The following is a 57,671-nucleotide window of genomic DNA, read 5'->3' as shown; positions in this document are numbered from 1 at the left end:
ATAAACTTATAATTTTAACTTAAAAAATCAACTTTTCAAAATAAAATATTTTAATTACTTTTTGTAATTTTATGTTTAAATTCTTTGAAATTAAAATTAAAGGATTTAAAATGCAAATGCAAGAAGTAATCGAAAAATTAAAAGACATACTTGCTAGTGAAGGTAAAAGATATTTAAAAACAAAAAATATAGCTAAAGAATGAAGTTTAGAAACCCCATTCCTTATCCACAAATACTCAATTTTTTACAAGAAAGAAATATAAGTATAAATTATTTCTTTTACGGAAGCTCTCCCAAAGATCAATTGGTAGTAAAGAATGTGAGTTTATCACTTGCTATGGAGAAAGCATGGAGCCATTTATAAAAGATGGAAGTATTTGTGTAATAGATAGAAATAAAACTTTTAAGAATAAAAGCATTTGTGTGATTAATACTAGAGATGGACTTTTTATAAAACAAGTTTTAAAACAAGATGATGGAGTGATTTTACACTCTTTAAATCCTTTATATGAAGATATATTTTATAAAAATGGAGATTTTTTGCTAATTGGTGTGGTAATTGGAGAACTTTCTAAGATGTAACAGCACACACAATAAGCTAAGTCAAGCTAATCTTGTCTCATCAATACAAAAGGATATAAAGATGGATAGAGTATCAGCAGACATAAGACATGGTGTTAGCAAAAGATTTATAAACGCAATTTGCAATCATAACAACGAACTTGTTTTAGAATATCTTAAAAATTGCATGAGTGCTACTAAAGAATGTATAGGAGATAAACCTATATTTTATGCTATTACTCATAATAATTTTGGAGCGATTTTACTTTTATTAAAATACGAAGCTATTTTAGATAAAGAGTATCTAGAAGAAAGCAATAAAGATTTTAGCAAAGAAGCTTTAGAATTTTTAGCGTCTTTGCTTTAAATAGGTAAAATATCATTGGTTAAATACCCCAATTCATGTGCCAATGTAAAACGCTGTCTATTTTCATTTTTAAGTGGATTTATCCAGATAACAAGCTTACCTTTTACATCTATACTAATTTGACCCTCAGTGTCAATTTTATCAAATTCAAGATTTCTAACTACATTTATACCTAACTTTTGAGCAATTTCAAACGGATTGAATGGCGGTTCTTTCATTTCTAATAAATCTAAAATCTCATAAGGGGTTTTATCTTTTATTTCTTTATAAGTCATTCCAAACCTCCTATTCTTGTTGATTTTTCTTGTTCGATATCTGTTAACATAGATATTTTATCATTTATTATATAAATCTACCATTTTTTCAAATTCTTCCATAAATTCACTATTTTTTAAAATTTTATTTATAAAATCATTGCGTAATTCCTCATCTTCTATAATTTTATCCAAAAATACATCAATTGCTTCTTTTAATAATTTTTTTCTATCTCGATTATAGTACATAGTAAGTCCTATGGCAACAATAGCTGTCAATAAAGTAGCAATAGTAACAATTGCAGTCGCATGGGTTAAATAAGAATTTGCAATAGCAATAATATCAGAATTGGTGTAATTGTTTTCTATAATAAATCCTTAAATTACTTTTAATTTTAAAGGTACTTTACCATATTTTTTACAAAATTAAATATTAAAGAGAGCATTTTTACTCTCTTAGCTTTTAAACAAAAGCTCTTTGCTTTCTTTTCTTTTTAAAACATTATTATTTAAAGAATACCTTACTTTCAACTCCTTAAAATTAAAATCTTTATAAAGCTTTCTTATAAGCTCACAATCATTATAAGAAAGCATAAATTTACCTTTGATATTTTTTAACAACTTGCAGCGAGATGCTAATTTTTATTCAATACCAAAACTTAATGTTTCCGCTTCTACCAGTGGTGACAATGAGTTAATTGGGCTCGAAGGATATGAAACAGGTGAAATGCTTGAGCTTAGTAAAGCCTTTTTTAAAACAACGCCTAAAAATGTGAAAGCTATTAAAGTTGATGGTTATTCTATGGTTCCAATGCTTTTACCTGATAGCTGGGTTGTTTTTGAAGAAACGCATAAGTATCAAGGAGATGGATTGTATATTTTAAATTTTGATAACCAATTAATGGTTAAACTTTTGCAATTAGATCCAATAAGTAAAGTTTTAGATATTATTAGTGTAAATAAGGATTATACAAGCTATAGTTTGGACTTAAAAGACTCGCAAGTTGAGCTGATTATACAAGGCAAAGTTTTGCGTTTTATTATATAATTTAAAGGAATTAAAGTGAATATTGTGTTGCTAATATTAATAATCTTTTATGTAATTATTTATATAGAAAAATAAAAGGAACACCAAATAAGCCGCTAAAAGAAATTTGGAATGAATATAAGCAGGAAATGCAAAAAATCAACGAAGAGCATAGGTAAAAAATGCAGAAAATTGATGAAAATTTTAAAAAAGAAAAAGAGCAAAATAAGGACTTGGAACTTAATAAATTTCAAATAACCTCACGCGAAATTTTTACCATAAAAACTCCAGAGAATAAAGATGTTGAGGTTGAATTAACTTGTACAGCTGGATTAATTCAAACTAGCCAAATTAATTATGAAGAGATTGCTAGAAAAGAATTTTTATACAAATGTTTTCCAGTAACTTGGAATGATTTTTTAAAGCTTAACAAGTATGAAAAAATATTGGCATATACAGTTAAAGATTGTGATGATATTGGATTGTTAAAAGAGGTTTATGAGCAAATATTCAAATATTTAAAATGACAAAGTGAACTTCCTGAATATTTTAAAAAATATATACGATCTAGGAAGAGATATTTGCACGAATTTTCGGACCCCGTTCAAATAAAAAGCAAATTAAGTTTAAGAGCTTATCGCTACTATATCGACTTCTTTTTAATGAAATACCAGAAGGAAGCTATTTTCCTATGCAAACAATGCATAGGAGTGATGAGTTGAATGAAGCTTTATATAATACTTACTTTTTTAAAAGATGATGAAAGTATAGATATATATTATCCGCCAAATTTTTATGAAGATACATCAATTTTTAATATAGTAGAACATAGTTTTTTTAACAGTAGGGAATATTATAAAAATTACAAACTTTTAATCGTTTTGATTTAAAGCCGCACTCTGATTACGACTTTAACATTCCAAAATATATAGTAAAGCATTATTTGAATATGAAAACTATTGTTAAAGAAGATGAACATCATAAACGAATTTTTTGTTAGTTTTATTTTAATAAAGTTATATTTTAAGTTTAAGGTTTGTAGAAAAATAAAATTTCCACTTTTATGGAAGTTTTATTTTTCCAAATGGAAATTTTATTTTTCCGCCGACAAAAGATTTGTAAATTAATAAAAAAAGATATAATTGTGTTTAAAATTAGAGAAAGGAATTAATATGAAACAAGGAGATTTTACAGAGGTTGCAAAGCATTATCATAATAGACCTGCTTATAGTCCATTTTTACTTGAAAAACTTGTATCTTGTATCAATGATAAAAATAAAAATTTAAAAGATTTAAATATTGTTGAAGTAGGAGCTGGAACTGGAAAACTTACTAAGATGCTGGGAGAAATGTTTGGATGCCAAATTAGTGCTGTGGAGCCAAATGATAATATGCGTAAAGAAGGGCAAAAATTTACACAAAATTTATCAAATATTTCTTGGCACAAAGGAAGTGGTGAAGAAACCTGCATGAGCAATAATCAAGCTGATTGGGTCATCATGGCTAGTTCTTTTCATTGGACAGATCCTAAAAAATCTCTCCCAGAATTTAATCGTATATTGACAAGGGGGGGGGTATTTCACTGCGATTTGGAATCCTCGCCACATTGTAGAGGGTTCGGTTTTTGATGAAATCGAAAAGGAGATTAAACATATTGTTCCAGAGCTTGCTCGTGTAAGCAGTGGCACTCAAAATGTTAAAAAATGGGAAGAAATTCTTGTTTCAACAGGAGATTTCACAGACTGCTTTTTTATGGAGTGCGACTATAAAGAGTTTTGGGATAAAGAGCGTTATCTTGGAGCTTGGCATTCTGTAAATGATATACAAGCACAAGCAGGTGAAAAAAGATGGAAGGAAATTTTAGAGATGATAGAAGCTAAAATTTCCCATATGCAAAGTATAGAGATTCCTTATAAAATAAGAGCATGGACAGCTAGAAAAGCATAAAATATTTCCTTTTTTTCATCAGCTTGTCAAAGATGAAAAAAGGAAACAAAATGCAAAAACTAGTAGAACAAGTGTGGGATTATACCAAGCATGCTAAATTTTATAGCTATAGACCAAATTATGCTCCAAAAACTATAGATATGCTAATTAGTCTTATTGGAAAAAAAGATATCAAGGTGGCTGATATCGGTGCAGGAACTGGAAATTTAAGCATTATGCTTTTAGAAAGAGGATGTAAGGTAGTATCTGTAGAACCAAATGATGCGATGCGTGAGATTGGGATAGAAAGAACCAAAGGTGAGAAGATTGATTGGGTTAGGGCAACAGGCTTAAACTCAACACTTCAAAATAATGAATTTGATTGGGTGACTTTTGGTAGCAGTTTTAATGTAATGGATAGAAATGAAGCCTTAGAAGAGGCGCATCGCTTATTAAAATCAGAGGGATATTTTTCTTGTATGTGGAATCACAGGGATTTAAACGATCCTGTACAAAAAATAGCTGAAGATACTATTGTAGAATTTGTACCAAATTATACAAGGGGAACAAGAAGAGAAGATCAAAGACCAATTATAGAGAGTCGAAAGGATCTTTTTGATAATATTGTTTATATTGAAGAGGATTTTTATTTTCATCAAAGCATTGAAAATTATATTAATGCATGGAAAAGTGTTAAAAATCCTTACTGGGATTTGGAGACTGATGAAGGAAATGAACTTTTTAATAAAATTAGTGATAAAATTTCACAAAGACTTCCTAAGGAATTTAGCATAAAATATACCACTCGTTGTTGGAGTGCTAAAAAAATATAAAACTAAGGAAAAACATGGCGGAGTTAAATTTTAAAACCAAAGCACAAAATTTAAAAAATTTACAAACAAAATTAAAAAAAGCAAAAGTTCTACCTTTGGTTTTAACTTCGCTTGAAGAATTAATATCAAATGAAGATAAAGTTTTACAGGATATTCAAACTTTAAAGACTAATAGACTCATTATAAGAAGTTCTTCTTTAAGTGAAGATAGTATGAAAAACTCCAATGCAGGTGCTTTTCTTTCTTTGGCAAATATTAAAGCCGATTCTAAAGATGAGTTGTTAAAAGCTTTATATAAAGTTGCCAATTCTATGCCATCAAAAAGCGATGAAATTTTAGTTCAACCTATGCTTGAAAACATTACTCTTTGTGGTGTTGGTTTTAGTGTTGATAAGGATAATTTTTCCCCTTATTTTTGTCTTCAGTATGATGAAAATGGTTCAAATAGCTCTATTACAGATGGAAGCAGTAAGAGTGCAAAAACTTACTATCATTACAGAGATTATTTAGAATTTAAAGATATTAGACTTCAAAAAATTATAGAACTTATAAAAGAATTAGAAGTTTTATATGACTGTTGTTTTTTAGATGTTGAATTTGCATTTGCTATTCAAGATGATGAGGAAGAACTTTTTTGCTTGCAAGTGCGTCCTTTGGTTATGTATGAAAAAAATAATTTATTTCATTCTTTACCAAAAGAAGCTTTATATAGATTTTATAAACGTTTTGAGTCTTTAAAAGAATCAAGATCTAGAGTTTTGGGAGATAAAGCCATTTTTGGGGTAATGCCTGATTGGAATCCAGCTGAAATCATAGGGTTAAGGCCTAAGCGTTTAGCTTTTAGTTTATATAAAGAAATCATTACGGATAATATCTGGGCGTATCAAAGAGATAATTATGGTTATAGAGATTTAAGATCCCATCCTTTAATCCATTCTTTTTTAGGCATTCCTTATGTGGATGTAAGATTATCTTTTAATTCTTTTATACCAAAAAAATTAGATGAAAATATTGCGCAAAAACTTGTTAATTTTTATTTAGATAAACTTGATAAAAATCATGAATTGCATGATAAGATCGAATTTAATATTGTTTATTCTTGCTATGATTTTAATAGTTCTAAAAAATTAGAAGAACTTTTAAATCATGGTTTTAATGAAAATGAAATCAAAAGATTAGAATTTTCATTATTAGAACTTACAAATAAGATTATTAATCCTAGATCAGGGCTTTATTTAAAAGACATACAAAAAGTTTATAAGCTAAAAGAAAGATACGATAGCATTATTAATTCTAATTTTTCTTTAATTGATAAAATTTATTGGCTTATTGAAGAATGCAAGCGTTATGGGACCTTGCCTTTTGCGGGGGTGGCTAGGGCTGCATTTGTAGCAATGCAACTTTTAAATTCTTTAGTTGAGATTGATTTTATAACTAAAGAGGAAAAAGATGATTTTTTAAATTCGCTCAATACAGTGAGTAAAAATTTAAGCAAACAAACAAACCATCTTAATTTTCACACCAAAGATCAATTTTTGAAAGATTTTGGACACTTAAGAGCAGGAACTTATAATATTTTATCTCCAAGATATGATGAAGATTTTGAACTTTATTTTGATGTAGATCAAAAAGATAGTAAAGTTTATTTACAAGATAAAGCTTTTGTTTTTTCAGAAGAAAAGACAAAAGCTTTAAATGCTTTAGTTAAAGAACATGGACTAGAAATTAATGCTTGTGAATTTTTTGATTTTTTAAAGCAGGCTATTGAAGGTAGAGAGCTCGTTAAATTTGAATTCACTAGATTGCTTTCTAAAGCTATAGTTTATATAGAAGAATTAGGCAAATATTATGGTATTGAAAAAGAAGATTTGGCTCATCTTGATATAAAAAGTATTTTAAATCTTTATTCTAGTCTTTATTCTATAAATCCAAAAGAGCAGTTTGTAGAAGAAATTAATCGCAATAAAAAAGAATATGAACTTACACAAGCTATAAAACTTCCTTCTTTACTTTGCAATGCCGATGAAATTTTTTCTTTTTATAATCATAGTATTATTCCAAATTTTATTACACAAAAGAGCATTACTGCATTTACGGCGAAGGAAAATGATAAAGATTTAGAAGGAAAGATTGTTTTAATTTATGCAGCAGATCCTGGATATGATTATTTATTTACAAAAAATATAGCAGGACTGATTACATGTTATGGGGGTGCTAATTCACATATGGCTATCCGTGCTTCAGAACTTGGAATGCCTGCTGTTATAGGAGTTGGAGAAGAAAATTTTGAAAAATATTTAAAAGCTAAAAAAATAAATATAGAATGTGAAAGTGAGCAAATATTTTGTTTATAGGTATTACTCAAAGGCTTATTTGCAACGAAAGTTATCATGAAGAAAGAGAATGTTTGGCTTTGGATTGGGGGAAATTATTTAATAAAGATTTATTTAAAAATTTTACTCCTCTTCCTCTTAGCTATGAAATAGATTTTTCTCATTATAAACATCTAATAAAAGCTGTGATATTAAGCGGTGGTAATGATTTAAGTTTTTATAGTCCTAATGTTTTATCTAAAAAGAGAGATTTATACGAAAAGCAAGTTATAGAAATTTGTTTAAAAGAAAAAATACCACTTTTAGGAATTTGCAGAGGAGCTCAGATGATAGCTCATTATTTTAACAGCCATATAAGTCCTTGTGAAAATCATATAGGCAAACATGAAGTATTTTTCTCAAAAGAAAAATTTATAAGTAATTCTTTTCATAATTTTGCTATTGAAAAATTAGGTGAAGATCTTGTAGAACTTTGCTTAGCAAAAGATAATACTATAGAAGCTTTTAAACATAAGTATGAAAATATTTTTGGTATAATGTGGCATATTGAAAGAGAAAATGGGCTTAATAATATTCAAATTTTAAAAGAGTGGTTTAGTTTAATCAAGGAATAATATGAATGCAATTATCTTAGCAGCAGGTTTTGGATCAAGGCTGATGCCTTTAACAAAAGATCAACCAAAGTGTATGGTTGAGTATAAGAATAAAAAAATAATAGATTATGAAATCGAAGCTTTAAAATCAGCAGGTATAAATGAAATAGCTGTTGTGGGTGGATATTTAAACGATGTGCTAAAAAATTATCTTAATAAATATGATATTGAGCATTTTTTTATTAATTCAAAATATGATAAAACCAATATGGTTCATACTTTTTTTTGCGCTAAAGATTTTATGTTAAAATGCATCGAAGAAAAACAAGATTTGATTATTTCTTATGCGGATATTGTTTATTTTCAAGATTGCGTGCAAAAGCTTATAAATGCCAAAGAAGAACTTGCTATAGTAGTTGATAAGTCTTGGCGTAAGCTTTGGAGCAAACGCTTTATAAATCCTTTAGAAGATGCTGAAACATTAAAGATGACAAATGGTTATATTATAGAACTTGGAAAAAAAGCTAATGCCTATGATGAGATAGAAGCTCAATATATAGGACTTTTTAAATTTTCTTATCAATTTCTTTCTGAAGTTATTACTTTTTATGAAATGCTTGACCGAGATATTTTATATGATAATAAAAATTTTGAAAATATGTATATGACAAGTTTTTTGCAGGCTTTAATTGAAAAATACAACAACGCAAAAGCAGTGGAAATTGATGGCAATTGGTGTGAAATTGATTTTATGAGTGATTTAAAAATTAATTTCATATAAAATCAATAGGGTCAATATCCGCGCTTACATTTTTAAATTGCAAAATATAATTTTCAATTGCCACTAAAGCTTTATAATTTTCACTTCTAAGTAATAAATAAAAACGATATTTTCCATGCAGCATTTCAACTCCACAAATTCCATAGCCTATCAATTCTACTTGTTTGATATTTCTAAATTGAGAAACAAATTTTTCACAAAGTTTTTGTGCATTTTTTTGATCTTTATCTTCTATAAGAACTCTTAAAAGGCGTTTAAATGGAGGATAAAGATCTTTTCTATTTTCTAACTCATCTTTTAAAAAAGCATCATAATCCTCTATATACCTTTCAAAAAAAGCTCTATTTTTTGTTTGCAAAAGCACTCTTGCTTCACCTTTACGCCCTGCCCTACCAGCAACTTGCATAGCTAAAGCTAAAGTTTCTTCACTCGCTCTAAAACTAGGACGCAACAAATACTCATCAAGCCCTAAAATCACACTCAAATCCACACTATGATAATCATGGCCTTTAGCAAGCATAGAGGTGCCAATAAGTATATCGATCTTATTTTCATTAAAGTCTTTTAAAATAGTATTAAGCTTTTTAATGCTTGTGATTTCATCGCTATCAAATTTTGCTATTTTTGCTAAAGGCAAAGCATTTTGCAAAAGCTCTAAAAGTTCAGCAGTCCCCATTTTTCTAGCTTCTAACATTTCTCCTTTGCAACTTGGACAATTTTGCTCTATTAAAGAAGTATAATTACAATAATGACATTTTAAAACATTTTTCTTTTTATGCATACTCATAGCAATAGAACAAAAAGGACATTTTATCGTTTCCCCACAATCCTTGCAAATGATTTGCCTAAAATTTGCCCTTGTAGGTAAAAACACTATAGCTTGTTTTTGATGTTTTAAACTTTTTTCTAATTCACTTAAAAGCATAGGCGTTATACCAAGCTCATTTTCATCATATAAAAAATGCTTTTTACTCTCAAAAAAAGTTCCTTTTAGTCTAAAACTTTTTTGTTTGTAAAAACTCGTTAAAGATGGGGTTGCAGAACCTAAAACCACTTTAATATTATTTTTTTGACCCAAAAAAAGTGCTAAATCTCTTGCATTGATAAAAGGCTGATTAGAAGCCTTGTAAGAATTATCATGTTCTTCATCTACTACAATAAGTCCTAAATTTCTAAAAGGCAAAAACAAAGCCGATCTTGCACCCGCTACTAAAAGCACTTCTCCCTTGCAAAAACGCTCTAAATATTCTTGCTTTTTTTTCTTTGAAATTTTAGAATGCCACAGGAAAAAATTATCCTTAAAATACACTTCCAAACGCTTTTTCATTTGTGGAGTAAGTGCGATTTCTGGCATCAAAAGCAAAGCTTGCTTACCCTGTTCTAAACACTCTTTTATCAAAGAAATATAAATTTCAGTCTTGCCACTACCCGTATCAGCAAAAAGCAAGGAATTATTTTCTTTTTGAAGAAAACTTAAGGCATTTTGTTGTTGATTGCTTAGCTTAGGGGTATCTTTAAAAAACATTTTTTGACATTCATACTTAGGACTAGTTTCAAAAAATCCCAAAACAAAACCAAGTTTTGAAGCATAATAATAAACAATAAAATTTGCCAATTCAAACTGCAAAGGAGTTAGAAAATACCCTGCAATTTCTTTAATTTCTACGGTTTTAAAATCAGGTTTTTGACATTCTTTAAGCACGATGGCTTTAAGGTTTTTTTTAGTTTTTAAATCCACTAATACTTGTGTTAAAGGTTTGATTTCATCAAAACTATGAAAAGTTAAATTATCCAAATACAAACCACAAATTGCAAGTTCATAATATCTTATATCAGATCTTTGCATCTAGAACTTCCTATACACTTTAACAAACCTTCTTTAGAATCATAAATAAATTCAACCATCTCTTTGGCGTTTAATGCAAATCTATAGTGATTTTTACCTATTTTTATCCAAGATTTAAAATCAGAATAAATAGGTGTATCAAGCAAAGAATAATCACAATCATTTAAACAATAAAAGAGTTTTTCTTTGGCTTGATTGTTTTGCGCATTATCTAAAATTTCTGGAAAATTTAAATTTTTAAGTCTCATTTGACTACGCATTAAAGCAAGAGCTGAGCTTAACATTTCATAGTCCATTTTTAATTTTAAAATTTTAACCTCATCTTTTGTAGTATTGATAAAAGATAAAGATAAGCTTGATAAAATTCCCAAAATCAAGATCACAAAAACAAGCTCAAGCAGAGTAAAAGCTTTATTCATTTTGTCGGGAGTTCTTCATTGATTGCTTTTATTAGTTTCTTAAGTTCTCTTTCTAAAATATAATTTTCATAACTTTTTTTAACAAACGCATCTACAAAGCGTTTAAGTTCTATTTTTTTAGTACCGCCAGAAATCAAAGCGATATCATCTTCTAAAAAATTTGCAAATTCTTCACTGCACTTAACAATGAAATCTTTTGCATTAACATTAACAATGACTTGTTTTAGATTATCTGCCAAGAACAGCCTCTATTTTCTTATAAATATCTTCGCTTTCTATATTGCGAGATTTAAGTTCTTCTTCTAAACGCATGATTTGATTACTTTTTGCTTCATTTTGTGCTTTAACGCTTACAAGCTCATTTCTTAAAGCCTCATTGGCTTCGCAAACTTCGTTATACTTTTCAATTAATTCATTTACTTTATCTGTCATAGTATTGATTATTTTTTCATCAAACATATTTTTGCCTTCTTAAGAAATTTGTAATTTATGGAAAATATTATTTGATATTGTAGCAGAAAAAAATTTAAATTTAGGTTTTTATTGTCAATTAATTTTTAATTAAAGCATTTTCTTTTAAAATTTTTTCAAAAATAAAAATAAAGTAGAAAAATGTTAGAACTTACCAGCGAATTTAAACCCAGTCCTGATCAACAAGAAGCCATAAAAGGCATAGTAAAAAGTATAAAAAAAGGCAACAAATATCAAACCTTACTAGGCGTTACAGGAAGTGGAAAAACCTTTACCATGGCAAATATCATTAAAGAACTTAATATACCTACTCTTATCATGAGTCACAACAAAAGCCTTTGTGCACAACTTTATAGCGAATTTAAAGGCTTTTTTTCTAAAAATCATGTGGAATATTTTATATCTTATTATGATTATTATCAACCTGAAGCCTATATCCCACGCACTGATGTTTTCATAGAAAAAGACAGCTCGACCAATGAAGACTTAGAGCGTTTAAGACTGAGTGCTACTGCTTCTCTTTTAAGTTATGAAGATGTAGTTTGCATAGCTAGTGTTTCAGCAAATTATGGACTTGGTAATCCAAATGAATACATAGGCATGGTTTTAATCTTTGAACTAGGTATGCAAATTTCACAAAAAGAACTTTTAAAAAAACTTGTAGATATGGGTTATAAAAGAAATGATAATTTTTTTGATCGTGCAGATTTTAGAGTTCAAGGAGATATTATAGACATTTATCCAGCTTATTATGAAGATGAAGTAGTAAGACTTGAATTTTTTGGCGATGAGCTTGATACTATGTATCATTACAATGTTTTAGAAAATAAAAAAGGCAAAGATTTAAAACGCTTCATACTCTATCCTACAAGCCAGTTTAGCGTGGGCGAAACAAGACTAAAACAAGCGATAAAAGATATCAAAGCAGAACTTAACGAACGCCTTGCTTATTTTGAACATGAAAATAAACTCGTAGAATATCAACGCCTTAAACAAAGGGTTGAATTTGATCTTGAAATGCTTACAAGCACAGGAATGTGCAAAGGCGTTGAAAATTATGCAAGGCATTTAACAGGACTTAAAGAAGGTGATACTCCTTATACGCTTTTTGATTATTTTGCGATTAAAGATAGAAAATTTCTTGTTATAATTGATGAAAGCCATGTATCTTTACCACAATTTAGGGGTATGTTTGCAGGAGATAGAAGCAGAAAACAAACCTTGGTTGATTATGGTTTTCGTTTGCCTTCAGCCTTGGATAACCGTCCTTTAATGTTTGATGAATTTATCCATAAAAATTGTCAATTTCTTTTTGTTTCAGCTACACCTGCACCTTTAGAACTTGAACTTAGCAAAGAAAACATCTTTCATCAAATCATGCGTCCTACAGGACTGCTTGATCCTTTGATAGAGTTAAAAGATAGTGATAATCAGGTTGAAATTTTATTTGATGAGGCTAAAAAAGTCATACAAAGGAACGAACGAGTTTTAGTAACCGTGCTGACTAAAAAACTCGCTGAAGAACTTACAAGGTATTATTTAGAGCTTGGTATAAAAGTCAAATACATGCACTCAGACATCGATGCTATAGAACGCAATGAAATCATAAGAGGTTTAAGAAGCGGTGCTTTTGATATGCTAATTGGCATTAACTTACTTAGAGAAGGACTAGACCTACCTGAAGTTTCACTCATTGCCATTATGGATGCAGATAAGGAAGGCTTTTTAAGAAGTACAACAAGTTTAATCCAAACCATGGGAAGAGCAGCTAGAAATGTTAATGGTAAGGTTTTGCTTTTTTGCAAAAAGATTACAAAATCCATGCAAGAAGCTATGGATACCACCAATGAACGTCGCAAACTTCAAATGGCTTATAATAAAAAATATAATATCACGCCAGCTTCAGTCAAACGCCATATTGAAGAAAGCTTGAAAAATGAAGAGGATTTAGGCGAAATTTATCGCAAAGGTAAAAAACTAGAAAAAATGCCTGCTAGCGAAAGAGCAAAACTTGTCAAAGAATTAAGAAAGCAAATGCTTGAAGCAGCAAAAGCACTTGAGTTTGAAAAAGCTGCTGCTATTAGAGATGAGATTAATAAATTAAGGGATTTATAATAAAAATATATCCCTTGTTCTAACTCCTGCCTCATTAAGTAAAGCACTTAAAATTTCATACTGAAAGTCTTGCAAGGGACGTTTTTCTTTTAAAACTATACCTATGACCCCTTTAGTTTTTTCCCCATCTTCTATAGGTAAATACATAGCATTAGCATTAGGCAAGGTATTTGTACAAACACCTGCTCTTTCTTTATTTGTTGCAACCCATTGAGCAATAGCAATCTCATCAGCACTAAAACAATTTTTTAACATTTGCTTATCATCGTTAAAAAACAACAAAGGTTTCGATAAAATATTGTTTTTATTTATAGGATAAATAATAATAGGTAAATTTAATAATTTTAAAGCTTGATTTCCAAGTTGTTCCCAAAGCTCTTGTTTGCTTTTCACTCTTGCTAACTTTTCACTATTTTCAAGCAAAATAGCCGTTCTATAAGCTCTTTTAGTGAGTTCTTTAGATTGCAATTTTAATCTTCTAGTAAAAACAGCTGTTAAAAATCCAACTATAAACATAGTTGTAAAAGTAATAATATTTCCACTATCATGAACTTTAAGACTAAAAATAGGTTCTAAAAAGAAAAAATTATAAATCAAAACACTTACCAAAGAAGAATAAAAGGCGAAAATTTTATTATCAGAAATAAAAGAAGAAGCAAAAACTGCTAAAATAAAAATCATAACTATATTGCTTGGCTGAGTATTAAATTTATGAAATACAAAAGCTATAAAAGTTGCTAAAAGCAAAACTCCTGTGATTTTTAAAAAACCTAAAAAATCAAAACCTTTTTTACTTCGTATTTTAGGAGTAGAAATTTGATTTTCATTAACAAGATATAAATCAATATTGGGTGCTTTTTTAGCAACAGCTTCAAAAATCTCTTCTTTAAACTTTTTTTTATCTTTATTTTTACCTAAAACAATTTTAGAAACATTGCTAAGGCTTGAATACTCTGCAATTTGTCTTGCTATATCATCATCATATACGCTAATGATTTCAGCATCAAAACTTTTAGCTAGTTCTATATTTTCCTCTAAGGCTTTTTCTTCTTTAATATTGGGATTTTTTATATAAAGCGCACTCAATTTAGCATGAAAAGCTAAAGCAAGTCTTGCAGCTGCACGAATAACCTTTGCATTTGAAGCATTAATACAAACTAAAATATGCTCTCCAGTATGATAAGCTAAATCATCATTAATAAGCCTTTGTTCACTTGCTCTTAAATTCACTCTTGAAGCAAGTCTTCTTAAGGCAATCTCACGCAAAGCTATAAGTCTTTCTTGGCGAAAGAAATTTTCAAGTGCTAGTTTAGCTTGTTTTTCCTTATAAATTTTGCCATCTTGCATTCTTTTTAAAAGCTTATTGGGTTCAATATCAACAAGTTCAACCTGATCAGCATCATCAAAAATACGATCAGGAATACGCTCTTTAACTTCTATCTTACTGATATTAGCGACTAAATCATTTAAACTTTCTAAATGTTGTATATTTAAAGTAGTATAAACATCAATACCTGCTTTTAGAAGTTCTTCTATATCTTGAAAACGCTTTTCATTACGCAAACCTTTAGCATTAGTGTGTGCAAGCTCATCTACTAAAACCAAAGCAGGTTTTCTCTTAAGGGTAGCGTCTAAATCAAATTCTTTTAATACTATATTTTTATAAGGAATTTCAAGATTAGCTATACTTTCAAAACCTTGTGTTAAAGCCATTGTTTCAGGTCTATCGTGAGGCTCTATATAGCCTAAAACAACATCAACTCCATTATCCCTTAAAGTTCTAGCTTCACTTAACATAGCATAAGTTTTTCCAGAACCTGCAGCATAACCTAAGAAGATTTTTAATTTTGCAAGTTTGTTTTTTTCTTCTTCCTTGGCTTTAACCTCAAGTTTTTTAAGAATTTGTTCGGGACTTTGTCTTTGCATGTTTATTCTTTTTTCATGGCTTTAGCAATAGCTATATTAACGGCTAAAACATTAACTTTTTCTTCCCCAAAAATCCCTAAAAATTTAGACTCTGTATTTTCTTGAATGATTTTTTCTAATTCTTCTTTGGTGATTTTTGAAGATTGACTTATCCTAGGAATTTGCACCAGGGCTGCTTGAAGACTGATATGAGGATCAAGACCTGATCCTGAAGCGCTTAATAAATCCAAAGGAATTTGTTCTTTTGTAATTTGCGGATTTTCATCTAAAAATTTTTGCAAATCTTTTTGCACACGCTCTTTTAAAGCAGGATTTGACATAGCATAATTAAATCCACCTGAACTTACACTGCTTTCATTTGCATCACTTGTATTGTAATTTAATACAGATGCTCTTGAATGTAGAAAATAAGGCTTATTAAAATCTTGACCCAAAAGCTTTGAACCCACCGCTTTACTTATATCCAAAGTTGGACGACCTTCTTTATCCACTAAACTTCCACTTGATTGATAAGGAAAAATAAATTTTGCAACTGTATTTAAAGCAAAAGGATAAATAAGAGTACACAATATTAGCATTACCACAAAAAAACTAAGCAAAGTTCTAAGCATATCACACTCCTAAAATTCTAAGTATCCAAGCTGTAGGAATATCAATTATTTTTATCCCTATAAAAGGTGCGATCATACCGCCTAAACCATAAATACTCAAATTTCTTAAAAGCAAATGCTCGCTTTTCATAGGCTTAAATTTAACTCCACGCATAGCAATAGGTATGAGCAAAGGTATAATAATAGCATTAAAAATAAGTGCTGATAAAATAGCACTTTGCGGGGTAGCCAAATGCATAATATTTAAAATTTGCATTTGAGGTAAAACCACACTAAACATAGCAGGTAAAATAGCAAAATACTTAGCAATATCATTTGCCATGCTAAAAGTTGTAAGACTACCCCTAGTAATAAGCAAACCTTTTCCTATTTCAACTACTTCTAAAATTTTAGTAGGATTAGAATCAAGATCTATCATATTGGCTGCTTCTTTGGCTGCTTGAGTTCCTGAGTTCATAGCTATACCTACATCAGCTTGTGCAAGAGCTGGAGCATCATTGGTTCCATCTCCTGTCATGGCTACTATCTTACCTTGGGCTTGTTCTTTTTTAATGGCTTCTATTTTATCTTCAGGCTTGCATTCTGCTATAAATCCATCAAGCCCTGCTTCTTTAGCTATAGTAGCTGCTGTTAAAGGATTATCTCCAGTACACATTAAAGTTTTTATGCCCATTTTTCTAAGCTCATCAAAACGCTCTTTAAGTCCTGGTTTTACTGTATCCTTTAGATAAATCACTCCTAAAATTTTTTCATTTTTACACACTACCAAAGGAGTGCCACCAAGATTTGAAATTTCCATTACCTTAGTTTCTAAATCGCTAGGAATTTTTCCATTCATTTCGCTTATATAAGCTCTTATAGCATCAAAAGCACCTTTGCGAATTTTTGTATTATCTTGCAAATCCACACCGCTCATTCTATTTTGAGCGCTAAATTCGATAAATTCTTTAATATCATTACCTTCTAATTCATAACCCATTTTTTGAGCCAATGCAACTATACTTTTACCTTCTGGAGTTTCATCTTTTAAAGAGGATAAAACACAAGCTTTAATCATTTCGTCTTTGCTTATACCTTGGACTTCATAAAATTCATTTGCCAAACGGTTTCCAAAAGTAATCGTTCCCGTTTTATCTAAAATCATAGTATCAACATCACCACAACTTTCAACAGCCTTACCTGAAAGCGCGATCACATTAAAACGCGTTACCCTGTCCATACCTGCTATTCCTATAGCTGATAAAAGCCCCCCTATAGTTGTAGGAATAAGACATACAAGCAATGCTACTAACCACGAAATAGGCAAACTCACGCCTAAAAATTGCATAAAAGGATATAAACTTACAACCACTACTAGAAAACTCAAACTAAGCACAATTAAAAGAGTATTAAGAGCAATTTCATTTGGAGTTTTTTGACGCGCAGCACCTTCTACAAGATTGATCATTTTATCTAAAAAACTTTCCCCAGCTCCAACTAAAATTTTAATCTTTAAAAAATCAGTTAAAACCGTAGTCCCACCTGTAACAGAAGAAAAATCACCGCCCGCTTCACGCATAACAGGAGCACTTTCACCTGTAATAGCTGATTCATCAACACTTGCAGCACCTTCTATAATTTCTCCATCATTAGGTATAAGTTCACCTGCTTTAACTAAAACTATATCACCTATTTTTAACTCGCTAGAATTAAGCATTTCTTCACTGCCATCACTTTTTATGCGTCTAGCTTTAGAATCCTTTTTACTTTGTCTTAAGGTAGCTGCTTGGGCTTTACCCCTTCCTTCTGCAATACTTTCTGCAAAATTTGCAAAAAGCAAGGTTACAAATAAAATAAAAGTGATTAAGATGTTATAAATTCTTTCATCAGAATTTCCATTAAACAAAGTAGGAAAAATACTTAAAATCAAAGTAAGAATCAATCCAACTTCCACCATAAACATAACAGGATTTTTTATCATAAAGCGTGGATCAAATTTTAAAAATGCTCCTTTTATGGCATTATTTAAAATTTCTTTTGTAATGAGTTTATTTTGTTTTTTAGACATTGACTCTCCTTAATGCCATAAAGATAAATATTCTGCAATGCTTGATAAAGTAAGCACCGGAAAAAAAGTAAGTGCAGCAAAAATATATATAATACAAACAAGCACAAACATAAAAGTTAAATTATCCGTTTTTAAAGAATTTGCAGTATTTTCTTGTGTATTTTTAGCCAAAAGCGATCCAGCTATAGCAAGCTGAGCTATTAAAACCAAATAACGCCCACAAAACATAGCAAAAGCTGTACTTAAATTCCAAAATAAATTATCATCTTTTAAACCTTCAAGTCCTGAACCATTATTTGCTGCCGAAGAACTAAATTCATACAAAATTTGAGCCAAGCCATGAAAGCTAGGATTACTTATGCTATCTTTTGCAAAAACAACAGCTAATGCACTTAAAACAAGGATTAATAAAGGATGGATAAGAATTACCAAAGCTATAAGCTTCATTTGTGCGCTTTCTATTTTTTTACCCAAGAATTCTGGAGTTCTGCCTATCATTAATGCACAAATAAACACGGTTAAAAGCACATAAATAATCATATTCATAAGCCCTACTCCTTCGCCACCAAAAGCTACATTTAACATCATATTTAACAAAGTAGCACTGATGCTTAAAGGATTTAAACTATCGTGCATATTATTGACGCTTCCTGTAGTAAAAGCAGTAGTTACAGCACTAAATAAACTCGAACCATCTGTGCCAAATCTTATTTCTTTACCTTCTAAATTTCCCAAATTTGCATTTAAACCCAAAGAATCCAAATTTGGATTTGACATTTTTTCGCTAAAATAAATTAAAAGCAAAGAAATGATAAAAATAATCCCCATTGCACCAAAAATAACTCCCCCTTCTTTTCCCATAAGAGCAAAACCTTGTCTTTCTTTTCTATGATAAACCATCAATCCAAAAGCTACAACACAGGCACTAGGAATAAGCATCATGGATAAAATTTGTAAAAAATTTGTAAGTGAAGTAGGATTTTCAAAAGGCATGCTTGAATTAGCACCAAAAAAACCACCCCCATTTGTCCCTAAATGTTTTATAGACTCAAGAGCTGCAACAGGACCTGTGGCAATACTTTGAAATTTATTTTCTAAAGTAAGCACGCTAAAATTTGCGTGATAGTTTTGCACCACGCCTTCAGAGATAAAAATTACAGCCAAAATAAAACTTAAAGGCAACATCAAACGCGTAATAATACGCGTAAAATCTTCATAAAAATTTCCCATTTGCATACCACATAAAGCACGACAAAAAGCCATACAAGCAGAATATCCACTTGCACTTGAAACAAACATAGCAAGTAAAATGCCTGTATTTTGGGAAAGCAAACTTAAAGCACTCTCTCCACTATAATGCTGAAGGTTTGTATTTGTAATAAAACTAATTACAGTATTTAAATTCAAATCCCCTTTCATAGAATTTATCGAATTGGGATTTAAAAAAAGTTTATCTTGTAAATAAAAAATCACGAAAGAAAAAATAGCCACTAAAGCATTAAAAGCAATTAAATGCAAAGAATATTTTTGCCAAGTCATATTTTTTCTATCAATTGCACAAATTTTATAAATTAAATTATCAATTGGATTAAAAATAAAATCAAAAATAGTTTTTTTACAGCTTGCAATTTTATAAAGATAATTTCCAAAAATTAAAGCCAATATAAAAGCTATAATCAGTGTTATTAAAATTTCTAGCATATTTTTCCTTTAAAATTTTTCAGGATATAATAGAGCATAAAATAAATAAAGAGCAAGTATTAAGCTTAAAACTAGTAAAAATATCATCCGCGTGTCCTAGTTTGAATTTCACAAAAACGGATAAAAAACCATAAACTACCAAAAGCTAAAAGCAGAAGCAAAGCAAAGATAACATCCATAGGATAGCCCTTTCTCATTGATTCAAAATAGGATTTATTCTATCCTTGTTAAGCTTATATTTTGATTAATACTAATTTTATGATTTATTTATAATTTTTATCTATATTAAATAAAAAGACAAATGAAAAATTTAGCAGGAAAAATCCTGCTAAAAATTGTTAAAGATAACCCGCTGCCATAGCAATAAAATATCCTGCTATACAAGAAGTGATTACACCTATAAGACCTGGTAAAATAAAACTATGATTGATAACAAATTTACCAATATGAGTAGTACCTGATCTGTCAAATTGTATAGTAGCTAAATCGCTTGGATAGGTTGGTAAAATATAATACCCATAACAAGCAGCCGCAAAAGCAACAATTACACCAGGTTCAACACCAATTCCTAAAGCCAAAGGAACAAAAGCCGAAATAGCCGCTGCTTGAGAGTTTACAAATTTTGAAATTAAAAGAAGCATTACAGCATAAGTCCAAGGATACTCTTTTACTATATCTCCAAGCGCTGCTTTCATCATAGGAGTGTGAACTGCAAACATAGTATCAGCCATCCAAGAAATTCCAAAAACCGCAACAAGTGCTATCATACCTGATTTAAAAATTTCATTAGAGCCGATTTTCTTTGCATCTGTTTTAGTAAAGATGATAATCAAAGAACCTGCTAAAAGCATAAACATCTGAATAACTGAAACCATGGATAAAACATCCATTTTAGGATTGCCTAAAGCATCTACTTGAGGAATGCCATTTTTTACAACTTGTCCCCAGTTTGGACGCAAAAAATCAAATACACCCAATAAAGCTACTAAAGCAATAGCTCCTAAGAAAATCCACATTGCAACCCAATTGCTTTTTGGAAGTTTAACACCTAAAAGTGTTTTAGAATCCCCATAAACATATTTTTTAAATTCAGGATCTTTAAGTTTTTCTTGAAATACTTCATCTTTATCCAAATCTTTTCCTCTAAACCAAGAAAAAATTCCTATACACAATACACCAAATAATGTACTAGGTATAGTAATTTGAAGAAGATTGATATAACCATCAAAACCTGCTAATTTATGATTAGCATTTAAAAGCAAAGCAGTCAAACTCACAACAGCCACAGATACAGGAGATGCAATAATACCCATTTGTGATGATATAGAAGCTGCTGCCATTGGACGCTCAGGGCGAATACCATTTTTAATCGCTATATCATAAATAATAGGCATAATAGTATAAACCACATGTCCTGTTCCACAAAGTATAGTCAAAAAGCAGGTTACAAAAGGTGCTAGTATTGTTAAAAACTTAGGATTGCGTCTTAAAATTCTTTCTGCTATTTGAAGCATAACATCTAAACCACCACTCGCTTGCAAAGTTGCACTCGCAACCACCACCGCTAAAATTGTAAGCATAACATCTATGGCTGGTTTTCCAGGCTTTATATGAAAAGCAAATACAAGCATTAAAATACCTATACCACCAAGCAAACCAAGCGCTATACCGCCTTTTTTTGCACCGTAAAAAAGACAAATTAAAACGATAATGATTTGGACTGCAAATTGCCCTCCCTCACTAAGGCTTGTTAAAAAGTCCATTTTAACTCCTTTGAAAATTGATATTTAAAAACAGTTATTATTGTATCACATTTTTAAATTAAAGAATAATATTTATAAAAATAAAAATAACAATTTTTTAAATTATTTAAATTAAATTTAAATATAAAACACAAGCGTAATGGGTTTGACAGATTGTATAGAATTTTATCCTTCAAGTTCATATATTTTTTTTCTATCTGTAGAGCTTGCTATATTAAGATGTTTGCGATATTTTGTAATAGTTCTTCGTCCTATATCGACCTTAAATTCTTCTTTGATTAATTCTAAAATTTTACTATCGCTTAAAGGTTTATTGCGATCTTCATTCTTTACTAAATTTGCCACAAATTCTTTAACACCTACATTTGAAGTCTCTCCCTCTTCATCAAGAGCAAAAGCAAAAAAATCACGCAAGGGAATAAGTCCTCTTTCACAACTTAAATATTTATTTGCCACAGCTCTTGATATAGTCGAAGCATTACGTTCTAAATCAAGTGCTAAATCCTTAAAAGTCATAGGTTTTATCTCTTTTCCCATGAAAAAATCATATTGATATTCTACTATCATAAGCCCTATTTTATAAAGAGTAGCTTTTCTCATCGCTAAAGCATCAACTAAATTTTTTGCTTCTTTGATGTAATGATTTAAAAAATCATGCTCTAAACCATCAGTTTGGATTGAAATTTCAGGATAATAATCATCATTGATTTTTACTTTAATTTCACCATTTTCTTTATAAACAAAAATATCAGGAACAATTATACGAGAATCTTCAAAATATTCCAAAAAAGGAGGAGTGCTAAAACGCTTAAGTACAGCTAATGCTTCTTTATATAAAGGCTCTTTGGTATAGTTTTGTATATTTTCAAAATCCATAATCAACATTCTACAAAATTCATCAATATCTTCATCTAACTCCATATTTTCAAGAGCAAATAAAAATGCTTCTTTATAATCTTTAGCTCCCACTCCTACAGGATCTAAAAATTTAAATCTTGCTCTTACTCGCTCAATTTCTTCCAAAGAATACTCTTTTAAAAATTCTTCATCGTATTCAAAATATCCTTCCTCATTTAAGCATTCTATAATTTTTTTTGCAAGTTCTTGAGATTTGTTTGTAGGAAACAAAGGAGGAAGAATCTGTTCATTTAAAAGCTCATAAACACTTTTTTTGGCAAGTCCTTTACTATCCACAAAAGCCGAATTTACATTATGTTTATAAAATGAATCAAAATAATTCTTATCCTTATCATGAGTTTGTATTGAATCTTGAACATTTAAGAAAGGATTATCCTCAGCAAATTTATCTAAATTTTCTTTTAAATCCTCTATGTTTGCTTGTAAAATCGGCAACCAAGAGCGTAAAGTTTGAGAAATTTTAGTCTTGGGTGCTTGGGTGATTTTTTGCTTTAACATCAATCAAGGAGTTTAAACTCCGCTCCTAAATAATACTTTTTCACGTCTTTATTGGTTGCAATTTCATCAGCATTCCCACTAGCAAGCAAAGAACCTGATCTTATAACATAAGCTCTATCACAAATAGCCAAAGTCTCACGCACATTATGATCGGTAATTAAAACCCCAATCCCTAATCTTTTAAGCTCTTTAATTAAAGTTTGAATTTCAGCCACTGCTATAGGATCAACACCTGCAAAAGGCTCATCAAGAAGCAAAAACTTAGGTTCGCACATCAAGCTTCTAGCGATCTCACAACGCCTTCTTTCACCTCCACTTAAACTTAAACCTTTCCTTAAACGAATAGGTTCTATACTTAAAAGTTCAAGCATTTGCTCAACTTTATCATGTAAAATTTTTTTATCTTTATAAAAAATCTGAGCCGCTAAAAGCAGGTTATCTTCTACACTTAAATCCTTAAAAATACTACTTTCTTGAGGTAGATAACCTATCCCTGATCTAGCTCTTTTGTTTAAAGGATCTTTTGTTACATCCAAACCATCTAAAAGAACTTTTCCACTACTTGGAGAAATAAGTCCACATATCATATAAAAAGTTGTTGTTTTTCCTGCACCATTTGGCCCTAAAAGTCCTACAACTTCTCCGCTATTAACCTCTAAAGAAATTCCATGTATAATCTTAGTTTTTTTAATAATTTTTTCCAAATTTACAATTTCTAATTTACTCATAAATTTCATACTTTCTTTTATTATCTTTAATGCTAATTTTAATCTGGATAGTAGAAATTCCAAATTTCATTAAAGTTTTTTTCAAATTTTCACAACCCCATTCAACCAAATGCAAACCTTTTTCAAAAAAATTTTCAAATAAACCATTTGCTAAAAGTCCTTCTAAACCTTCTTGATAAATATCATAATGATAAATGCAAATATCATGATTTTCATATTTTTGCATAGTGGAAAAAGTTGGAGAATCTACCCTTGCATCAAGACCAAGAAATTTAACCCAAGCTTGCACCAAGCTTGTTTTTCCGCTAGCCAAATCTCCTTGAAGCAAAACAACACCTTCTTTAGGCATTATTTGAAGCATCGTTTTGATCTCATCTTTTGCTAAAATAAATTCTTTCATAATTTTACCACATATTCATTTTGTGCGTTTTTAGGAATACTTTTCGTACTAGGTAGAGCTAGCACTTTATATTTTTGAGTGTATTCAGTAAAATGTAAAGTGATGATATCACCCACCTTAACCTCTTTACTCGCTTTAACAATAACACCATTAATCCCTACTACACCACTTTTACACATATCTTCAGAAATAGCTCTTCTTTTCGTGATATTAACTACATTTAAAAATTTATCTACTCTCATAAAAGCAATTTTAGCAAAAAAAATCAATTTTTGGAACAAAATTTGCTTACGCCTTTGCTTTATTTTTTAAGAAAATAGCAAGTAAAAACTTTTCTTTAATGAAATTTGGATACAATTTCATAATTTTCAAAATCTATTTTAACAAAGGATATCTTATGAAAAATGAAGTAAAAAAAGTAGTTTTAGCGTATTCTGGAGGGCTTGATACGAGCATTATTTTAAAATGGCTTCAAGATGAGTATAATTGCGAAGTTGTAACTTTTACAGCAGATATTGGTCAAGGCGAAGAACTTGAACCTGCAAGAAAAAAAGCCCTTTCTTTAGGCATAAAAGAAGAAAATATTTTCATTAAAGATTTAAGAGATGAATTTGTTAAAGATTATGTATTTCCTATGTTTAGAGCCAATGCGATTTATGAAGGAGAATATCTTTTAGGAACAAGTATAGCAAGACCACTTATAGCAAAAACTCAAGCACAAATTGCCCTGCAAACAGGTGCTGATGCGGTAAGTCATGGCGCCACAGGCAAAGGAAATGATCAAGTGCGTTTTGAACTTGGTTATCTTGCTTTTAATCCCGATTTAAAAATCATCGCTCCATGGCGTGAGTGGGATTTAAACAGTCGTGAAAAACTCCTTGCTTATGCACAAAAACACGGTATTGATATTTCTAAGAAAAAAGGAAAATCTCCTTATTCTATGGACGCAAATTTACTTCATATTTCTTATGAAGGACTTGTTTTAGAAGATCCTGCACACGCACCCCAAGAAGATATGTGGAGATGGAGTAAAAGCCCAAAAGACGCTCCAAATGAAAGTGAAATTATAGAACTTGATTTCCAAAAGGGAGATTTAGTAACGATAAATGGAGAAAAACTAAGTCCTGCAGGACTTTTAACCAAACTTAACGAACTAGGCTGCAAACACGGTATAGGACGCCTTGATATAGTAGAAAATCGCTATATAGGAATGAAAAGTCGTGGTTGTTACGAAACTCCAGGCGGTACTATACTTTTAAAAGCACACAGAGCGCTTGAAAGCATCACGCTTGATAGAGAAGCAGCACACTTAAAAGATGAACTCATGCCAAAATACGCAAGTTTAATTTATAATGGCTATTGGTTCTCGCCTGAAAGAATGATGCTTCAAGCCTTAATCGATGAGTCTCAAATTCACGCCAATGGCAGAGTAAAACTCGAGCTTTATAAAGGCAATGTGATGGTTATAGGACGTGAAAGTGCGAACGATAGCTTGTTTAACGCAGCTTATTGTACTTTTGAAGAAGATGAAGTGTATAATCAAAAAGACGCAGCAGGCTTTATCAAGCTTAATGCTTTGCGTTTTATCATTGCAGGAAAAAATGGAAGAAAATTTTAATAAAGGAATAAAATGAAAGTATTATTAATCAAAGATGTAAAAACACTTGGAAAAGCAGGAGAAATAAAAGAAGTAAAAGACGGCTACGGACAAAATTTCTTAATCGCTAAAGGCTTTGCTAAAGCAGCTACTAATGAAGTTTTAAGAAAATATGAAAGCGACAAGAAAAAAGAGGCTGAAAATTTACGCTTTGAAATCGCAAATTTAGAAAAACTCAAAGAAGAACTTAGCAAAATCACTCTTGAAATTTCAAAACCCGTAGGTGCAAATGGAAGTTTGTTTGGTGGCGTAACCAAAGATGAAATCGCTCACGCCCTAAAAGAACAAAGCCATATAGAAATCGATAAAAAAAGTTTAGAATGCGACACCTTAAAAAGCTTAGGAATTCACGAAGTAAGCGTAAAACTTGGACACGCAATCCATGCTAAATTTAACATAAATATAAAGGCAGAATAATGTTTCATGCAACAACGATTTTAGCTTACAAAGGTAAAAATAAATCCGTAATTGGCGGAGATGGACAAGTAAGCTTTGGAAATACGGTGCTAAAAGGCAATGCTGTAAAGATTAGAAAACTCAACAATGGCAAAGTTTTAGCAGGTTTTGCAGGATCAACAGCTGATGCTTTTAATCTTTTTGATATGTTTGAAAATCTCCTTCAAAGTTCTAAAGGCGATCTTTTAAAAGCAGCGATTGACTTTTCTAAAGAATGGAGAAAAGACAAATACTTAAGAAAACTTGAAGCCATGATGCTCGTACTTGATAGAAATCACATTTTTCTACTTTCTGGTACAGGCGATGTGGTCGAACCTGAAGATGGACAAATCGCAGCCATAGGAAGTGGTGGAAACTATGCACTTTCAGCTGCTAGAGCCTTAGCAAAACATGCCAATTTAGATGAAGAAGAACTTGTAAAATCAAGTCTTCAAATCGCAGGTGAAATTTGCATTTATACTAATACCAATATCAAAACTTATGTAATCGAGGATGAGAAATGAATCTAACTCCAAAAGAAATTGTTAAATTTTTAGATGATTATGTTATAGGACAAAAAAAAGCTAAAAAAATCATAGCCATAGCTTTAAGAAATCGCTACCGCAGAATGCAACTTAGCCCTGAGTTGCAAGATGATATAGTGCCAAAAAATATCTTAATGATAGGTTCTACAGGTGTAGGAAAAACAGAAATCGCTAGGCGTTTAGCTAAAATGATGGGCTTTCCTTTCATCAAAATCGAAGCAAGTAAATATACTGAAGTAGGTTTTGTAGGTCGTGATGTAGAAAGCATGGTAAGAGATCTTGCCAATGCGGCTTTAAATTTGGTAAAAAATGAGCAAAGAGAAAAAAACAAAGATAAAATCGATGAATTTATAGAAAATAAAATTTTAGAAAAACTTTTACCACCTTTACCAAAGGGTATCAGCGATGAAAAACAAGAAGAATATAAAAACAGTCTTGAAAAAATGAGAACTAAACTAAAAAATGGCGATCTTGATGAAAGCACTATAGAAATAGAAATTTCACAAAATATGTTTGATACCAATCCCAACCTACCTCCTGAAATGGGTGCAATGCAAGATATAGTTAAGGTTATAGGCGTTGGCAGTAAAAAAGTCAAAAAAGAAATGAAAATCAAAGACGCTAAAAATGCTTTAAAAAATGAGGCAGGAGAAAAAATCCTAGACCAAGAAAGCATCAAAAGCGAAGCCTTAAAAAGGGCGGAAAATGAAGGGATTATTTTTATTGATGAAATCGATAAAATCGCTGTTTCAAGCGGAAATTCAAACCGCCAAGATCCAAGTAAAGAAGGGGTACAAAGAGACTTACTTCCTATAGTCGAGGGATCAAATGTACAAACAAAAATAGGTACTTTAAAAACCGATCATATTCTTTTTATCGCTGCAGGGGCTTTTCATCTTAGCAAACCAAGTGATCTTATCCCTGAACTACAAGGACGCTTTCCTTTAAGAGTGGAATTAGATAGTCTTGATGATAAAGCTCTTTATGAAATTTTAACACGCCCTAAAAATTCACTTTTAAAACAATACTCTCAGCTTTTAAAAACTGAAAATTTAGAACTTGAATTTGACGATGAGGCAATCAAAGAAATAGCAAAAATAGCTTCAAGAGCCAATGAAGAAATGCAAGATATAGGTGCTAGACGCTTACATACTGTGATAGAAAAATTACTTGAAGATTTAAGCTTTGAAGCTGATGAGTATGCGGGTAAAAAATTCGTAGTGGATAAAAAAATGGTAGAAGAAAAACTCGGAGATATCATAGAAAATAAAGATCTTGCAAGGTATATTTTGTGAAAAGTGGCTTTGTTAGCATCATAGGGCGTACTAATGCAGGAAAAAGTACTTTAATCAATTCCTTATTAGAAGAAAAAATCGCCCTAGTTTCTCACAAACAAAATGCCACAAGGCGCAAAATCAAAGCCATAATGATGCATGAAAAAAATCAAATCATTTTTATCGATACCCCAGGACTTCACGAAAGCGGTGCTACGCTTAATCAACTGCTTGTCCAAAGTGCTATTAAATCCATGGGGGATTGTGATGTGATTTTATTTGTGGCGAGTGTTTTTGATAGTACAAAAGACTATGAAAATTTTCTTAGTCTAAACCCACAAGTACCACATATCATCACTTTAAATAAAGTAGATTTAACCGACAATGCTACACTTTTAAAAAAACTTAGCGAATATGCAAAATTTAGCCAACATTTTAAGGCTATCATTCCTTATTCTTCTAAGAAAAAAAGCTATAAAAAAGGCTTATTAGATGAAATAGTAAAATACCTTGATGAACATGAGTATTTTTATAATCCTGAATTTTTAAGTGCGAGTAGCGAAAAAGAACTTTATAGAGATTTCATACTTGAAAGTATTTATGAAAATTTAAGTGATGAGCTTCCTTATAGTAGCGAAGTGCTTATCCATCGCACCAAAGACACACCTAATCTTTTAATCCTAGAAGCCAATATCATCACCGATACAAACTCTCACAAGGGTATGCTTATAGGAAAAGAAGGGGCAACTTTAAAAAGAATAGGCAAAGATGCACGCTTTAAAATTTCAAAACTTGCACAAAAAAAGGTACTTTTAAAGCTTTTCGTAACAGTGAAAAAAAACTGGCAAAAAGATGAAGAATTTTTAAAAAAACTTTTAAATGATGAAAATTAATTCATTAAATAAAATAAATTTTATAAAATCTACAGATTTGCTTTATGCTCAAAGAACAGGAATATCCAAAGAAGACGAACTTTTTAACAATTTAACCGCAGATTTTAGGCTAAGCAAACCCTTTGACTACCAAATAGCTTTTTTTAAACATAATGAAATTTATCATTGTTTTTTAGCGCCTGTTTACAAATTGAAAAAAAGTCGTTTTTGCTTTCCTGAGCCTTTAATTTTTCAAGCTTTGTTTGATGAAAGATTTATTGAGGAAAGTGATTATTGTGTTTTAAATTTATATGATCAAACTTTATATTTATATTTTTACCAAGAAGGAAAATTTATCAATCTTAAAAAAATCGAAAATTTCAACCCAGGTAATATGGATTTATTTTTTAAACAAAATCGATTTACAGAACTTTTAAAACACTATGAAAGCAAATTGCTACTTTATCAGGATTTGGATACAATCAAACATTACTTCTCATCTCAAATAAAATGTTTAAATCTAAATGATATTCTTGATAAAAATAGTTTATTGAAATTAAGTTCATATAGTATAAAAAATCTAGATCAAAATTGTAATTTTATCAAGCATAATAAAATAAAAATATCTATTTCTTTTAAAATTATATTAATATTTATTTTTAGCTTTAGTCTTAGCATGATGATTTTATTATTTAAAGATTTTATAGAGTACAAACAAAATAAGGAAATTCAAAATAAAAATTTTATCATACAAGAAGAAATTTCTAAACTAAAACAAGATAAGCAAAAATTATTAACAAACATACAAGATTTAAACTTTACTCTTTCCAATAAAATATCATCTACACAACAACAATTTCATATTTTATCCACCATAACAAAAGAAATCAATTTAGACAAAAATAAGGCAATCATTCTAAATCAAATCATATCATGGCTTAACTCCAATGACCTTAAAGTCACAAATCTTGAATTTGAACAAACAAAAATCATTCTTTCTTTTATCGATGAAAACCACTTTAAAAGAGCATTAGAAAATCTAAATTCTACTTTTAAAATTCTTGATAAAAATGAAGAAACATTTAATATCATATTAGAAGTCATACATGAATAAAATAGAAGTATTTTTGCAAAATTTAAATCCTAGGGAAAAATTTCTTTTTATTTCTTTTATCTGCCTTTGTGCTTTGTTTTTAGCTTTTAAAATTCACGATCACTTTTTGGAAGATATTTTTCAAAAAACATTAATAGAACATAATTACCTTGCATTAAATGAAGCAAAAATAGAAAATTCACATCTTAAAGAAATAGAGACAAAGCTAACAAAACAGATAAAAACAGAGGAAGAAAAATTAAAATACTATAAAGAAAAATTGCATTCATTTTCTTATGATAAAGATTTTTTCAATAAAAAAATCAACAATTTATCCAAAAATTTAACCATTAATGAAATAAAATTTTCCCAAGAAAACAAAAATTTTATCCACTATAATTATGTTTCTCTAAGTTTAAATGGCAACTTTAAAGACTTACTTAATTTTATACAAAATTTAGAAAATCTTCCTATAGCTTTAAAAATTGATAAAATAAAACTATACAATACACAGGGTTTAAAATTAAAGCTTGATTTAATGTTTAAATTTATTCATTTATAATAATATTAAAATGTTATATTTTTAAATATTACTATAAAAAATATTTAAAAATATTGTAATTTAATTATTTTTCTATTACTATGAGTTAAAATATTTTAAGCATAAAAAAGAAAGGTATTGAGAAGTGACTAAGCAAGAAATACAAAAACTCGATACAAATTTCCTAGGTCATCCCAAGCCTTTATTCTCTCTATCAATAGTAGAACTTTGGGAAAGATTTGCTTTTTATGGCATACGATCTTTACTTGTGCTTTTCATGGCAACAACCATAAACAAAGGCGGACTTGGAATAAGCACTGAATACGCCTCGGCAATTTATGGCATTTTTGCAGGATGCTTGTATTTAGTAGCACTTCCTGGAGGCTGGATTACTGATAATTATTTAGGGCAAAAAAGGCTTTATTTCTAGGTTCTTTTATTATAGCTTTAGGACATATTAGCATAGCCTTATCTATTTTAAGCACACCTATATTTTTCCTAGGGCTTGCTTTTATCGTTATTGGTACTGGATTTTTAAAACCAGCGCTTCTGTAATGGTTGGAATGTTACATAAAAACAAAATGATACAAGATGCAGTACTAGCTATACAATTTTTTATATAGGAATTAACATTGAAGCATTCATTGCTCCTCTTATATGTGGTTTTGTTCAAGCAAAATAGAATTATCATTTAGGATTTGGAGGAGGTTTAGGTATGCTAATCTCTTTGCTTATTTTATATTTTAAAACTGCCTCTGAGCTTGAAGAATTTCATAAAAATTGCACCTTAAAGCAAAACTGGGAACAACCATTTAAAAAAGTAAAAATTTAACTCTTATGCTAAAGTATAAGCCTGTTAAGTATTATTGGATTTTTTCTAATTTTTATTAATCTTGTAGATATTAATCTCATGATACTATCAAAAAAACTTTTTGCTATGTTTGGTAAATTTATTTCATATATCTTTTTGTTTTTAAAGCCTTAAATAAAAGAGAAAAACAGCAATTAACAATTTTAATTGTTTTATTCTTTGCAGCCACTTTTTTTTGGAGTACTTTTAAACAAAAACCTACTGCTTATAATCTTTTTGCGCAAGATTTTACAAATAGAAATATTTTTGATTGGAAAATTCCAACAAACTGGTTTCAATCTTTTAATCCAATTTTTATCATCATACTTACTCCTATAGCAAGTTATATTTAGTTATTTTTAGAGAAAAAAATATATATTTTTCTTCCATTGGAAAATTTACTTTAGAAATATTATTTGCCGGTATTGGTTTTATGATAATGACCTTTGCTTCACAAAGTCTAATAAACAACAATGGTTTACCAATATCCATGGCTTGGATTATTATAAGTATATTCTTTTAACACTTGTGGAACTATGCATGTCTCCTATTGGACTCTCTATAATGGCTGAGATTACCCCTGATTTAATCGAAAATCAAGTCATGGGACTTTGGTTTGTAGCAAGTGCACTTGGAAATTTTGTTGCAGGACTTATAGGAGGAAATGTCAATATTAAAAACATCGATCAACTTCCTAATATTTTTGGACAATGCATGTGGATGCTTTTTGTTATAGCGCTTTTACTTTTTATTGCTAAAAAACCAATTTATAAAATTCTTAACGAAAAAAATAAGCAATTATCTAACTAAACTTAAAATACAAAATACACCAAAGTTGAAAATTGATCTTAATATTTCTTTTTTTTATATTTGCAAAAAAGTAACATTATGATATAAATCATTTAAAAATATTACAAAGTTATACATATTTTTTTAATTTCTTGTCTATAATTTATAAATAAAAATACACAAAGGATATAAATTGAGTAAAAATGTAAAAAATTTAGATACTTCATTTTTTGGACATCCAAAACCACTTTTATCTCTTTCACTTACTGAGCTTTGGGAAAGATTTTCTTTTTACGGAATTCGTCCCTTGCTTTACCTTTTTATGATAGCAAGTTTTGAAAAAATCGGAATGAACTTAAAACCTGAAGAAGCAAGTGCAATTATGGGAATTTTTGCAAGTTGTTTATATCTTGCTGCTTTGCCAGGTGGATGGCTTGCGGATAATTACTTAGGACAAAAAAGAGCAATTTTACTAGGTGCTTTAACTATAGCATTTGGACATTTGTGCATAGCCTTTTCTTATTTTAACAATAAAATGATTTTTGTTGGTATGTTTTTTTTGGTTATAGGTACAGGACTTTTTAAAACTTGTGCTTCTGTAATGGTTGGAATGCTTTATAAAAAAAATGATGCAAGGCGTGACTCTGGTTTTACTCTTTTTTATATGTGTTTTAATTTTGGTGCTTTTGTAGCTCCTTTAATTTGCGGCTTTTTACAAAAAGAATACGGATGGCATTTTGGTTTTGGTGCAGGTGGGATTGGTATGCTTTTAGCGGTAATTATTTTCTACCTAAAAACTATGCCTGATTTAAAAGAATTTGATGAAAAAGTTGGCATAGACTCTACTTGGGATAGACCAAGCAAAAAAAGCAAAAACGCATTTTACATCATCATTGTATCAGGTATTGTTTTGCTTGGAACAATATTTTTAATCCTTGGTGGTTTTATAAAATTAGATGCACAAGTTATTAATAAAAATATTATTCTAACTATCTTAGCTTGTGCTGGAATTTATTTTTTATATCTTTTCGCTTTTACTTCTTTAAAAATAGAAGAAAAAAGAAATTTAATTATTTTTATTGTTTTATTTTTAGCGGCTGCGTTATTTTGGTCAGTATATGAGCAACAATACACTTCTTTTAATTTTTTTGCAGAAAAATTAACAGATAAAACCATATTAAATTATGAAATTCCTACAATATGGTTTCAATCTCTTGGAGGTTTATTTGTTATACTTTTTGCACCTTTTAGTGCTTTTATATGGACTATATGTGCCAAAAATAATAAAGAAATTTCATCTATTATTAAATTTGCATTAGGACTTTTGGGTGCAGCTTTGGCATTTTTAATAATGGCTTTAGCTTCAAATCATGCAATTAGTTTAAATGGCGATGCTAATACATTAAGAGAAAATTTAGAAAATTCATCACAAATTATTTTAGTTTCACCTTGGTGGCTTGTCAGTAGCTTTTTGCTTATGGTTTTAGGAGAGCTTTGCCTTTCCCCTGTGGGACTTTCTATAATGACAAAAATTGCACCTAATTTAATTAAATCTCAAGTCATGGGACTTTGGTTTGTAGCAAGTGCATTAGGCAATGCTTTAGCTGGATTCATAGGTGGTAAAGCAAGTGAAGAAAATATAGCTTATTTGCCAAATTTATTTTACCAATGTATGTGGATATTACTTGGTGCTGTTATAATTTTACTTATACTCAAAAAACCTATCAATAAAATACTAAAAAATTAATATTAAGGAGAAAATATGAGTATTTACAAACAAAGAGTATTAGAACTTAGAAGATTAATGAAAGAAAATAATATTGACGCCTATCTCATCTTAAGCGCGGATCCGCATTTGAGCGAATATTTACCAGAATATTACAAAAACAGAGTCTTTATCAGTGGCTTTAAGGGTTCTGTTGGAACAGTTCTTATCACACAAGAAGAGGGCTTTTTATGGGTAGATGGAAGATATTGGCTTCAAGCACAAAAGGAATTAGAAGGTAGCGGCATACTTTTACAAAAACAAGATGCTAAAAATACTTTTACCAAATGGTTGGAAAAAAATTTAAGCGAAGATCAAATTTTAGGCATCGATTTTGCACTTTTACCTTTATCTTTACAAAAAGATTTACAGATTAATTGCAAGGCAAATTTAAAACATATAGATTTGATAAGTCCACTTTGGAAAGATCGTCCCACTTTACCACAAGAAAAAATTTATGAACACGAACTAGAATACTGCTCTTACTCAAGAAAAGAAAAATTAGCATTAGTGCGTCAAAAAATGAAAAATTTAAATGCTACCTCTCATTTAATCTCCAGCCTTGATGATATAGCTTGGCTTACAAATTTAAGAGGGAATGATGTAAATTATAATCCTGTATTTTTAAGTCATTTGCTAATCTTGGAAGACAAAGCTTTGCTTTTTGTTGATCAGAAAAAAGTAAATTCAGAACTTGAAAAAAAATTAAATTTAGATGGGTTTTGGCTTAAAAATTATGATGAAATCATCATGGAGCTTGAAAAACTTGCAAATACAAATTTGCTTATTGAGCCTTCAAAAATGACCGCTTTACTCATAAATTCTTTAGATAAAAGCGTAAAAATCATTCAAGAAATTAATCCAAGCACTCACTTAAAAGCAGCTAAAAATACAAAAGAAATAGCGCATATACAAGATGCTATGATAGAAGATGGAGTGGCTTTATGTAAATTTTTTGCCTGGCTTGAAGAAGCGATAGAAAATAAAGAATTAATAAGCGAATTAGACATAGATGCTAAAGCAAGCGAATTTAGAGCACAAAGCAAGTACTACATAAGTGATAGTTTTGCCACTATAGCAGGCTTTAACGAAAACGCAGCATATCCACATTATAAAGCCACAAAAGAGAGTTTTGCTTATCTTAAAAAAGATGGGCTTTTACTTATTGATTCTGGTGGACAATATAAAAATGGCACAACAGATATTACACGCGTTGTACCTATAGGAAAGGCTAATGCAGAACAAATTCATGACTATACCTTGGTTTTAAAAGCACATATTGCCATTTCCAGTGCAATTTTTCCAAAAGATATAGCTATGCCACTACTTGATGCAATCACACGCGTACCTTTATGGAAAGAACAAATTGACTATATACACGGCACAGGACATGGCGTGGGATATTTTTTAAATGTCCATGAAGGTCCACAAGTTTTATCTTATCTATCCCCTGTGCTTGAAAAAACAAAAGCCAAAGAAGGTATGCTAACCTCCATAGAGCCAGGTATTTATAAAGTAGGTAAATGGGGTATAAGACTTGAAAATTTAGTTATTCATACCAAAGTAGAAAATCCTAAAAATAAAGATTTTGGAGAGTTTTTATACTTTAAACCTGTTACTCTTTGTCCTTTTGAAATATCTTGTATTGATATAAAAATGTTAGATGAAAAAGAAAAAGAATGGTTAAACAATTATCACAAAGAAGTATTTGAAAAACTTTCTCCTAAGCTAGATGATTATCCAAAAGCTCTAGTTTGGCTTGAAAAAAGAACAAAAGCCATCTTTTAAGATACTTTTGTTAACATAGATAAATTTTCCTTGTATTAAACTTATAATTTGTTTAATACAAGATTTTTAAACCAATTGCTAAAAAAGTTTTTTTGAAAAACTCAATTTACAACTAAAAATTATTTAAAATATCCAAGTTCAATCATTTTTTGATAAATTTTAGCTACAGTTACCCCTGAAGTAATATTTCTCCCACCATGTTCCAAAAGAACGGTAACTACATATTTTGGCTTAGAATAAGGAGCATAAGAAGTAAGCCACGCATGAGATCTAGTATAATACTCAAATTGTTTTTCATCGACCCTATTTTTATCTGTCTGTGAAAATCCCACAACCTGAGCAGTTCCTGTTTTTGCTGCAACTTTCACATCAAGATTATGCAAATAACGATAAGAGGTTCCTCCTTGCTCATTAGCAACAGCATACATTGCATCTCTTATATAAGGCAATTGACTCTTTTCAAATAAAGTAAAAATTTCTTTTTTATTTTCATCCATTTGATTTTCTATAGTTGTATTATTATTTTCTATACTTTTTAAAAAATGAGGTATAACCTCTCCACCTTTTGCGATTTGAGCTGTATATCTAGCAATTTGCATAGGTGTTGCAAGAAAATTACCTTGACCTATAGCTGTATTTAAAGTATCACCTTGAAACCAAGATTGTCTATATCTTTGCATCTTCCATTCTTTGCTTGGTAAAGTCCCTACAAATTCACTAGGTAAATCTACCCCTGTTTTCGCTCCAAAGCCAATGCGAGATAAAGTTTCACTTATTTGATCGATTCCAACTTGCAAACTGCCATTATAAAAATAAACATCACAACTATATTTTATCGCATGTTTTAAATCCACAGGTCCATGGCCCGATCGATTCCAACATCTAAAAAACCTGCCTCCAAGCTCAATGCTTCCATTGCAAACATATTGAGTCGTCGGGCTAATATTTTTAGAATTTAAAAAAGAAAGCCCTACTCCCATTTTTACAACAGAACCTGGAGGATAATATCCATTTATAAGTTTATTTGTAAAAGGATGATCAAGACTATTTGAAAGCTCATCCCAATCCTTAAAAGAAATCCCTGTTACAAAAGGATTAAGATCATATTCAGGGAAACTCCCTGCAGCTAAAATAGATCCATCATTTACATTCATAATTATAGCAGCTCCAGCATTCCCTTCAAACAATGAAGTTAAATAAGACTGAAGCTCTATATCTATCGTAAGTTCTATATCATTAGACATAGCAGGAGTGTAAGAAAGCTGTTCTACTTCTTGATTTAAGGCATTAACCTTATAAACCCTAGTTCCTTTTTCTCCTTGTAAAATATCATTATAATAGCGTTCTATACCGCTTTTTCCCGTATAGTTAGAAAGTTTTGCTATTTCATTTTCTTGAACATCTTGCAAATTTGCCTTACCTACATACCCAATAATATGCGAAGCCAATTTTCCAAAAGGATATTTTCTTTTTACAACAGGATCTATTTTTATTGTTTTATTAAGATTTAACTCTGAATAATGCGGAATAATCTCATCGTAGGGTATAAAATCTACAACTTTAATAAAATCTTGATTATAGTAAGAATCATTTCTCTTATAAATTTCTGCTAATTTGCTAGCATTTAAATCAGGAAATAAATTTGCAAGTTCAGATAGTTCTTTATCTAGAATTCCTTTATTTGACTTTTTAATACTTAAATAAGGTTTAATAGAAATACTAAAACCCAAATCATTAATAGCCAATAAAGTTCCATTTCTATCTGTAATTTGACCCCTAACAGGTGCTAAAAATTCAGTTTTTATGGCATTTTGTTTAGCAAGTTCTTCATAATATACATTTGATTTTATACTCAAATAATACACACGACTTAATAAAAATATAAAAAACAATAGTATAAATCCAACAACTAAACGCATTCTCATTTAAATTTTACCTTTAAAAAACACATAAGCTAAACAACATTCTATAAAAACTGAAACAATATACGCCCATCCTAAAATTTTAATTTTTTCATCTCCAATATAAGACAATATCATATCCAAAAACAAAATAATGCCGTAAGCACAAAGCACAAAAACAACAGGGATAAATTTACCAATTTTTAAATTTGTCTTAATCCAATCTGCACAAAGATAATAAAAAATAAAAAATGCCAACCAAGATGAAAAAATAAAAAAATTATAAGTTATATCAGTAAAAAATAAAAAAAATAAAGAAAAATACCATCTAAAATCAAGCTTTGAAAAAGTTCTTTCTCTCTCTTCTAGTAAGCAAAACATATAACAGAAAAAAATCCCATAAAGTAACGGAGCATATATAAAAGTCGAACCAAGAATCTGATAGATTAGAAAAAAAAATCCTAAAAAGACATAAGCTCCATTAAATTTTGCTTTATAAGCACTTAAATTTCTTCTCATTTATCAAGACCTAAAGTTTGATTGATAATAATATCTTCTAAAGAATCAAGGCCAAATTTATTCAAATTTGAAACTAAAATAGAGTCTTTAAATTCATTTTTTAACTTAGCTTTTTCACTTTGATTTAATTTATCGCATTTGGTAAAAACTTTTAAAATTTTTTGATCAGGTCGTAAAAATCTTTTCAAATAGTCATTTAAATTTACATCGATCTCCAAATGAGTATGTCTTGAGTCGATTAAATGTATAAATAACTTTATCGAGGTTCTTAATTTTAAAAATTCATCTAAGTTTTGATTCCATATTGCTTTTAAATTTTTAGAAACCTTTGCATAACCAAACCCTGGCAAATCGATAAAATTGATATTAAATTTTTCTTCATTTCTTTTGCAAGTTACTTCGAAAAAATTTATAAGCTGAGTTTTTCCAGGAGTTGCCGAACTTTTGGCTAAATTTTTTTGTTTACACAAAGAATTGATTAAAGAACTTTTTCCGACATTGGAACGCCCCAAAAATGCTACTTCACTAAAATTTGAGCTCAATTTCTCATCAAATTTCACTAAAGAAGTGATAAATTTAGCACTAATTATCATTTGTCTTTAAGATCAAACACAAAACGAGCAGGTTTTTGATCCTTACTCTCCACTCGATAAATATTAGCTTTTCTATCGACTATTATTTTATCACCAAAAAGTTTTTGATTACTTCCAAGCTCATTTATATAAGCATGACCATTAATCTCGTAAGTATCTTTAATAACATTATAAATAAATTTATCTCCACTACCTTTATAAGTTTTACCCTTTAAAACAATCTTAAACGTAGCATTTTGCATTGCTTCATAACGAATAGGTTTGCGATTTTTATCCGTATAAATAATCAATTTTTCAGAATTTAAAATATCATCACCCCTAATTACTTCTACATTTCCACTAAGAATACTTTCACCCTTATTTTCATCTGAGTAAAAATTTAAAGCTTTTACTTCAATTTGAGTTGCCCAAGTTACACTTACACAAGCTAACAATAAAATTATTTGTCTTGCAACCACGCATTTACTCCTTGGATATTTAAAATTTTGTTTTTTGTATCATAGTTTAAAGTATTTCCATTAATAATACTTCCATTGATCAGAGCTTTAAAATTAGTATTTGTGTGTAAAATTTTATCCTTAAGTTGGTATTCTACCTCTTGAGAAATAATTTTGACATTATTAGCACCTATATAAGTAACATTTCCTTCAAACAAAACCTTGTTCATATCTTTATTGAAAAACTCTAAACGATTCGCACTAAGATTAAAATCTAAATTTAAAGTAATAAAATCATTAAATTCATCTCTATCTGCATATCTCACCCAAGAATTTGCCTTATAATATGCCTTAATTGTACTAGCATTACTCTCATAAGCTTTCAAATTTTTAGCCTCAATATTTTTAAAATTTAAAGCATTAGTTTGCAAATTTAAAGAATACGGATCTTGCAAACTTAAAATCGTAAAAGTAATTGTAAAAAGAGCAATTAAAATTCCAAAAATTTTTATAGCCAAAGCCTATTCCATTCTTCTTTTAGATGATTTTTTTCTACTAAAATTTCTATCATCTGTGCTACAGCAGCCTTACCACCTTTTTTGCTAAGCACTATGTCTACATTTAAATCTTTATGACCATCTTTTGGCTTAAAACTAAGTCCTACGCTTTCAAGCAAAGCCTTATCGTTAAAATAATCCCCAATAGCCGCACACTGAGAAAAATCTAAATTAAGTTTTTGTAAAATTTCTTTTGCACAAGCTAACTTATCCTTGATGCCTTGATATAAAATTTCTATTTTTAAATCTTTAGCTCTTTTTTCAACACAAGGACAATTTCTACCTGTAATAATAGCAATTTTTTTACCAAGCTTTAGCCAAGCCTCGATAGCCGCTCCATCTTTTACATCAAATTCTTTAATAAATTCTCCATTAGAAGTATAAATAATCTTCCCATCAGTTAAACAGCCATCTACATCCAAAAAAATCAATTCTGTCATAATTTCTACTCTCTTACAACAAATGCACCTGTAAATGCACCACTTGCAGCAAAATCCCTTGCTTCATCTTCACTTCTAAAGCCTGTTAAGAAAACGCGATTTAATCCATCCACTGAGCTTGTGCGTATAGTAGAGCTATAAGTTCTATAAGTTTTATATCTTGCTGCTATCGTTTGTGCTCCAGCTGGGTTTTTAAAGGCTCCAATTTGAACCATGAAATTTCCACCTTCATAAATTTGTCCATTATTTGCAATCTCTCCACTATTTCCATAGTTTACATTAGAATGTACAATATTATTACCCGAATTACTTGATCCAAACCCTATAACCTCAAGCCTTACTGGAGCTGTTCCTGAAGCAATCATATCAATTTGACTGGCAGCTCCTTTTGATAAATCTATAATACGATTATTCACAAAAGGACCTCTATCATTTACACGAACGGTAACTTGACGATTGTTATTTAAATTGGTTACTTTTAAGATGGTATTCATAGGTAAAGTTTTATGAGCTGCGGTTAAAGCATTTTGATTATAGATTTCGCCATTAGAGGTTTTCTTGCCGTGAAAGCCTGGCCCATACCAACTCGCAATACCATCAGCAGTTTCGCCTACTGCTACAACAGTAGGATAATAAGTTTTACCGTTAATAGTATAAGGCTTCATCGTTCCTTTAGTCCCTGAAGAACTAGGACTGCTTTTAAAATCATTTGAAGGATAATACACTTGAGCATTATCCAAGCTAGAAAAAAAACTAGTGCCTAAACAACCACTAAAAAATAAAGCCCCTAGACTAACGGCTGACAACTTTAGTGTAATTGTTTTTATTTGCATTTTTATTCTCCTTGATTGGTATAATTAATTTTTGATTAATGCTAAGATGATTTTTTGCTATTTTATTTAATTCTCGAATTTCATCAACACTTATATTATAATTTTTTGCTATTTTATACAAAGAGTCACCAGGCTTAACAGTATAAGTTTTTGTCATAGGTATAGTTGTATCAACCTTCGCAAGTTTTTCTGCTTTAAAATTTTTATCAAAAAATGCTACTTTATTAAGTGGTATATACATATAATACCCTTTACCAGGAGGCGTAAAATTATGTTTAAATTGTGGATTATATTTCTTAAAAGTTGCAAGATCCATGTTTAAATTTTTAGCTATTTCTTTTAAAGATGCAGAAGAAGGCACATCAACTTTTGCAAATTCGTTGCTTAAGGCATAATTCATTAAAGACGCATCTTTATCTAGTAAAAAATCCCTATCATTGGCTAAAAAAGCAAGCGTTAAAATCTTTCTTATAAAATTTCTAGTTTCTAAAGAAAGATATTTCTTATCAGGGTTCAATAAAACGCTTAAATCATCGCTTCCTGCTTGTTTGATAGCTTGTCTTAGTTTACCATTTCCGCAATTATAAGCTAAAAGCGCTAAATACCATTTGCCAAATTCTTCTTTTAACTCTTTTAAATAATTTGTAGCGGCATAAGTTGACTTGACCGGATCACGCCTTTCATCAACATAAGCATCAATTCTTAAACCCAAATTTCTAGCTGTTGGTTGCATAAATTGCCAAACCCCTACAGCCTTGGCATTAGAAACGCTATGAGTTTTCAAGCCTGATTCAACCATAGCTAGATACAAAATCTCATCAGGAACTTCCTGCTGGGCTAAAATTTTTCTTATCATAGGAGTAACTTTTGAAAAATTTTGCATACTATCTATTAAAGTTTGAGCGTGTTTTGATTTTATATCTTGTTGAGTTTGCACGAAAATCAAATCACTAATAAAACTTGGATTAATATCTAAATTTCTTAAAACATTCATTTGTCTTTCATAAAATTCAGGAGTATTAATTTGTGCAAAAAGAAAATTAAAACATATTAAAAAACACAATAAAATTTTTTTCATTAATAACCTTTAAAAAATAATTTTTCAGAATTATTAAAACAAATTTCTAGAAGCTCTTTTCTTGATAAATTCAATACTTCACACATTTTATTTGCTACAAATTGAGTTAACAAAGGTTCATTTCTTTTACCACGATAAGGCTCTGGAGTAAGATATGGAGCATCAGTTTCAAGCAACAATCTATCTTTTGGAATTTTAGGTAAAATTTCAACTAATTTCTTAGCATTTTTAAAAGTTAAAACTCCCCCGATACCAAAATAAAATCCCTCTTTAAAAAGAGTTAGCAAATGTTCGCTTGCATTAAAGCAGTGTAAAACTCCTCCTACAAGATCCTTAGAATACCCATGTAAAATCTCATAAGTATCATGATTTGCTTCTCTTGAGTGGATGATAACAGGTTTTTTAAATTCAATAGCAAGTTCAAGCTGTGCGATAAAAATCTTTTTTTGATTTCCTTTTTCTTTTTGAATTTCTTCAGCAAGATCACTTTTAAAACGAAAATAATCAAGCCCACATTCACCTACAGCTACACATTTTTCATCGCATAAATACTGCCTTAAAATTTTCTCATCATAATTATCAATTTCATAAGGATGCACCCCTACTGCAAAAAAAACATTTTTATATTTATGAGCAATTGTAGCTGCATAGGGCAAATCTTTTATATCAGCACCAGGTATGATAATTTTTTCTATACCATTTTTAAAAGCACGATTTAAAGTTTCATCTAAATCATCTTTAAATGCTTCACTGTCTAGATGGCAATGCGTATCAACAATCCTTAAACCATCTTGAAAATCAAGATTTAAGAACATACTTCAACTCTATCCTTGCCATTATCTTTTGCTTGAGACAATATTTTACTCGCTTTATTAACCAAAGAATCAATCTTATCTCCACTTTTTCCAAAAACCACGCCTATAGAAGCTGTAAAAAAGATTTCATCTAAATTAACCAAAACACCAGCCTTTTTTATATTTACTCGTATACGAGAAAAGATTTTAATCGCTCTTTCTTGGGATATATTTTTAAGTAAAATACAAATTTTTTCTGCACTATATCTACCTACAAGATCTCTTCCTTTAGTTTCATTAACTATTTCATTAGCACAGATTTTAATTACTTCATCACCAACTTCACGGCCGTATTCATCGTTAATCATTTGAAGATTATCTATATCTAAGAAAGCAAAAGCAAATTCCTCGTCTTTTGTCGCTATTTCATTAAAATAATCATCTATTCCATCGATTAAGGCATTATAATTTTTAACCCCAGATACAGGATCTAAAACATTATAAGTGCTTAAAAATTTTTTATCATCCATATAAGATAAACAACGATCTAAGCGACAATTAAAGCTTTCTTTGCTTAAAGGCTTGAACAAATACTCATTAACTCCATTTTTAAAAGAATTTGCTTCAAATGAATCATTATGATCCCCCAAAAGAATCACACCTAATTCATCATCACTAAAACGCTCTCTTACTTGAGTTAAAAGCTCAAAACCACTAATTACTGGCATATTGACATCTGCTATAATAAGCTTAACATCATTATTATCATTTAAATAACTCATTGCTTCTTCACCATGAGCTGCAGCTAAAACATTAAATTGTCTTTGAGTAAGTATTTTTTTAATTTCATTACGTTCAGGTAGCTTGCTCATAGCTAAAATCACTTTAGTTTTTGCATATTGATTAAGTTTTATAATAGAACTAATAATCTCATCAATGCAAGTTTCACTTTCTTTAAAAATATAATCTAATATATCTTTATCCATAAATTTTTCTTTAGTAGCCTTATCACCACTAGCCGTAAGAACAATAGCAGGAATTTTCTTTTCTATAACATAATCCACAACTTCACCATTTGGGGCATCTGGCAAACATAAATCCACAAAAGCTAAAAAATAATTATTATTCATTAACTCCTTAGCTTCAGCAAAACCAAAAGCAATATCTACCTCATAATTTAAAGTCATTTGAATTTTTTTAGCCAAAAGTTTGCCGAGCATTTTATTATCATCAATAATTAAAATTTTCTTATTCATAGTGTGTAAAATACCTTTATATCTAAAAATTTTTTAATATATTTATTTCAAAAGAAAGGAAATCTTATAGTTATATATTCTAACATAGTAAAATAAAAAATCCGCTTAATTCTTAAACAAGGTCTTAGCAAATTCGATTGCTTCATCACTAACAAGCTCTCCACTTACCATCCTAGCAAGCTCTTTAATTCTTTCTTCTTGATCGAGCTTTTTTACCTTACTTTCTTCGCCATTTTTTTCAACTAAAAAATGATTATGTGCCTTAGAGGAAAGTTGAGGCAAATGAGAAATAGCAAAAATTTGATAAAACTTAGAAAGCTCCTCTAAAACCTTGGCTATACTCATAGCCTCTTTTCCGCTTAAATTTGCATCGATTTCATCTAAAAATAATATCCCTTTACCTGCATTTAAAATTTTACATTCTGTGGCTATAAAAGCAAGTCTTAAGCGATTTAATTCACCCGAACTTAAATTTTTTAAATGAGCTAAATTAATATCTAGCATTATCTCATCTTTGCCTAAAATTGAAATTTTCTCATTTTCTTTAAGCGTCAAACTTGCATCTTTCATATAAAGATCTTTAAGATAATTATTTAAACATTTTTCTAATTTTTTAAGGTTTTTCTTTCTTGTTTGGGTTAAAATTTGTGCTTTTTCTTCTAATTTTTGTTTTAATTCTTGAAATTTTTTTTCAAGTTCTTTTTTTTCAAAACTTAAATTTTCATAATGTTCTAGTTCATGTCTTTTTTGTTTTAAAACTTCTAAAGCATTTTCTATGCTTTCATAACGCTTGATAAGATAGGATAAATTTTCAATGCGATCTAAAAGTGTCTCCACATCAAAATCCAAATCTTCCATTTTTTGATTTTCACAAATCACGCGTAATTCATTTAAACATTCACTAAAAAAACTCGAATCAACTTCGCTTAAATTTAAAGCTTCAATAACAACTTTTTCAAGCTCAAAAATACGCTCTGCCTTGCTCCAAGCTTCTTCTAATTTATCTTTTTTAGAAAGCTTCTTTTTAAGTATTAAAAGCTCTTCATACTCACCTATTTTAGGATTAATGCTTGAAATTTTTTCAATTTGCACTCTAGCTAGTTCTTTTAATTCTTCTATTTTTTTTTCTTCTTCTAAAATTGCATTAAGCTCATTAGAAATTTGACTATAAGCATTAAAATCTTTTTTAAAATCTTCTAAAAAGGAAACAAAATTTGTATTTTCTTGCATTTCCAAGGCATCTAAGAGATTTAAAAATTTTTCATTTCCAAATTCGTTATTTTCCTTTGCGCTTAAATACTTAATAAAAGTTTTACTTAAATTTTGCAAACTTTTTTTCGCTATGCTTTGATTGTTAATAAAATATTTTGTGTTTTTTTCTTTTAAAAGCTTAAAAACATTCTCCTCTTCACTTTCTATGCCAAAACTTTCTAAATCTAACTTATCATCTAGTTCTATTTCGACAATTTTAGCCTCACTTTCACTCAAAGAAAATGCGGATAAAATTCCTTTAAACAAGACCGATTTTCCAGCTCCACTTAACCCTGTAAAAACGGTAAGTCCTTTAGAAATTTCAAGCTCAGCCTTTTTAAAACCAAGATTTTCTTTCATAAAAATTCTATTTATCATCAATTTCCCCAGTGTAATTTTTCTTTTAAAATTTGAAAATAATCTCTATTTTTTGGGTGAATTAAAGCCACATTTTTATCACTTAAACCCACTTTTATACTTTTAAAATTATTCACTTTATAATTTTCTTGCCCATCAATGCAAAGTATGCAATCCTTTGCCATAATCTCTATTTCAAAACCTTTTGGCAAGACAATAGGGCGTTGTGTTAAAGAATGAGAACAAACAGGAGTTAAGATAAAAGCTTGAGCTAAAGTGTAAACTATGGGCCCATTTGCACTTAAATTATAAGCTGTTGAACCCGCAGGAGTTGCAACAATAAGCCCATCTCCAAAATATTCATTAAATTTCTTTTCTTTTCTAAAAACTTCTATATGAGCCATAGAAGCTTGATTATTTTTACTGATAACCACATCATTAAAAGCCAATTTTTCTAAAATTTTTCCTTGCTTATCTTCTAAAAAAACACTTAACAAATAAGGCTTTTCTATTCTAAATTCTCCTTGAAAAAAAGCTTGAAAAAAATTTTCAGCTTCATCAACTTTAAAATCTGTTAAAAAACCTAAATGTCCAGCATGAATTCCTAAAACTGCTTTATCGTATTCACAAGCTTTACGGCATAAAGAAATCAAAGTCCCATCTCCACCTAAAGAAATAACAAAATCAGATATTTTAAACAAATCATCCAATCCATACTTTGGCAAATCTAAAATTTCAGAACTTTCTTTAAACAATACAAGTTCAACTTTATATATAGATAAAATCGATTGAAGTTTTAAAATTTCCTTATCTAAACTCACATTGGGTCGTGTAACAAGTCCAATTTTTTTAATATTTTTATGATCTATTTTATTTTGCATAAAAAATTATATCAAATCTTAGCAAAGCAAAAGAATAAAAATACTATAATTTTGCTCATTATCTTAAAAAATCTTTTTCAAGGAATAAATTTGCGAAGTCATTATAATACAGACTTGGGAATTTCCCATGTTGGTCAAAGCGTTAAACTTTGCGGTTGGGTAAATAGCTACCGCGATCATGGTGGAGTTATTTTTATAGATTTAAGAGATAGAAGTGGTATTATCCAACTTGTTTGCGATCCAAATGATAGTAAAGAAGCTCATGAAATCGCTTCCAATGCAAGAAATGAATTTGTACTTATTGCAGAAGGTACTATTCGTCCACGTGGTGAAGGACTTGTAAATCCTAAATTAAAAACAGGAGAAATCGAAGTAGTTGTTTCTAAACTTACCATAGAAAATGAAAGTGCCGTGCCTCCTTTTGCTATCGCTGATGAAAGTGTAAATGAAGAATTACGTTTAAAATATCGCTTTTTAGATTTAAGAAATCCTAAACTTTATGAAAATTTTGCCCTGCGTTCTAAAGCTTGTATAGCAGCTAGAAATTCTTTGGCAAATATGGGATTTTTAGAAGTTGAAACCCCTATTCTTACCAAAGCTACTCCTGAAGGCGCAAGAGATTATCTCGTACCTTCTCGTGTGCATCAGGGTGAATTTTACGCTCTTCCACAAAGCCCTCAGCTTTTCAAACAACTTTTAATGTGTAGCGGTTTTGATCGTTATTTTCAAATCGCAAAATGTTTTAGAGATGAAGATTTAAGAGCTGATCGCCAACCTGAATTCACACAAATTGATGTTGAAATGAGTTTTTGCGAACAAAAAGATGTGATCAATGTAGCCGAAACTTTTTTAAAAGATATTTTCAAAGCTTGCGGCAAAGAAATTCAAACCCCTTTTAGACAAATGCAATACAAAGACGCTATGGAGAATTATGGCTCTGATAAGCCGGATTTAAGATTTGATCTTAAATTTATTGATGTTATTGATATTTTCGCTAAGTCAAATAATGAAATTTTTGCAAATATCGCCAAAGATACAAAGAAAAATCGCATCAAAGCCATACGCGTTCCAAAAGGCGATACTATTTTTTCAAAAAGACAAATGCAAAGATTTGAAGAATTTGTGCGTAAATTTGGCGCTCAGGGCTTAGCTTTCATACAAGTTAAAGAAGATGGACTTAAAGGTCCACTTTGCAAATTCTTTAGCGAAGAAGATTTAAATGAGCTAAGCAAACGCTGTAAGCTTGAAGTAGGAGATGTGGTATTTTTCGGTGCAGGAGCTAAAAAAACTGTGCTTGATTATATGGGAAGATTTAGAATTTTCTTAGCCAACGAGTTAAATCTTATAGATCCAAATGCCTTAGAATTCTTATGGGTTGTTGATTTTCCTATGTTTGAGCAAAATGATGACGGAAGTTATTCTGCGATGCACCATCCTTTTACTATGCCAAAAAATATCAATGAAGCTGATTTAGAAGAAATTTCATCTATCGCTTATGATGTAGTACTAAACGGCGTTGAGCTAGGTGGAGGTAGTATAAGAATCCATAAAAACGATATTCAGCAAAAAGTATTTAAACTTTTAAATATCAATGAAGAACAACAAAAAGAAAAATTTGGTTTCTTACTTGATGCTTTAAGTTTTGGTGCTCCACCACATGGAGGTATTGCTATAGGACTTGATAGACTCATCATGCTAGTTACAGGAGCAAACAGCATAAGAGAGGTTATAGCCTTTCCAAAAACCCAAAGAGCACAATGCTTAATGACAGATGCACCATCGCCTGCTAGTAATGAAGCAATGAGAGAATTAGGAATCAAATTAAGGGAGAATATAAAATGAAAGAATTGTTTTTAATCATAGGTGCACCAGGTAGTGGAAAAACTACCGATGCTAGTTTAATCGCACAAGCAGATGCGACAAATATTACACACTATTCAACAGGAGATCTTTTAAGAGCTGAAGTAGCAAGTGGGAGTGAGCTTGGAAAAACTATAGATAGTTTTATCTCCAAAGGCAATCTTGTTCCTTTAGATGTTGTTGTAAATACTATAGTTTGCGCACTAAAAGCTGCTCCAACTAAAACTATCATCATCGATGGCTATCCAAGAAGCGTAGAACAAATGATGGAATTTGACAAGGTTTTAAGTGAGCAAAATGAAATTTGTCTTAAAGGCGTCATAGAAGTAAGAGTAAGCGAAGAAGTTGCCAAAGAAAGAGTTCTAGGCAGAAATCGTGGTGCAGATGATAATGAAGAAGTGTTTTACAATAGAATGAAAGTTTATACAGAACCTTTAAATGAAATTTTAGATTTTTATCAAAAGAAAAAACTTCATTTTATTATCGATGGAGAGCGCACTATCGAACCTATCGTTGCAGATATGAAAGAACTGATTAAAAAAATTCAAAGTATATAAGGAGAAAAAAATGGATTTAAGCAAAATCAAAATCGGAGATATTCCAAATAAAATCAATGCCGTAATCGAAATTCCATACGGCTCAAACATAAAATATGAAATCGATAAAGATAGTGGTGCTATCATGGTAGATCGCGTTATGGCTAGCGCGATGTTTTACCCAGCAAACTATGGTTTTATTGCCAATACTTTGGCTGATGATGGTGATCCTGTGGATATTTTAGTACTTAATGAATATCCTATCCAAGCTGGAGCTGTGATTCCTTGTCGCTTAATCGGTGTTTTAATCATGGAAGATGAAAGCGGAATGGATGAAAAACTTCTTGCCGTTCCAAATTCAAAAATAGATGCAAGATATGACAATATAAAAACTTACACAGATTTACCACAAGCAACTTTAAATAAAATCAAAAATTTCTTTGAAACTTATAAAATTTTAGAGCCAAACAAATGGGTTAAAGTACAAGATTTCAAAGATGAAAAAGCTGCAATTGAAATTTTAGAAAAAGCAATCAAAAACTACAAATAATCCTAGCCCTTCAAAGGGCTAAACTCAAGGAAAACTCACAATGAAAAATATCGTTTTAGGTGGTGGTTGTTTTTGGTGTATTGAAGCTGTATTTGAACGCCTAAAAGGTGTAATTGATACTGAAGTTGGATATAGCGGAGGAAATCCAAATCCTAGCTATGAAAGCGTGTGTAATGGTGATGGTAACATAGAAGTTGTCAAAATAAATTACGATGAAAAACAAATCTCTCTTCTTGAAATCTTAACGCTCTTTTTTAAAATTCATGATCCAACAAGTATAGATAAACAAGGTGGAGATATTGGTATGCAATATCGCTCAATAATCTTTTACGAAAATGAAGAAGATAAAATTTTAGCTCAAAATTTCATCAAAGAACAGCAAAAAATATTTAGCAAAAAAATAGTTACTAAAATTTCAAGATTGCAAACCTACTACAAAGCTGAAAACTATCATCAACATTATTTTATAAATAATCCCAATCAAGGATATTGTCAAGCTGTAATAGCTCCAAAACTGCAAAAAATACAATCAGACTAATTTCATCTTTTTAAGGTTAGAAAAATTTCAACTTTATTCACAGCCTTTTCACGCTGTGATTTTCTTTTCAAAGTACTTAAAAATAGAACTTTAAGCTTTAAAATAAAGAAAAAATTATTTATTGTTTTTTAAGTTTTTTTATGAATTTGTATTTAAATGTGAATAATTTTATTAATTAACATAATTTCCTAAGTTTAGCTATAAAAAATCCATCATAGTCTAAGCTTGGTAAAATCCGTCTGCATTTTGAAATTTCAGCAAATTCTTCACTTTGCCCTGCTTTAGCCTCAACATTTTCCAAATCAATATCTAAAAGCTCTAATTTAAACTCGCTTTTTAAAGCATTCTCTATCACTTCTTCATTTTCTTCCCTGGTAAAGGTACAAGTACTATATACAAGCTCTCCACCTATTTTTAATGCCTTTAAAGCAGAATGTAGAAGTTTTTTTTGAGTTTTTGCAATATTTTTGATTTCTTTATAACTTTTTTCCAAATCAAAACCTATTTTAGCAAAAGTTGAACAAGGTGCATCAAGTAAAATTTTATCAAATTTTAAAGGACACAAATTGCCTATATTTTTACCATCTTTCATAAAAACTTTAGCATTCACTCCGTAATTTTTAAGATTTTTTTTCAGAATAAAAAATCTATCCCTACTCATCTCATTGCAAGCTAAATAACCTGTATTTTGCATAAAATTTGCAAGATTGATACTTTTGCCACCCGGAGCTGCACACATATCAAGAACACTTTGCCCTGCTTTGACCTCTAAATTTAAAGCACACAAATAAGAAGAATAATTTTGTATATAAAAGCACCCCTCATTAAAAACTTTCATAGAACTTAAGATGGCTTTATCTTTAGCGTCAAACAAATAACAATAAGCATTGATCTTTTTAAATTTTAAATTTTGTTTTAAAAATTCTTTTTCTAATTCTTCAGTGCTAATTTTTAAAGTATTTGCAAATACACAAACATTTTTTTCTTGAGTAAAAGAAGATAAAATATTTTGCATTTCATCTTTGGTATAAAGTTTTTCTATTCTAGAGAGCAAAATAATCCTTTATCATGATAAAAGCAGCCAAAGAGTCTAATTTACCATCTTTTTTACGTGTATTTGCTATGCCGTATCCTAAAGCTTCTTTACTTGTTCCGCTTTCATCTACAAAGCAAATTTCTTTATCAAATTCAAGCAAAGAAACAAAATGCTTAATGCGTCTTGTCATTTCTTCTTCACTTGACCCACCCTTAGGAATGCCTACAATGAGTAAAGAAATTTCATGTATTTTAAGTAAATTTTTAATTTCATTAGCGGCTTGATTGCGATTTTTTCTTAAAACTGCATCTAAAGGTAAAGCGATCTTTTTATCTACGCAAAGCGCTACACCTATGCGTTTTAAACCTACATCTAAAGCCAAAGCTCTCATACTAAAACCCTTATAAAAAGCCCTTCTATGGAAATTTTTCCCTCAAGTTCGTATTCATAAACTTTTTGTCCATAAATTTTTAAAGCCTCATCAACACTCACACCTTTTTTACAAAACTCTAAAAATTCATCTTGATTTGTATCTATACTTGCAAACTCACTTACAAATTCTTTAAAATCACAGATTAACTTTGCTTTATTTTCCTTTAAAAGCAAATTAGTCCCTGTGCTTTCTCCTAGTCTTTGCGGTAAAACATATAAAGGCTTATTAAGCTCTAAAGCAAGCCTTGCACTTTGCATAGAACCACTTTTTATATCTGCTTGTGCAACCACAACAGCCTTGCTTAAAGCAATAACCAAACGGTTTCTTAGTAAAAAGTCATAATTTTTTGGCAAATAATCATCTTCGTATTCGCTTAAAGCTAAAGCGTTTTCATAAATTTGTTTAATGATTTTTTCATTAGTTCTTGGATAAATTTGATCTAAACCATTAGCAAAAATACCTATAGTATTTGGCATAGCTGCCATACTTGCAGTGATATCCACACCCAAAGCACCGCCACTTACCACGCAAAGATGGGTATTTTTAAGCATACTCGCTAAGGAAAAAACACAATTTTTCGTATAAACACTCATACGCCTTGAACCTATAATAGCGATTTTATCTTGTCTTAATAAAGATAAATTTCCTTTATAGTGTAATTTTTTAGGAGGCTTTTTTAAATCTTTAAAAAGTTTCAAAAATTCATCAGGCAAAATTTCACTTGCCATAAATTTCACTCAAATACACAAGATCAACGCCTTTTAACAAATCCTTACTTTGCTCTAAGGCTTTAAAAGTATTTTTCCTAGGATGTCCTATGGCTATAACAAAACCTTTTTTTTGTGCAAGTTTTACAGCACTTTGAAGTTGTTTTTTAACATAATTAACATCATCTTCATTATCCAAAAACACATCTCTTTGTATATAAGGCATACTGAGTTCTTTAGCGATTTTATTTGCCTTAGAATTTCCTATAGTTTTAGAATCTACAAAAAATATATTTTGATTTTTTAAAGCCTCGTAAAGCTTTCTCATAGCTTCTTCATTGCTTGTAAATAAACTTCCTGTGTGATTATTGATATATCTTAAATCCTTAAAATCTTTTTTAATTTGCTTAATTTTTTTAAAAATTCTTTCTTTGCTATCATTTGGATTTAAAGTATCAAGCTCGGGTTTATTGTAATTAATTGCTGCTAAAGGTAAATGCACCATATAAAAATCAAATTTTAAAGCAAGTTTTGGCGTTTCGCTATGGTTTTTATCTGGCGGAAAAAAAGAAGGATTTAACTTTAAATTTAAAGCTTTTAAACCTCTAACCTGACTTGCATTTGCCATATCGTCGATAATAATAGCAAGTTTTGGTTTTTTAGAAATTTTATTTAAATGAATATCTTCATCAAAAGTTAAATTTTGATCTTGAGTTAAATTTGTATCTTTTGGAATAAAATTTTGCTCTAAACTCTGATTTTGTTCTAAACTTAAATTCTGCTCCACACTGCTTAAATTTTGCTCATTTAAACTTGTATTTAAATCATCGATTTCTTGAATTTTTTGCTCTAAAATACTTACAGATTTATTATTATCAAACTCATTCTCTTGAAAAATACCAATTTCATAATGATCTTTGTTTGATGACATTAAATCTTCTTGTTTATCAATAAAATAATCCGGCTTAACAGAAGAAACATCTTGGGAATTTTGATATTTTACTAAAATTCCCAAAGCTAAAGCTATACAAAGTAAAAAAAGTATAGCTATGATTAAATAACGCTGAATTTGAACTAATTTTTTCTTTGACAATGTTTAGTTCTTATCTTTATCTACTAATTTTTTAGCACTGATCCAAGGCATCATAGCGCGCAAATTACGCCCTGTTTTTTCTATCAAAGAATCATTCATATTTTTGCGTTCTGCATGCATTCTAGCAAAACCTGCACGGCGTTCTAAGATAAAATCTTTTGCAAAAACACCATTTTGTATATCTTTTAAAACACCTTTCATCGCTTTTTTAGTCTCTTCAGTGATAATCTTTGGCCCTGTGATATAATCGCCGTATTCTGCAGTATTTGAGATAGAATAACGCATATCTGCAATACCACCTTGATAAATCAAATCCACAATGAGTTTCATTTCATGCAAACACTCAAAATAAGCCATTTCAGGTTCATAACCTGCTTCAACTAAAGTCTCAAAACCTGCTTGAATCAAAGCACTAAGCCCACCACAAAGCACGGCTTGTTCACCAAAAAGATCTGTTTCTGTTTCAGCTTTAAAGGTTGTTTCTATAATGCCTGTGCGTCCGCCCCCAATCGCACTTGCATAACTTAAGGCTAAATTTTTAGCATTTTTACTTTCATCTTGATGGATAGCTATTAAACAAGGGGTTCCACCTCCTAAAGTAAATTCATTTCTTACTGTGTGTCCTGGTGCTTTAGGTGCTATCATGATAACATCTATACCTTTTGGAGCAACAATTTGACCATAGTGGATATTAAAACCGTGTGCAAAAGCTATAGCCTTGCCTTCGCTTAAATTTGGTTTTATTTCGATATTGAAAATATCTGCTTGAATTTCATCAGGAGCTAAAATCATAACCACATCTGCTACCTTAGAAGCTTCACTTACACTCATTACTTCAAAACCAGCATTTTTTGCTTTAACAGCACTTGCACTACCTTCACGAAGTCCGATAATTACATTTACGCCATTATCTCTTAAATTCATCGCATGAGCGTGTCCTTGAGAGCCAAAGCCTATAATTGCTACTTTTTTTGATTTGATTAAATTTAAATCACAATCTTTATCATAATATACTGTAATAGCCATATTCACTCCTTAAAAATTCAAAAATTAAAGGTATTATTATAGCAATTAAAGTATAAATTTCATATTTTTTTTATAAACTTTATGTAAGAATTTTACAAAAAATCATAAAGTATCAAAAGTGAAAGAATTTTTAAACAGTCTTAGTTATGGCATTAGCTCTCACGAAGCAAGCAATGAATTTAAACAAATTTTAAGAGAGCTTTTAGCTAATCATATCATCAAAGAACACAAAAACAAATACTATCTTAACAATGGTTTTGCCTTTGGAGTGCTTGATATTTCAAGCAAAGGCACAGGTTTTTTACAATGCTTTGATGAAAGTTTCAAAAAAGATCTTTTGATAGAAAACAAAAACCTAAAAGGTGCAAACTATAAAGATATAGTCGCAGTAAAACTTCTACCTTTAAAGAAAAAACGCCCCAGTGCAAAGGTGATTTTAGTTCTAAAAAGAGCCAATGAAACCTCTTTAGTGATCACCAAAAGGTATGGCCAAGCCGTACTTGGAATGAATATCAAAACAGGATTAAGCACTGCCTTAAAAGCTTCTCAAAAATCCTTAAAAGCACTACCTTTAGGGACAATTTTAAAAATAGAAAATGAAAATAACAATATCATAGAAGTTTTAGGACATATTGATGATGAAAGCGTAGATGAAAAAATCTCCTTAGCTCTTTTTAATAAAAATAACGAATTTAGCGACGCTTGTATCAAAGAAGCCCTAGCAAACGGCGATAGTGTTGATGCGAGTATGTATGAAAATCGCATGGATTTAAGAGCCTTGCCTTTTTGCACCATAGATCCTATACATGCAAAAGATTTTGATGATGCGATTTATTTTGACACTCAAAAACGAGAAATTTATGTAGCTATTGCTGATGTTAGCGAATATGTTTATGCTTATAGTGCTATAGATAAAGAAGCAAGAAATCGTGGGTTTTCTATTTATTTTCCGCACATTGCTATACCCATGCTGCCTCGTCCTTTAAGCGAAAATATCTGTTCTTTAAAACCTCATTTAGATCGCTTAGCGTATTGTTTTAAAATCACGCTCAATCATGAAAATAAAGTCATCAAAGAAGAACTTTTTGAAGGTATTATCAACTCAAAACGCCGTTTTAATTACGATGAAGTTGATGAAATTTTGGTACAAAAACCTGATTTAAAAGAACTTTCATGGCTTTATGAGCTTTTTGAAATCACAAAAAATTTACGCAAAATGCGTCTTAAAAATGCCTTTGAATTTCGCACCGAAGAATTAAGAATGAATTTAGATGATAATTTAAGTCTAAAAAGCACAGTTTTTGAAAAAGACACGCCTTCGCATAATTTGATCGAAGATTGTATGCTTTTAGCCAATAAAGCGGCAGCAAAACTCATAGATATAGGTATTTTTAGAAATCACTTAAGTGCTGATACAAGAAAAATCGATAAACTTTTAAATGAATTACGCGAACTCGGAATCGATGTAAATTTTAAGCCCAATCTTCCTGAACTCATACGAGACATACAAGCTTTAGCCGATGAGTTAAATTTAAGAGCAGAAGTAGATAAACTCATCATCAAAGCACAAAAAAAAGCAGAATATTCTAGTGTAAATGCGGGACATTTTGGCTTAGGTTTTGATAAATACTCACATTTTACAAGCCCTATAAGAAGGTATTCTGATCTTATTTTACACAGACTTTTAAAAGCCAAACAAAAAAACGATGAAAAACTTTTTAATTATCTGCTTTTAAACATAGAAAGCACTTGCGAGAGTCTTAGTACACTTGAAAGAGAGGCGGATAAGGTTGCTTTTGATTTTATGGATAGAAAATTTGCTAGATGGGCAGCTAAAAATATAGGCAAAAAATTTAAAGCTTTGGTTGTGCAAAATGATGGAGTTTGCATAGCTAAACTAGATGATGAAATCAAAGGAGCGGATATAATCCTTTATGATACGCGTGTAAATTTACTAGAAAGTGTTGAAGTGCAAATCATGGAAGCGGATATAGTTATGGCAAAAATTTATGCTAAAATCACCCAAAGACTTATAAAGGAAGAAAATGTATAGAAAAGAGCTTCAAACCCTGCTTTCTAAAGATTCAATACCTAATTTTTTCTTTCTTTATGGAGCAGATAATTTTCAAAGCGAACTTTATGCTGAATTTATAAAAGAAAAATATAAACCCGATGAAACTCTAAAGCTTTTTTTTGAAGAATACAACTTCACTCGTGCGAGTGATTTTTTAAGCGCAGGATCGCTTTTTAGCGAAAAAAAATTACTAGAAATCAAAACCTCTAAAAAAATTCCAATAAAAGATCTTAAAATTTTAGTCGAACTTTGCAAAAACAATGCGGACAATTTCTTTCTTTTAGAATTTTATGATGAAAGTTCAAAGCAAAGTGACATAGAAAAAATTTTCTCTCCTCATTTTGTAAGATTTTTTAAAGCTAACGGAGCTAAAGAAGGCGTGGAGCTTTTAAGCATAAAAGCAAAACAACTAAGGGTTGAAATCACTCAAAATGCTTTATTTACTCTTTTTACAAGTTTTGATGAAAACTTGTATCTTGCTGCAAGCGAACTTAATAAATTTAGCGGTTTAAGAGTAGATGAAAAAACCATAGAACAATACTGCTATAGTTTAAATACAGGAAGTTTTGAAAGCTTTTTTGATAAAATTTTAAAAAAACAAGACTTTAAAAGCGAACTTGAAAAAATTTTAGATAATTTTAATGAAATTGCTTTAATCAACTCTTTATATAATTCTTTTTATCGTTTATTTAAAATCGCACTTTATGCTAAAGTCAATGGCAAAATTGATTTTAAAGAGCTTTTAGGCTACACTCCACCCCCTCAAGTGGGACAAAATTTAAGCTCTCAAGCCTTTAGTTTAAAAATCGAACAATATAAAGAAATTTTCACTCTTTTACTTAAAAGCGAATACGAACTTAAAACCAATCCTAAACTCGTAAAAAAAGAATTTTTGATTTCGAATTTGCTTAAACTTGCAAGGATTTTAAAAAGTTAATTTTTACTTTTCAATCCTCTTCACTTCTTTTTAATCGTATTAAAATAATTTAAAATGATTGTATTGTTATAATCTTAGCTGAGTTTTTAAAATACTTTAAAAGAATGATTGCAATCCAAAAAGAGTTTAACAACCTTAAAAACATCCATCCCAATAATTTTAAAATTATTAGGATGAAATTTTTAACAAGTAGGAGAGTAAACTAATTAAACTAAGGTATGATCTTTTATAAGATTACCAAAGATAATTAAACTGAG

59 protein-coding genes and 4 pseudogenes are annotated in these 57,671 nt (G+C 30.0%); 29 read left to right on the top strand and 34 right to left on the bottom strand.

Annotation, left to right across the window (positions count from 1 at the left end; translation table 11 throughout):
* Window positions 1–110 precede the first annotated feature (110 nt).
* Both ELQ12_RS05830 and ELQ12_RS05825 read left to right on the top strand, forming a co-directional pair.
* Window positions 111–582 (top strand): annotated as a pseudogene (locus ELQ12_RS05830) (S24 family peptidase).
* Between the two features lie 61 nt (window positions 583–643).
* Complete coding sequence (locus tag ELQ12_RS05825; RefSeq protein WP_126236814.1) at window positions 644–928, top strand: hypothetical protein; 285 nt, start codon at window positions 644–646, stop codon at window positions 926–928.
* On the opposite strand, the gene ELQ12_RS05820 is transcribed toward ELQ12_RS05825, so the two are convergent.
* The 3 genes and pseudogenes from ELQ12_RS05820 to ELQ12_RS05815 all read right to left on the bottom strand — a co-directional run.
* Window positions 925–1,203 carry an ImmA/IrrE family metallo-endopeptidase gene (locus ELQ12_RS05820; RefSeq protein ID WP_193551572.1) on the bottom strand — a complete coding sequence of 93 codons (279 nt, stop codon included), beginning with the start codon at window positions 1,201–1,203 and terminating at the stop codon, window positions 925–927. The genes ELQ12_RS05825 and ELQ12_RS05820 overlap by 4 nt on opposite strands.
* A gap of 60 nt (window positions 1,204–1,263) precedes the next feature.
* On the bottom strand, window positions 1,264–1,431 hold the full coding sequence (locus ELQ12_RS10215) for a hypothetical protein (protein ID WP_162298020.1): 168 nt from the start codon (window positions 1,429–1,431) through the stop codon (window positions 1,264–1,266).
* Between the two features lie 207 nt (window positions 1,432–1,638).
* A pseudogene (locus tag ELQ12_RS05815) lies at window positions 1,639–1,803 on the bottom strand (DNA adenine methylase); the annotation flags it as partial.
* 106 nt (window positions 1,804–1,909) lie between these two features.
* Here ELQ12_RS05815 and ELQ12_RS05810 point away from each other — a divergent pair.
* The 8 genes and pseudogenes from ELQ12_RS05810 to ELQ12_RS05775 all read left to right on the top strand — a co-directional run bounded on the left by ELQ12_RS05810 (window position 1,910) and on the right by ELQ12_RS05775 (window position 8,675).
* Window positions 1,910–2,230 carry a S24 family peptidase gene (locus ELQ12_RS05810; protein ID WP_243834127.1) on the top strand — a complete coding sequence of 107 codons (321 nt, stop codon included), beginning with the start codon at window positions 1,910–1,912 and terminating at the stop codon, window positions 2,228–2,230.
* A 161-nt stretch (window positions 2,231–2,391) separates the two neighbouring features.
* Window positions 2,392–2,736 carry a hypothetical protein gene (locus tag ELQ12_RS10380; protein WP_171824254.1) on the top strand — a complete coding sequence of 115 codons (345 nt, stop codon included), beginning with the start codon at window positions 2,392–2,394 and terminating at the stop codon, window positions 2,734–2,736.
* A gap of 195 nt (window positions 2,737–2,931) precedes the next feature.
* Complete coding sequence (locus tag ELQ12_RS10375) at window positions 2,932–3,099, top strand: hypothetical protein (RefSeq protein ID WP_002877668.1); 168 nt, start codon at window positions 2,932–2,934, stop codon at window positions 3,097–3,099.
* Window positions 3,100–3,381: 282 nt separating this feature from the next.
* Window positions 3,382–4,156: pseudogene (locus ELQ12_RS05795) on the top strand (class I SAM-dependent methyltransferase).
* Window positions 4,157–4,206: 50 nt separating this feature from the next.
* The gene (locus ELQ12_RS05790; protein ID WP_126236815.1) at window positions 4,207–4,968 is read left to right on the top strand and encodes a class I SAM-dependent methyltransferase; all 762 of its coding nucleotides are present in this window, start codon (window positions 4,207–4,209) and stop codon (window positions 4,966–4,968) included.
* A 14-nt stretch (window positions 4,969–4,982) separates the two neighbouring features.
* Window positions 4,983–7,322, top strand: a complete 2,340-nt coding sequence (locus ELQ12_RS05785) for a PEP-utilizing enzyme (RefSeq protein WP_126214747.1) — start codon at window positions 4,983–4,985, stop codon at window positions 7,320–7,322.
* Window positions 7,313–7,915 (top strand): gamma-glutamyl-CDP-amidate hydrolase, encoded by a 603-nt coding sequence (locus ELQ12_RS05780; protein ID WP_052804305.1) that lies wholly within the window; start codon window positions 7,313–7,315, stop codon window positions 7,913–7,915. The genes ELQ12_RS05785 and ELQ12_RS05780 overlap by 10 nt, the downstream gene beginning before the upstream one ends.
* Before the next feature lies 1 nt (window position 7,916).
* Window positions 7,917–8,675, top strand: a complete 759-nt coding sequence (locus ELQ12_RS05775; RefSeq protein WP_126214745.1) for a CTP:phosphoglutamine cytidylyltransferase — start codon at window positions 7,917–7,919, stop codon at window positions 8,673–8,675.
* Here the strand turns inward: ELQ12_RS05775 and ELQ12_RS05770 are convergent.
* The 4 genes from ELQ12_RS05770 to ELQ12_RS05755 are packed head-to-tail and all read right to left on the bottom strand — an operon-like array spanning window position 8,668 to window position 11,399.
* Entirely contained in the window at window positions 8,668–10,521 is a 1,854-nt protein-coding gene (locus ELQ12_RS05770; RefSeq protein ID WP_126232769.1) for a primosomal protein N', read from the bottom strand. The two genes, ELQ12_RS05775 and ELQ12_RS05770, sit on opposite strands and share 8 nt — an antisense overlap.
* Window positions 10,503–10,940, bottom strand: a complete 438-nt coding sequence (locus ELQ12_RS05765) for a prepilin-type N-terminal cleavage/methylation domain-containing protein (RefSeq protein ID WP_002852324.1) — start codon at window positions 10,938–10,940, stop codon at window positions 10,503–10,505. Before ELQ12_RS05765 ends, ELQ12_RS05770 begins: the two co-directional genes overlap by 19 nt.
* The gene (locus ELQ12_RS05760) at window positions 10,937–11,179 is read right to left on the bottom strand and encodes a hypothetical protein (RefSeq protein WP_002854947.1); all 243 of its coding nucleotides are present in this window, start codon (window positions 11,177–11,179) and stop codon (window positions 10,937–10,939) included. Before ELQ12_RS05760 ends, ELQ12_RS05765 begins: the two co-directional genes overlap by 4 nt.
* A complete protein-coding gene (locus ELQ12_RS05755; protein WP_002852327.1) occupies window positions 11,169–11,399 on the bottom strand; it encodes a hypothetical protein in 231 nt (76 codons plus the stop codon). The genes ELQ12_RS05760 and ELQ12_RS05755 overlap by 11 nt, the downstream gene beginning before the upstream one ends.
* A gap of 153 nt (window positions 11,400–11,552) precedes the next feature.
* Between ELQ12_RS05755 and uvrB the strand changes: the two genes are divergently transcribed.
* The gene (uvrB, locus tag ELQ12_RS05750; protein ID WP_134264627.1) at window positions 11,553–13,526 is read left to right on the top strand and encodes an excinuclease ABC subunit UvrB; all 1,974 of its coding nucleotides are present in this window, start codon (window positions 11,553–11,555) and stop codon (window positions 13,524–13,526) included.
* Here uvrB and ELQ12_RS05745 read toward each other — a convergent pair.
* From ELQ12_RS05745 to ELQ12_RS05700, 10 genes and pseudogenes are all read right to left on the bottom strand, one after another.
* A complete protein-coding gene (locus tag ELQ12_RS05745) occupies window positions 13,521–15,452 on the bottom strand; it encodes a sensor histidine kinase KdpD (RefSeq protein WP_002871322.1) in 1,932 nt (643 codons plus the stop codon). The genes uvrB and ELQ12_RS05745 overlap by 6 nt on opposite strands.
* Window positions 15,453–15,454: 2 nt before the next feature.
* Window positions 15,455–16,063: a potassium-transporting ATPase subunit KdpC gene (gene kdpC, locus ELQ12_RS05740; RefSeq protein ID WP_002871323.1), complete on the bottom strand. Its 609-nt coding sequence runs from the start codon at window positions 16,061–16,063 to the stop codon at window positions 15,455–15,457.
* 1 nt (window position 16,064) lies between these two features.
* A complete protein-coding gene (gene kdpB, locus ELQ12_RS05735; RefSeq protein WP_070243512.1) occupies window positions 16,065–18,110 on the bottom strand; it encodes a potassium-transporting ATPase subunit KdpB in 2,046 nt (681 codons plus the stop codon).
* 9 nt (window positions 18,111–18,119) lie between these two features.
* Window positions 18,120–19,811: a potassium-transporting ATPase subunit KdpA gene (kdpA, locus tag ELQ12_RS05730; RefSeq protein ID WP_070210739.1), complete on the bottom strand. Its 1,692-nt coding sequence runs from the start codon at window positions 19,809–19,811 to the stop codon at window positions 18,120–18,122.
* 9 nt (window positions 19,812–19,820) lie between these two features.
* Window positions 19,821–20,008 (bottom strand): annotated as a pseudogene (gene kdpF, locus ELQ12_RS05725) (K(+)-transporting ATPase subunit F).
* 141 nt (window positions 20,009–20,149) lie between these two features.
* Window positions 20,150–21,574, bottom strand: coding sequence for an anaerobic C4-dicarboxylate transporter (locus ELQ12_RS05720; protein WP_070243511.1), 1,425 nt, complete (start codon window positions 21,572–21,574; stop codon window positions 20,150–20,152).
* Window positions 21,575–21,739: 165 nt separating this feature from the next.
* Window positions 21,740–22,990: an RNA polymerase factor sigma-54 gene (locus tag ELQ12_RS05715; protein WP_070240535.1), complete on the bottom strand. Its 1,251-nt coding sequence runs from the start codon at window positions 22,988–22,990 to the stop codon at window positions 21,740–21,742.
* The gene (lptB, locus tag ELQ12_RS05710; RefSeq protein ID WP_002855252.1) at window positions 22,990–23,718 is read right to left on the bottom strand and encodes an LPS export ABC transporter ATP-binding protein; all 729 of its coding nucleotides are present in this window, start codon (window positions 23,716–23,718) and stop codon (window positions 22,990–22,992) included. The genes ELQ12_RS05715 and lptB overlap by 1 nt, the downstream gene beginning before the upstream one ends.
* Window positions 23,711–24,118 (bottom strand): tRNA (adenosine(37)-N6)-threonylcarbamoyltransferase complex ATPase subunit type 1 TsaE, encoded by a 408-nt coding sequence (gene tsaE / locus ELQ12_RS05705; protein ID WP_070240536.1) that lies wholly within the window; start codon window positions 24,116–24,118, stop codon window positions 23,711–23,713. Before tsaE ends, lptB begins: the two co-directional genes overlap by 8 nt.
* A complete protein-coding gene (locus tag ELQ12_RS05700) occupies window positions 24,115–24,360 on the bottom strand; it encodes an RNA-binding S4 domain-containing protein (protein WP_002864726.1) in 246 nt (81 codons plus the stop codon). The genes tsaE and ELQ12_RS05700 overlap by 4 nt, the downstream gene beginning before the upstream one ends.
* Window positions 24,361–24,515: 155 nt before the next feature.
* Between ELQ12_RS05700 and ELQ12_RS05695 the strand changes: the two genes are divergently transcribed.
* The 12 genes from ELQ12_RS05695 to ELQ12_RS05635 all read left to right on the top strand — a co-directional run bounded on the left by ELQ12_RS05695 (window position 24,516) and on the right by ELQ12_RS05635 (window position 35,727).
* On the top strand, window positions 24,516–25,736 hold the full coding sequence (locus ELQ12_RS05695; RefSeq protein ID WP_070252548.1) for an argininosuccinate synthase: 1,221 nt from the start codon (window positions 24,516–24,518) through the stop codon (window positions 25,734–25,736).
* Window positions 25,737–25,748: 12 nt separating this feature from the next.
* Window positions 25,749–26,192: a 50S ribosomal protein L9 gene (gene rplI / locus ELQ12_RS05690; RefSeq protein WP_002871329.1), complete on the top strand. Its 444-nt coding sequence runs from the start codon at window positions 25,749–25,751 to the stop codon at window positions 26,190–26,192.
* Window positions 26,192–26,734: an ATP-dependent protease subunit HslV gene (hslV, locus tag ELQ12_RS05685; protein ID WP_002776411.1), complete on the top strand. Its 543-nt coding sequence runs from the start codon at window positions 26,192–26,194 to the stop codon at window positions 26,732–26,734. The genes rplI and hslV overlap by 1 nt, the downstream gene beginning before the upstream one ends.
* Window positions 26,731–28,050: an ATP-dependent protease ATPase subunit HslU gene (gene hslU / locus ELQ12_RS05680; RefSeq protein ID WP_052949649.1), complete on the top strand. Its 1,320-nt coding sequence runs from the start codon at window positions 26,731–26,733 to the stop codon at window positions 28,048–28,050. Before hslV ends, hslU begins: the two co-directional genes overlap by 4 nt.
* The gene (gene era, locus ELQ12_RS05675) at window positions 28,047–28,922 is read left to right on the top strand and encodes a GTPase Era (protein ID WP_134264626.1); all 876 of its coding nucleotides are present in this window, start codon (window positions 28,047–28,049) and stop codon (window positions 28,920–28,922) included. Before hslU ends, era begins: the two co-directional genes overlap by 4 nt.
* Window positions 28,909–30,015: a hypothetical protein gene (locus tag ELQ12_RS05670; RefSeq protein ID WP_134264625.1), complete on the top strand. Its 1,107-nt coding sequence runs from the start codon at window positions 28,909–28,911 to the stop codon at window positions 30,013–30,015. The genes era and ELQ12_RS05670 overlap by 14 nt, the downstream gene beginning before the upstream one ends.
* On the top strand, window positions 30,008–30,556 hold the full coding sequence (locus tag ELQ12_RS05665) for a hypothetical protein (RefSeq protein ID WP_134264624.1): 549 nt from the start codon (window positions 30,008–30,010) through the stop codon (window positions 30,554–30,556). Before ELQ12_RS05670 ends, ELQ12_RS05665 begins: the two co-directional genes overlap by 8 nt.
* Window positions 30,557–30,680: 124 nt before the next feature.
* On the top strand, window positions 30,681–30,965 hold the full coding sequence (locus tag ELQ12_RS10635) for a hypothetical protein (protein WP_243834126.1): 285 nt from the start codon (window positions 30,681–30,683) through the stop codon (window positions 30,963–30,965).
* Between the two features lie 518 nt (window positions 30,966–31,483).
* Complete coding sequence (locus ELQ12_RS10630) at window positions 31,484–31,738, top strand: amino acid transporter (RefSeq protein WP_079396362.1); 255 nt, start codon at window positions 31,484–31,486, stop codon at window positions 31,736–31,738.
* 187 nt (window positions 31,739–31,925) lie between these two features.
* Window positions 31,926–32,195, top strand: coding sequence for a hypothetical protein (locus ELQ12_RS10625; protein WP_044780539.1), 270 nt, complete (start codon window positions 31,926–31,928; stop codon window positions 32,193–32,195).
* Window positions 32,196–32,367: 172 nt separating this feature from the next.
* Window positions 32,368–33,921, top strand: a complete 1,554-nt coding sequence (locus ELQ12_RS05640) for a peptide MFS transporter (RefSeq protein WP_134264623.1) — start codon at window positions 32,368–32,370, stop codon at window positions 33,919–33,921.
* 15 nt (window positions 33,922–33,936) lie between these two features.
* A complete protein-coding gene (locus ELQ12_RS05635) occupies window positions 33,937–35,727 on the top strand; it encodes an aminopeptidase P family protein (protein WP_002871335.1) in 1,791 nt (596 codons plus the stop codon).
* Between the two features lie 119 nt (window positions 35,728–35,846).
* Here ELQ12_RS05635 and mrdA read toward each other — a convergent pair whose 3' ends face one another.
* From mrdA to ELQ12_RS05575, 12 genes are all read right to left on the bottom strand, one after another.
* Complete coding sequence (gene mrdA, locus ELQ12_RS05630) at window positions 35,847–37,652, bottom strand: penicillin-binding protein 2 (RefSeq protein WP_052858985.1); 1,806 nt, start codon at window positions 37,650–37,652, stop codon at window positions 35,847–35,849.
* Window positions 37,653–38,147 carry a membrane protein gene (locus ELQ12_RS05625; protein ID WP_002855248.1) on the bottom strand — a complete coding sequence of 165 codons (495 nt, stop codon included), beginning with the start codon at window positions 38,145–38,147 and terminating at the stop codon, window positions 37,653–37,655.
* Window positions 38,144–38,740 carry a ribosome biogenesis GTP-binding protein YihA/YsxC gene (gene yihA / locus ELQ12_RS05620; RefSeq protein WP_002871338.1) on the bottom strand — a complete coding sequence of 199 codons (597 nt, stop codon included), beginning with the start codon at window positions 38,738–38,740 and terminating at the stop codon, window positions 38,144–38,146. The genes ELQ12_RS05625 and yihA overlap by 4 nt, the downstream gene beginning before the upstream one ends.
* Window positions 38,737–39,198, bottom strand: coding sequence for an LptA/OstA family protein (locus tag ELQ12_RS05615; protein WP_002871339.1), 462 nt, complete (start codon window positions 39,196–39,198; stop codon window positions 38,737–38,739). Before ELQ12_RS05615 ends, yihA begins: the two co-directional genes overlap by 4 nt.
* Window positions 39,180–39,695, bottom strand: a complete 516-nt coding sequence (locus tag ELQ12_RS05610) for a hypothetical protein (RefSeq protein ID WP_070261145.1) — start codon at window positions 39,693–39,695, stop codon at window positions 39,180–39,182. Before ELQ12_RS05610 ends, ELQ12_RS05615 begins: the two co-directional genes overlap by 19 nt.
* On the bottom strand, window positions 39,686–40,174 hold the full coding sequence (locus tag ELQ12_RS05605) for an HAD-IIIA family hydrolase (RefSeq protein ID WP_052949640.1): 489 nt from the start codon (window positions 40,172–40,174) through the stop codon (window positions 39,686–39,688). Before ELQ12_RS05605 ends, ELQ12_RS05610 begins: the two co-directional genes overlap by 10 nt.
* A gap of 5 nt (window positions 40,175–40,179) precedes the next feature.
* A complete protein-coding gene (locus ELQ12_RS05600) occupies window positions 40,180–41,007 on the bottom strand; it encodes a septal ring lytic transglycosylase RlpA family protein (protein ID WP_070261144.1) in 828 nt (275 codons plus the stop codon).
* Window positions 40,967–42,085 (bottom strand): lytic transglycosylase domain-containing protein, encoded by a 1,119-nt coding sequence (locus ELQ12_RS05595; RefSeq protein WP_058000809.1) that lies wholly within the window; start codon window positions 42,083–42,085, stop codon window positions 40,967–40,969. Before ELQ12_RS05595 ends, ELQ12_RS05600 begins: the two co-directional genes overlap by 41 nt.
* On the bottom strand, window positions 42,085–42,900 hold the full coding sequence (locus tag ELQ12_RS05590) for a TatD family hydrolase (protein WP_070261143.1): 816 nt from the start codon (window positions 42,898–42,900) through the stop codon (window positions 42,085–42,087). The genes ELQ12_RS05595 and ELQ12_RS05590 overlap by 1 nt, the downstream gene beginning before the upstream one ends.
* On the bottom strand, window positions 42,891–44,135 hold the full coding sequence (cbrR, locus tag ELQ12_RS05585; protein ID WP_070261142.1) for a bile resistance response regulator CbrR: 1,245 nt from the start codon (window positions 44,133–44,135) through the stop codon (window positions 42,891–42,893). Before cbrR ends, ELQ12_RS05590 begins: the two co-directional genes overlap by 10 nt.
* A gap of 105 nt (window positions 44,136–44,240) precedes the next feature.
* The gene (locus tag ELQ12_RS05580) at window positions 44,241–45,764 is read right to left on the bottom strand and encodes an AAA family ATPase (protein ID WP_070261141.1); all 1,524 of its coding nucleotides are present in this window, start codon (window positions 45,762–45,764) and stop codon (window positions 44,241–44,243) included.
* Window positions 45,764–46,624, bottom strand: a complete 861-nt coding sequence (locus ELQ12_RS05575) for an NAD(+) kinase (RefSeq protein ID WP_002871347.1) — start codon at window positions 46,622–46,624, stop codon at window positions 45,764–45,766. Before ELQ12_RS05575 ends, ELQ12_RS05580 begins: the two co-directional genes overlap by 1 nt.
* Window positions 46,625–46,714: 90 nt before the next feature.
* Here ELQ12_RS05575 and aspS point away from each other — a divergent pair, with 90 nt between their 5' ends.
* From aspS to msrA, 4 genes are read left to right on the top strand one after another with little or no spacing between them, the layout of a single operon-like run.
* Window positions 46,715–48,466, top strand: coding sequence for an aspartate--tRNA ligase (aspS, locus tag ELQ12_RS05570; RefSeq protein WP_052859048.1), 1,752 nt, complete (start codon window positions 46,715–46,717; stop codon window positions 48,464–48,466).
* Window positions 48,463–49,041: an adenylate kinase gene (locus ELQ12_RS05565; protein WP_002855137.1), complete on the top strand. Its 579-nt coding sequence runs from the start codon at window positions 48,463–48,465 to the stop codon at window positions 49,039–49,041. The genes aspS and ELQ12_RS05565 overlap by 4 nt, the downstream gene beginning before the upstream one ends.
* 10 nt (window positions 49,042–49,051) lie before the next feature.
* On the top strand, window positions 49,052–49,570 hold the full coding sequence (gene ppa, locus ELQ12_RS05560; protein ID WP_002871349.1) for an inorganic diphosphatase: 519 nt from the start codon (window positions 49,052–49,054) through the stop codon (window positions 49,568–49,570).
* 40 nt (window positions 49,571–49,610) lie between these two features.
* The gene (msrA, locus tag ELQ12_RS05555) at window positions 49,611–50,108 is read left to right on the top strand and encodes a peptide-methionine (S)-S-oxide reductase MsrA (RefSeq protein WP_044794338.1); all 498 of its coding nucleotides are present in this window, start codon (window positions 49,611–49,613) and stop codon (window positions 50,106–50,108) included.
* 175 nt (window positions 50,109–50,283) lie between these two features.
* On the opposite strand, the gene ELQ12_RS05550 is transcribed toward msrA, so the two are convergent.
* From ELQ12_RS05550 to ilvC, 5 genes are read right to left on the bottom strand one after another with little or no spacing between them, the layout of a single operon-like run.
* Window positions 50,284–51,123, bottom strand: coding sequence for an RsmB/NOP family class I SAM-dependent RNA methyltransferase (locus ELQ12_RS05550; protein WP_079860399.1), 840 nt, complete (start codon window positions 51,121–51,123; stop codon window positions 50,284–50,286).
* 28 nt (window positions 51,124–51,151) lie between these two features.
* Window positions 51,152–51,535 carry a Holliday junction resolvase RuvX gene (ruvX, locus tag ELQ12_RS05545; RefSeq protein WP_044794336.1) on the bottom strand — a complete coding sequence of 128 codons (384 nt, stop codon included), beginning with the start codon at window positions 51,533–51,535 and terminating at the stop codon, window positions 51,152–51,154.
* Window positions 51,532–52,305, bottom strand: a complete 774-nt coding sequence (locus tag ELQ12_RS05540; RefSeq protein WP_070261153.1) for a DNA-processing protein DprA — start codon at window positions 52,303–52,305, stop codon at window positions 51,532–51,534. The genes ruvX and ELQ12_RS05540 overlap by 4 nt, the downstream gene beginning before the upstream one ends.
* Window positions 52,295–53,377, bottom strand: a complete 1,083-nt coding sequence (locus tag ELQ12_RS05535) for a divergent polysaccharide deacetylase family protein (protein WP_070261140.1) — start codon at window positions 53,375–53,377, stop codon at window positions 52,295–52,297. The genes ELQ12_RS05540 and ELQ12_RS05535 overlap by 11 nt, the downstream gene beginning before the upstream one ends.
* A gap of 3 nt (window positions 53,378–53,380) precedes the next feature.
* Entirely contained in the window at window positions 53,381–54,403 is a 1,023-nt protein-coding gene (gene ilvC / locus ELQ12_RS05530; RefSeq protein ID WP_070261139.1) for a ketol-acid reductoisomerase, read from the bottom strand.
* A gap of 118 nt (window positions 54,404–54,521) precedes the next feature.
* Between ilvC and ELQ12_RS05525 the strand changes: the two genes are divergently transcribed.
* Together ELQ12_RS05525 and holA are read left to right on the top strand one after the other, a co-directional pair.
* On the top strand, window positions 54,522–56,456 hold the full coding sequence (locus ELQ12_RS05525; RefSeq protein WP_134264622.1) for a ribonuclease R family protein: 1,935 nt from the start codon (window positions 54,522–54,524) through the stop codon (window positions 56,454–56,456).
* A complete protein-coding gene (holA, locus tag ELQ12_RS05520; RefSeq protein WP_044780561.1) occupies window positions 56,449–57,414 on the top strand; it encodes a DNA polymerase III subunit delta in 966 nt (321 codons plus the stop codon). Before ELQ12_RS05525 ends, holA begins: the two co-directional genes overlap by 8 nt.
* The last annotated feature ends 257 nt before the right edge of the window (window positions 57,415–57,671 follow it).

The organism is Campylobacter sp. US25a, from assembly GCF_004379075.1.
GTDB classification, from domain to species: domain Bacteria; phylum Campylobacterota; class Campylobacteria; order Campylobacterales; family Campylobacteraceae; genus Campylobacter_D; species Campylobacter_D jejuni.
Note: the sequence above shows the minus strand (reverse complement) of the source record. Positions and strands in the feature narration are given on the sequence as shown.

Excerpts from the sequence above, each read along its gene's own strand:
- ELQ12_RS05825 (WP_126236814.1), top strand. The coding sequence starts at position 644 with ATGGATAGAGTATCAGCAGACATAAGACATGGTGTTAGCAAAAGATTT.
- ELQ12_RS05820 (WP_193551572.1), bottom strand. The coding sequence starts at position 1,203 with ATGACTTATAAAGAAATAAAAGATAAAACCCCTTATGAGATTTTAGAT.
- ELQ12_RS10215 (WP_162298020.1), bottom strand. The coding sequence starts at position 1,431 with ATGTACTATAATCGAGATAGAAAAAAATTATTAAAAGAAGCAATTGAT.
- ELQ12_RS05810 (WP_243834127.1), top strand. The coding sequence starts at position 1,910 with ATGCTTGAGCTTAGTAAAGCCTTTTTTAAAACAACGCCTAAAAATGTG.
- ELQ12_RS10380 (WP_171824254.1), top strand. The coding sequence starts at position 2,392 with ATGCAGAAAATTGATGAAAATTTTAAAAAAGAAAAAGAGCAAAATAAG.
- ELQ12_RS10375 (WP_002877668.1), top strand. The coding sequence starts at position 2,932 with ATGAAGCTTTATATAATACTTACTTTTTTAAAAGATGATGAAAGTATA.
- ELQ12_RS05790 (WP_126236815.1), top strand. The coding sequence starts at position 4,207 with ATGCAAAAACTAGTAGAACAAGTGTGGGATTATACCAAGCATGCTAAA.
- ELQ12_RS05785 (WP_126214747.1), top strand. The coding sequence starts at position 4,983 with ATGGCGGAGTTAAATTTTAAAACCAAAGCACAAAATTTAAAAAATTTA.
- ELQ12_RS05775 (WP_126214745.1), top strand. The coding sequence starts at position 7,917 with ATGAATGCAATTATCTTAGCAGCAGGTTTTGGATCAAGGCTGATGCCT.
- ELQ12_RS05770 (WP_126232769.1), bottom strand. The coding sequence starts at position 10,521 with ATGCAAAGATCTGATATAAGATATTATGAACTTGCAATTTGTGGTTTG.
- ELQ12_RS05765 (WP_002852324.1), bottom strand. The coding sequence starts at position 10,940 with ATGAATAAAGCTTTTACTCTGCTTGAGCTTGTTTTTGTGATCTTGATT.
- ELQ12_RS05755 (WP_002852327.1), bottom strand. The coding sequence starts at position 11,399 with ATGTTTGATGAAAAAATAATCAATACTATGACAGATAAAGTAAATGAA.
- uvrB (WP_134264627.1), top strand. The coding sequence starts at position 11,553 with ATGTTAGAACTTACCAGCGAATTTAAACCCAGTCCTGATCAACAAGAA.
- ELQ12_RS05745 (WP_002871322.1), bottom strand. The coding sequence starts at position 15,452 with ATGCAAAGACAAAGTCCCGAACAAATTCTTAAAAAACTTGAGGTTAAA.
- kdpC (WP_002871323.1), bottom strand. The coding sequence starts at position 16,063 with ATGCTTAGAACTTTGCTTAGTTTTTTTGTGGTAATGCTAATATTGTGT.
- kdpB (WP_070243512.1), bottom strand. The coding sequence starts at position 18,110 with ATGTCTAAAAAACAAAATAAACTCATTACAAAAGAAATTTTAAATAAT.
- kdpA (WP_070210739.1), bottom strand. The coding sequence starts at position 19,811 with ATGCTAGAAATTTTAATAACACTGATTATAGCTTTTATATTGGCTTTA.
- ELQ12_RS05720 (WP_070243511.1), bottom strand. The coding sequence starts at position 21,574 with ATGGACTTTTTAACAAGCCTTAGTGAGGGAGGGCAATTTGCAGTCCAA.
- ELQ12_RS05715 (WP_070240535.1), bottom strand. The coding sequence starts at position 22,990 with ATGTTAAAGCAAAAAATCACCCAAGCACCCAAGACTAAAATTTCTCAA.
- lptB (WP_002855252.1), bottom strand. The coding sequence starts at position 23,718 with ATGAGTAAATTAGAAATTGTAAATTTGGAAAAAATTATTAAAAAAACT.
- tsaE (WP_070240536.1), bottom strand. The coding sequence starts at position 24,118 with ATGAAAGAATTTATTTTAGCAAAAGATGAGATCAAAACGATGCTTCAA.
- ELQ12_RS05700 (WP_002864726.1), bottom strand. The coding sequence starts at position 24,360 with ATGAGAGTAGATAAATTTTTAAATGTAGTTAATATCACGAAAAGAAGA.
- ELQ12_RS05695 (WP_070252548.1), top strand. The coding sequence starts at position 24,516 with ATGAAAAATGAAGTAAAAAAAGTAGTTTTAGCGTATTCTGGAGGGCTT.
- rplI (WP_002871329.1), top strand. The coding sequence starts at position 25,749 with ATGAAAGTATTATTAATCAAAGATGTAAAAACACTTGGAAAAGCAGGA.
- hslV (WP_002776411.1), top strand. The coding sequence starts at position 26,192 with ATGTTTCATGCAACAACGATTTTAGCTTACAAAGGTAAAAATAAATCC.
- hslU (WP_052949649.1), top strand. The coding sequence starts at position 26,731 with ATGAATCTAACTCCAAAAGAAATTGTTAAATTTTTAGATGATTATGTT.
- ELQ12_RS05670 (WP_134264625.1), top strand. The coding sequence starts at position 28,909 with ATGATGAAAATTAATTCATTAAATAAAATAAATTTTATAAAATCTACA.
- ELQ12_RS05665 (WP_134264624.1), top strand. The coding sequence starts at position 30,008 with ATGAATAAAATAGAAGTATTTTTGCAAAATTTAAATCCTAGGGAAAAA.
- ELQ12_RS10625 (WP_044780539.1), top strand. The coding sequence starts at position 31,926 with ATGTCTCCTATTGGACTCTCTATAATGGCTGAGATTACCCCTGATTTA.
- ELQ12_RS05635 (WP_002871335.1), top strand. The coding sequence starts at position 33,937 with ATGAGTATTTACAAACAAAGAGTATTAGAACTTAGAAGATTAATGAAA.
- mrdA (WP_052858985.1), bottom strand. The coding sequence starts at position 37,652 with ATGAGAATGCGTTTAGTTGTTGGATTTATACTATTGTTTTTTATATTT.
- ELQ12_RS05625 (WP_002855248.1), bottom strand. The coding sequence starts at position 38,147 with ATGAGAAGAAATTTAAGTGCTTATAAAGCAAAATTTAATGGAGCTTAT.
- yihA (WP_002871338.1), bottom strand. The coding sequence starts at position 38,740 with ATGATAATTAGTGCTAAATTTATCACTTCTTTAGTGAAATTTGATGAG.
- ELQ12_RS05605 (WP_052949640.1), bottom strand. The coding sequence starts at position 40,174 with ATGACAGAATTGATTTTTTTGGATGTAGATGGCTGTTTAACTGATGGG.
- ELQ12_RS05600 (WP_070261144.1), bottom strand. The coding sequence starts at position 41,007 with ATGCAAATAAAAACAATTACACTAAAGTTGTCAGCCGTTAGTCTAGGG.
- ELQ12_RS05595 (WP_058000809.1), bottom strand. The coding sequence starts at position 42,085 with ATGAAAAAAATTTTATTGTGTTTTTTAATATGTTTTAATTTTCTTTTT.
- ELQ12_RS05590 (WP_070261143.1), bottom strand. The coding sequence starts at position 42,900 with ATGTTCTTAAATCTTGATTTTCAAGATGGTTTAAGGATTGTTGATACG.
- cbrR (WP_070261142.1), bottom strand. The coding sequence starts at position 44,135 with ATGAATAAGAAAATTTTAATTATTGATGATAATAAAATGCTCGGCAAA.
- ELQ12_RS05580 (WP_070261141.1), bottom strand. The coding sequence starts at position 45,764 with ATGATAAATAGAATTTTTATGAAAGAAAATCTTGGTTTTAAAAAGGCT.
- ELQ12_RS05575 (WP_002871347.1), bottom strand. The coding sequence starts at position 46,624 with ATGCAAAATAAAATAGATCATAAAAATATTAAAAAAATTGGACTTGTT.
- ELQ12_RS05565 (WP_002855137.1), top strand. The coding sequence starts at position 48,463 with ATGAAAGAATTGTTTTTAATCATAGGTGCACCAGGTAGTGGAAAAACT.
- ppa (WP_002871349.1), top strand. The coding sequence starts at position 49,052 with ATGGATTTAAGCAAAATCAAAATCGGAGATATTCCAAATAAAATCAAT.
- msrA (WP_044794338.1), top strand. The coding sequence starts at position 49,611 with ATGAAAAATATCGTTTTAGGTGGTGGTTGTTTTTGGTGTATTGAAGCT.
- ELQ12_RS05550 (WP_079860399.1), bottom strand. The coding sequence starts at position 51,123 with ATGCAAAATATTTTATCTTCTTTTACTCAAGAAAAAAATGTTTGTGTA.
- ruvX (WP_044794336.1), bottom strand. The coding sequence starts at position 51,535 with ATGAGAGCTTTGGCTTTAGATGTAGGTTTAAAACGCATAGGTGTAGCG.
- ELQ12_RS05540 (WP_070261153.1), bottom strand. The coding sequence starts at position 52,305 with ATGGCAAGTGAAATTTTGCCTGATGAATTTTTGAAACTTTTTAAAGAT.
- ilvC (WP_070261139.1), bottom strand. The coding sequence starts at position 54,403 with ATGGCTATTACAGTATATTATGATAAAGATTGTGATTTAAATTTAATC.
- holA (WP_044780561.1), top strand. The coding sequence starts at position 56,449 with ATGTATAGAAAAGAGCTTCAAACCCTGCTTTCTAAAGATTCAATACCT.